This is a genomic window from Trinickia soli, assembly GCF_002879855.1.
GTDB lineage: Bacteria > Pseudomonadota > Gammaproteobacteria > Burkholderiales > Burkholderiaceae > Trinickia > Trinickia soli.
Map to the genome: position 1 here is coordinate 286,340 of NZ_PNYB01000002.1, position 56,766 is coordinate 343,105.

Sequence of the window (56,766 nt, forward strand, 5' to 3'; positions counted from 1 at the left end):
GGCGTCCCGAGGGCGCCGCGTCGCTCATTCTGATCGGCTTTTGATCGGCTGGATCGCACGAGCACGACTGCTTCGGCGCTCGGCGATGTCGGCCATTGTGCCAAGCGTATCCAATCTGGCATGCGCACTGATAAGCTCGCATCCGAGCGAACATAGAACATCGAACCCGCGCGCATGTCGCGAACGCGGCGCGCCCACTTACCTGGAGACACCATGCTTCGCAGTACGCCCACTGTCGTCATCGCCCCCGATTCGTTCAAAGGCTCGCTGAGCGCGCAGCAAGTGGCCGAGGCCATTGCGCGAGGCGTGCGGCGCGCGCTGCCCGGCGCACAGGTGCGCTCGTGCCCGATGGCCGATGGCGGCGAAGGAACGCTCGACGCAATGCTCGCGCGCGGCGGCGAACGACGCACGCTGCGGGTTCGCGGCGCTGCGCAGGCAGAACGCGATGCGGCCGCAGGCGTGCTGCCCGACGGCAGCGCCGTCGTCGAGACGGCCGAAATCGTCGGCATCACCGACGCCGTCGCGATGCAGACCCCCGTCGAAGCACGCAGCACCCTGGGCATGGGCCAGGCGATCCGCCTGCTGCTCGACGGCGGCGCGCGACGGTTCTTCGTTGCGCTCGGCGGTAGCAGCACGAACGACGGCGGAGCCGGCTTGCTCGTCGGGCTCGGCCTCAAGCTGCTCGATGGTCAAGGCCGCGAACTGGAGCCAACCCCGGCGGCGCTCGGCGCACTCGCACGCATCGACGTCGCCGGGCTCGACCCGCGACTCGCGCAGGCATCGTTCGTCGCCATGTCCGATGTCGACAACCCGCTCACGGGCGAACATGGCGCAACCGCCGTGTTCGGTCCGCAAAAAGGCGTGGCGGCCGAGCGGATCGGCGCGCTCGACGCGGTGCTCGCCCACTTCGCCGAACTCGCCGAAGCGGCCCTCGGCCGCAAGGCTCGCGACCTGCCCGGAGCGGGCGCGGCCGGCGGCCTCGGCTTCGCGTTGCATTTGCTCGGGGCGCAGTTCGAGCCGGGGGCGGAGGTCGTCGCGGCACAGGTCGGGCTCGATGCGGCGCTCGAACATGCCGATTGGCTCATCACGGGCGAAGGTCGCTCCGATACGCAAACGCTGCACGGCAAAGCGCCCTTCATCGCCTGCCGTCACGCGCGGGCCGCAGGCGTGCCGGCCACGCTGCTGTCGGGCGGAATCGATCCCGCTGCTCTGGCACGGCTTGGCGAGCATTTCAACGGATGTTTTTCGCCGGCCCCCGGGCCGATCACGCTCGAAGTCGCGATTCGCGATGCGGCAAACCTGCTGACGAACGAAGCCGAGCAGCTCACGCGCTTGAAGTTCGGCGGCTGAACGGGTTTGCCGAACGGGTTTGCCGAACGGGCCTGCTGAGCGGGCCTGCGGACCCCTGCGAGCGTGCAGCGGTGATGAAAGCGCGCGTTGACCGCCGACCGGGATGAAGCAACAATCGCCCGAGTGGACGATTCCCGCCCTCTTCGACAGGATCGATACGACTTATGAAGGCGCCAGCCAAAGCCGGGCTCGAGCAGTTCTTGACCTATCGCATGCATGTACTGAACAAGCTTTCGGACCGCGGGATCAGCGAGCGCTATCAAGCGAAGCTCGAGATCACGTTGCCGGAGGCGCGCGTCATCGCCTCGGTGGGCTCGTTCGGGCCCTTCTCGATCATGGAGTTGGCCAAACACGCCAATCTCGACAAGAGCCAGGCGAGCCGCGCGGCCGAGGCACTCATCAATCGAGGCCTCATTGGACGCGAAGCCAGTAGCGAAGACGGCCGCGTCGTCCTGATCTCACTGACGCCCGAAGGCCGTGTGCTTTATCGCAAGGTGATGCCGATCGCGCGCAAGTGGAACGCGGATCTGTTCGGGTGTCTCGATGCGGCCGAGATGGAAGCGTTTGGACGCGCGCTCGACAAGGTGATTGCGCACGCGCAAGGGTAGCACCGGCCGCCGCATTTGCGGCACCGGTCTGGGCGAATAACGGTGCGCGCGCTGGGGCAACGTCTGCGGGCCGACGCGATCCCAGCCGATTGGAAAAATGGGAAACCGAACGCGGCGTGTGGAGACTCGATCAGTGCGCGTCGAATGGGTATGCCGCCGGATTCTCACTACAGACCTGACGTCCGCTCGCTTGCATCCTTATTCGCTGTCGAATACGAACGCATTTGAGCGGCTCTCCTGTAATACTTGGTGCGAGGAGCGGGACTCGAACCCGCACACCATTGCTGGCGTCAGGACCTAAACCTGGTGCGTCTACCAATTTCGCCATCCTCGCGCCGAGGCCACGCTTACCGCGCCTCGATGTCAGGCTCGCTTTCGCGGCGCCGCGGGAACGGCACGCGCTCGAAAGCGTAAGCACGAGATTCTAACTCATCCACTCGGCATTGTGTCGAACATCGCATGATTTTCGTAGCGGCATGCCATCGCCCGCATCGTCGCCGGCATTAAACGAACACGGCAATCTCGCGCGCTTCTCTCTTCGAGCAAACGCCGTAGAAAGTCTAAATTGGTTGTGTGCGCAACTAGTTTGCACTATCCTGCCTCCAGCCTACCCTTCACTTATGAGTTGAAGGAATCGTCGGGAGAGCAAATCATGAACGAGGTCGAGCGTGCATTGCGCGTCCAGCTGGCCGGCACCTATCGCATCTTCGCGATGCTCGGTTGGACCGAACTGATCTACAACCACATCACGTTGCGTGTGCCGGGCCCGCAAACGCACTTCCTCATCAATCCGTTCGGGTTGCATTACTCGGAAGTCACCGCGTCCAATCTCGTCAAGATCGACCTCGACGGCAATATCGTCGGCCCTTCGATTCACCGCGTAAATCCCGCCGGCTTCGTCGTCCATGCCGCCATTCATCGCGCCGTAGCGGACGCTCATTGCGTCATGCATACCCATACGACGGCCGGCCTCGCGGTTGCCTGCTCCGAAGCAGGTCTCGAGAATTCGAACTTCTACTCCGCGCAAATCGATGGCAGGGTGGCTTATCACGATTTCGAAGGCATCACCGTACGCGCCGACGAAGGCGCGCGGCTCGTTGCCAATCTCGGCGACAAACGGCTCATGATTTTACGCAATCACGGCTTGTTGGCCGTCGGCTCGACGATCGCGCAATGCTTCGCGCGTCTGTGGACACTCAACCGCGCGTGCGAGATTCAATTGGCGAGCGCAGCGCTCGGCGCCGCGCGACCGATTACGCCGGAAGTCTCTGCGCGCTGCACACGCGATGCATTGCAGTTCGATCCGGCCTACGGCGCAGGACAGGACGTGCTCGATGCGCTGCTGCGGCAAGTCGATAAGATCGATTCGTCCTATAAGGAGTTTGTCGGATGAACCTGGATGTTCAACGTGGGGCCAACCCCATACGCACAGCTGTAGTCGGCGCCGGCGCGATCGGCGGGCTGTTGGCCGCAGCGCTCGTACGCGGCGGTCATCACGTGTCGGTTCTCGCGCGCGGCGATACGCTCAGCGCTCTCGAGCAGAATGGGTTCCGAATTCTCGCCGACGATGCATCGGCCGGCGTCGTGCCCGTGCGCGCCAGTGCAGACGCCACGGCGTTGGGCGAACAAAACATCGTCGTGCTGGCGCTCAAGGCGCAGGCGCTACCGGGCCTCGTCGCTTCATTGCGGCCGATGATCGGTCCCGACACGCTCGTCGTCACCGCGATGAATGGTTTGCCATGGTGGTTCTTGCAAGGTCTCGGCACCGCCGTCAGCGCCGAACCGCTAGAGGCGATCGACCCGGGCGGCTGCGTCGGTGCGGTGCTGCCCGCCGCGCGCGCGATCGGCTGCGTCGTGCATTTGTCGGCCGCGAACGAAGCGCCCGGCGTGGTGAAACGCGGCCGCGGCAACCGACTCATCGTCGGCGCCGCGACGCCTGCCTTCACAGCCGCTGCCCACGCCTTCGCGGCGGCCCTGTGCGCGGGCGGCTTCGACGTCGAATCGACCGACGATATCCGCGCCGAAATATGGGCAAAGCTATGGGGCAACATGAACATGAACCCGCTAAGCGCGTTGACCGGTTCCACCGCGGACCGCTTGCTCGACGATCCGCTCACGCACGCCCTCGCACTGCGCATGATGGAAGAAGCCGACGCGATCGGACAACGGCTCGGTTTGTCGACGGGCATGTCGGCATCGCAGCGTGTAGCCGTCACACGTCAACTGGGCGCTTTCAAAACGTCGATGCTGCAAGACATGGAGGCACGGCGCCCACTGGAAATCGACCCGATCCTCGGTGTGTTTCCAGAACTGGGGCGCAGGCTCGACGTGCCCACACCGTTTTGCGACGCCGTGCTCGGCTTGCTGCGCCAACGCGCGGCAAACAGCGGGCTGTAAGCACGAGGCAGCGCTTGAGACAGCGTTCGGCCACGGCCGCATAACGACTCTCAGCCGTCAGGCATCAGGCATCGATTTGTTCGTAGGCGTCGCGGCCCGCTCGCGCCAGGTCGCGCCAAATCGTGGAAGGACAGACGTGCCCCATCGCGCGACGCCCGAGCAATTCATCGCAGAGCATAGAGAGGCGCTGCAAGGACTTCATCGCCTCGCTCTCGCTGCCATTGCTCGCACCGCTTCCATCGCTCGCACCGCTTCCATCGCGCACACGAAGCACGGCGCTCGCATTGCGCACCGCACGCTCGATGGCTTGCCATTGCATGTCTTGAACCTGGAGCCCGGAAGCACCCAATTGGGCCGCAGCGCCCGATACCAGGTAAAGCTCTTTGAGCGCAGCGCGGGCATCTGCGGCGAAAGCCAGTTGCCGATCGTTGTCGATCGGATGCATAGACGAAGTCGCGAGAGACATAGGAGGCGGTAGTAAGACGAATCGCTTTAGACGTCACCAATAGTTCATGGATGGCCAGCCGATAAACGCAACCATCGCACCAACCCGGGCGTCCGCTGCAGGCAGAGCATCGTTATGCGCAAACGTTAGCGCGCGGTCCGCCAGCGGGATGCCTGCCGAACCGGCTCTAATAATTACGGCGTCGGTCCCTGTTTTTGGATAGGGGTTAACGCGAGGGTAGCCAGCTACGGGTCGTCGGGCTCGTCGGCGAGGCCGTGGCGCAGTGCGTATCGGATCAGCGCCGCATCGTTTTCGAGTCCCAGCTTGTCGAGGATATGCTTCTTGTGCGTGCTGACTGTTTGCGGCGTCAGGTCGAGCTCGTCTGCGATACGCCGGCTCGTTGCGCCCGTCGCGAGACGTCGCAACACGTCGCGCTCGCGAACAGTCAGCGCGTCATGCCGGCCAAGCTCGGTCAGGCGCGCGAGCCGCTGTGGCTGCCGTTCGGCTTGCCCGAGCCCGGCGTACAACTCGCCCTGCGCCACCTTGCGCACCGCGGCCACGAGCTCCGTGCCCGCGCATTCCTTCGTCAGATAGCCGGCCGCGCCGGCTTTGAACGCGCGCTCCATGACGTGCGACGCGGTATGCATGCTCAAAACGAGCACACGAAGCTGCGGGCTGGCTGCTCTTATGCGCTCGATCAACGAAATGCCACCGCCCGCGGGCATGGTCAGATCCAGCACGAGCACGTCGGCCGGCGTGTCATGCGTGAGCGCGAGCGCCGATACGCCGTCGTGTGCCTGTCCCGCCACGACGAAGTCTTGCGCCGCATGAAGGATGCGGAGCAGACATTCGCGCATGACCGCGTGGTCGTCGGCCAGCAGCACGCGAATCATATGAGGACTCCCAAGCAATCGTGCTTCGGTCGTTCTTCATTTTAGTTTTTGCGAATCGAGGGCGGCAGGCGAAAAAGCAATCTCGCGACGGCGCCATGTGCGCAAGCCCACATTGATCCGATCGTACGAAAACTCGAATGATTCCTACAGCGCCGCGGAAAGCGCCGACGCAAACTCTGCCGCGTCACCGATGGATCGTCTCGAACATTTCGGAGAAACTGCAGCGACGCTTTGGTCGCGGCTGTAGGTAAAAGTTGGCGCCGGCCGAGCGGTGATGCCCTCGCGTTTTGGATAGGAGACACGCCATATGTTGACGCCGCACGAACTTGCCAGGTTGTTCGTTATCGTGGACGCGCCGGAAAGCGCCGACGCCGCGAGCCCCGAACTCGAAGCGCTGGTCGAGCATGAACTCGTGCAGTGCATCACGCGAACCGGCGAGTCGGTCGAACTTCGTTTGACGCCTCGCGGCGCCCAAGTGCTTGCACGGCTTGCCCACGGTGCCATAGGGTCAGGCGAGAGCGCCGGCCGCGCACGCGGCACGTAACCATGCACGTGCCGGGCCACACGATCAGCGTTGTTTGATGCGGGCGTCATAGCCCGCCTCGTAAAGCGCGATCAAGAATTCTTCGGGATAGAGCCACGAATCGACTTCGATCGCTCGCGCACCGGCATTCACTTCGACCTCTGCCTGCGGATCGACGCTGCCTACCGCCGCCGCTATGCGCGCGGCATCATCGTTTCCCGTCATCATCGCCACCTCGAATCTCATAGCCCCTCCTGTGCTTCCTGATTCATATGCCCGGCGCCATGCACTACGCGCTCTGCGCAGCACCCCGCATGTGCCTCACTATATGTCACGTTGTGACATATAACGGCGGCAAATCGCCACGCGTGCCGTTGCGCAATGATCTCCGCAGCGCTAACCCATCCGATTGACCTGGCTCAAGCGTTTGTCGTTGCCTCGCATCGATACTGACCGCTCGGCTTCACACCAACAGGAGTTGAGGATGTCGACATTGATGAAAGCGGCGGTCGTAAGAGCATTCGGCGAACCGCTCAGTATCGAGGCGCTCCCCGTACCGGCCCCCGGCCCCGACCAGATTCTCGTCAAGATCGAGGCATGCGGGGTCTGCCATACGGACCTGCACGCGGCCGAAGGCGACTGGCCGGTCAAGCCGTCGTTGCCCTTCATCCCCGGCCATGAAGGCGTCGGGTATGTCAGCGCGGTAGGCTCGCAAGTCAAGCATCTGAAAGAAGGCGATCGCGTCGGCGTGCCCTGGCTCTACACCGCATGCGGTTGCTGCGAGTATTGCCAGACGGGATGGGAAACGTTGTGTCACGCGCAGAAGAACACCGGCTATTCCGTCAATGGCAGCTACGCCGAGTACGTCGTGGCCGATCCGAATTACGTCGGGCGACTTCCCGATAACATCGCGTTCGATGAAATTGCGCCGATCCTTTGCGCAGGCGTCACTGTTTATAAGGGCATTCGCGTGACCGACACACGGCCGGGACAGTGGATCGCCATTTCGGGTATTGGCGGGCTCGGTCATGTCGCCGTTCAGTACGCAGTCGCGATGGGGCTGCACGTCGTCGCCGTCGACGTGTCCGACGATAAGCTCGAACTCGCGCGCAAGCTCGGCGCGACGCTCACCGTCAATGCAGCCACGCAGGATCCTGGCGCGTTTGTTCAGAAGGAAATCGGCGGCGCGCACGGGGTGCTCGTGACAGCCGTATCGCGCAGTGCTTTTGCGCAGGCGCTCGACATGGTCAGGCGTGGCGGCACGGTATCGCTAAACGGTCTGCCGCCTGGCGATTTCCCGTTGCCGATATTTTCGACGGTACTGAACGGCATCACCGTTCGCGGCTCGATCGTCGGCACTCGACGCGATTTGCAGGAATCGCTCGATTTCGCAGCCGAAGGCAAGGTCCGTGCGCATATCCATCGCGATCGGCTGGAGAACATCAATGCCATTTTCGCCGCATTGAAAGCCGGCACGGTCGACGGGCGCATCGTCTTGACCCATGATTGATCGGTCATCGATGACCCGGGCAAGGCTGTCAACGTCGATACGCGTTCGTCAACATTGATGCAAGCGGCTCAGCCTGTTCAACGTTGACGGCCAGTTGTTGCGTCAGCACGCGGTGCGGGGCTTCAATAGGCGACAGCCCCGCCTTCGAAGCGGCGCGGGTCGGCGCGTTCGCACGATATCGTGGTCCCCGCCGAGCCGTCGACAAGTCGCGCCACATCGTTGAGCGCGCCGATGGCGGCGCGCCGCCCCGTCCGCTCGACGAAGCTTGAAGCAGCCTGAAGCGTCGGCGCCATCGATCCCACGGTCGAAGCGAGTTCGCGCAGTGCGCTTGGATGGCCGTGGCGGAGCAATTTCGAATTGGCCGTGCCCCAATCGAGAAAAACGCCCGCCATTTCGGTCACGATGACGAACAAGTCGGCTTCGATCGCCTCGGCCACGAGCGCCGCGCCGGAATAACAATCGATCAGCGCTTCGACGCCGCGCAATCCGCCGCCGTCGGCGGCTACAGGCACGCCGCCAACGGCGCATACCACGACGGTGCCTTGTTCGACGAGCCGGTGCAAAGGTTCCGCCTGAAGCAAACGCAGCGGGCGTGGATTGGGCACCACGCGCCGATAGCCGATGCCATCCTGGGCAATCCGCCAATGATTCGCGCGGGCCACCGCCAGCGCGCGTTCTCCGAGCAAGACCGAGCCGACCGGTTTATCGGGGTGCGCGAAGGCGGGGTCGTGACTATCGACTTCGACCATCGACAGCAACGTCGCACACGGGCGATCGCTCGGCAGAAGATTGCGCAATTCGAGTTCGAGCCGATAGGCAAGATTCAAATCTGCCTCGACGGGAAACGCGTCGCCGTGCACCTCGTGTTTCGTGTGGCCGTTGCAGCCGCTATGGCCGTTATGCCCGTGCGGGGCGGGCGCGGCGATTCGGTTCGTGCCGGCATGCACGATCACGAGGTCGTGGGCATACGCGACCTGAGCGAGCTGCGCAGCTGCCTGCCTGATGAGGGACGCCTGCTCCGGGCCGCCTTGCCCGCCATGTCTGTGCAGCACACGCTCGCACAATGCGATCACGATCCGCATGTCTCGGTTCCTCTTGCCTGACGGAGTTGCGCGAACGCGCAGCGATGCTTGGCCTGTTGCGATCGCGTCGCGCCCGGGGCGCTCACGGACATTTATAAAGGAAACCGGTGCTCAAGACTGCGCCCTGGACCACATCCGCGATCGCTCCATTCGCCGGTAGAACCCACTTGCGGTAGCAGCAGACCAACGCTACTCGTCCTCGCCCTCCTCGGCCTGCAAGATATCGAATACGCGCGCCGCTTTGCCGTGCAGTTCGTAATCGAGCCGTCGCTCTTGCAGTTGGTCGGATCGATAGCGCGTATAGGCGTCGAGCACTTCCGCACTCGTCGCCCCGACGCCGACGATCTGAGCAATGACTTCGTCATCAAGCGGGCCGACGATACTGCGGATGTCGCTGGCCGTTGCGGCCGGCAACTCCGGGGTGGGGTTGGCATTCATCGTGCTTCTCCGATCGACGTCCGACAGGGACACTTGCCAGACCTCACGATGCAGGACGGACGGCGTCGCGCCGTCGCCCTGCAATCACATTTCATGCCGTATGCCGTTACGCCGTGCGTTCGCCCCGAGCCGGCGGGAACGCACGAGCTGATACGGACGCAGCGCATAGGCAAGCGTACCGAAACCGCTCCAGATATGCACGAGGCGCGTGAACGGAAACAGCAAGAACACGGTCATGCCCAGAACCAGATGCAGCTTGAATGGCCACATCACGAACGCCATCTGGCTCGCGTCGGGACGTAGCGTGACAATGCGCTGCGCCCAATCGGCCAACACGAGCATCTCGTGCGCATCGGCGCGCTGGGCATACGAAAACGGCAGCGTCAGCAGGCCCAGGCACAACTGCAGCCAGAGCACGAGAAGCAGCGCCAGATCGGTGCGACGGCTCGTCTTGCGGATACGCGCGTCGAAGATGCGCCGATGCAGCAGCATCGTCAGGCCAATAAAGCAAAGCGTGCCCGCAGCCCCGCCCGAGACGATCGCCAGCATCTGCTTCTGCGACGCCGTGATGAACACCGAATACAACGCATGGGGCGTCAATAGGCCAACCGTATGACCGAACAACAAGAACAGCACGCCTATATGAAACAGATTGCTGCCCCAACGCAACTGCGCACGACGTAACAGTTGCGACGAATCGCTCTTCCACGTGTACTGCGCGCGCTCGAATCGCGCGAGGCTGCCGAGCAGGAATACTGTCAGGCAGATATACGGATAGACCGAAAAAAAGAACGTATTCAGTGACGTGCTCATGCCCATGCTCCTTCGGCACCGTTCGGCGCTGCATGTGATTCATCTGCGGGTACGCGCCGAACGACATGCACCGGTTGGACTCGCCCCGCGGCCTGCTGCCCCGCGTTGCCGCAGCCATCGAACGCCGCCGGCTCCTGCCACGATACGTCGAGGTCGACCTCGGGCTCAGGCGGCGATGCATCGGTGTCGACGCGCTCGCCGGCGATGTCGAGCAGCGCGCCGAGAACGGCCGCATAGCCAGAACCGCGCCGATCGACGGCGCTGTAAATGCGCTGAACGATATGCGCGACCTCACCGAGTAACGCGACGGCCGCTTCGCGTGGCTGCGTCGATGCGTATTCGAGCAGCACCGTCAAATGATCGGGCAATTCGTCGGAACGCAACGCCAAGCCCGCTTGCTCGTAGGTTGCGATCAGATCGAGCATGGCCGGCCCGCGCTCGCGTGAATCGCCATGCACGTGCTCGAACAGATGCAGCGCGGTCCCGCGTCCTCGATCGAACAGCTCGACATAAGCTGCCTGCGCCTCGAGCTCATCGCCAGCGCCGATCGTGACCAACAGCGACTCGATCCCGGCAACGCGCTGCGCCCCGATGAAGCTCGATGCGCGCAATAGCTCGCGGAGATCATCGAGGTGGCGTCGCCACTCGGCATCGGGATAGCTGAGCAAATACGCCAGCGCGCGCAGCGTCAATGCGAACGCGGTCCGCTGAGGGTCCGGTTGTTCCGATCGTTCCAATCGTTCCATGATCAGCTCTCCACCTTGATCGGGATCGTCCGTTTGCCTTGGCCACCGAACAGGCTTGCGTCCTCATCGCCGTGATTGCAACCGTTGCCGAAGCTGAATCCGCAATCGCCACGCATGTCGAACGCATTCTCGGCGTACTCGCGATGCGACGTCGGAATCACGAAGCGATCTTCATAATTCGCGATCGCCATCACGCGGTACATCGTCTCCATCGTTTCGACGCTCATGCCAACCTGGCGCAGCACCGTGTCGTCGGTGATGCCGTCCACATGCTTGGCACGTTGGTAAGCGCGCATCGCCAGCATCCGCTCGAGCGCACGCACGACCGGGCCTTCGTCGCCTGCCGTCAGCAGATTCGCGAGATATTTCACGGGAATCCGCAACTGGCTGACATCGGGAATCGCACCGTTCGCACCGATATGGCCCGCTTGCGCGGCGCCCGTGATCGGCGACAGCGGCGGCACATACCACACCATCGGCATCGTGCGGTACTCGGGGTGCAGCGGCAACGCAACCTGCCATTCGACGGCCATGCGGTACACGGGGCTGTTGCGCGCGGCGTCGAGCCAGTTCTCCGGCACGCCGTCACGCCGCGCCGCTTCGATCACGGCAGGATCGTGCGGATCGAGGAACACGTCGAGCTGCGCGCGATACAGGTCCTGCTCGTTCTCGACGCTGGCGGCCGCTTCGATCCGGTCGGCGTCGTAAAGCAACACGCCGAGATAGCGGATGCGCCCCACGCACGTTTCGGAGCACACGGTGGGCTGCCCCGCTTCAATACGCGGGTAGCAGAAGATGCACTTCTCCGCCTTGCCGCTCTTCCAGTTGTAGTAGATCTTTTTGTAGGGGCAACCGCTGACGCACATGCGCCAGCCGCGACACTTGTCCTGGTCGATCAGGACGATGCCGTCCTCCTCGCGCTTGTAGATCGAACCCGAGGGGCACGATGCCACGCATGCGGGATTCAGGCAGTGTTCGCAAAGACGCGGCAGGTACATCATGAACGTATTCTCGAACTGTCCGTAGATGTCCTTTTGAATCGCCTCGAAATTGCTGTCCTGGCTGCGCTTCGAGAACTCGCCGCCCAGGATCTCCTCCCAGTTCGGCCCACCCGTGATCTTATCCATCGGCTGGCCCGTGATGAGGCTGCGCGGCCTGGCTGTCGGCGCCGCCTTCATTTCCGGCGCGCTTTGCAGATGATCGTAGTCGAACGTATAGGGCTCGTAGTAATCGTCGATCTGCGGCAGGTTCGGATTGGCGAAGATGCGCGAGAGCACCTTGAGCTTGCTGCCCTGGCGCGGTTCGATCGAACCGTCCTTTTTGCGAATCCAGCCGCCGTTCCACTTCTCCTGGTCTTCCCACTGTTTCGGATAGCCGACCCCGGGCTTCGTTTCGACGTTGTTGAACCACGCGTATTCAACGCCGGGCCGATTCGTCCAGACGTTCTTGCAGGTCACGCTGCAGGTGTGGCAACCGATGCACTTGTCCAGGTTCAGCACCATGCCGATTTGGGCGCGCACTTTCATTTTTCGACTCCTTGCGTTTGCGCCGCGCTCACCGCAGCCGCGGGTTCGTCAAGCCAATCGACATGCCGCATCTTGCGCACGACCACGAACTCGTCGCGGTTGGTGCCGATCGTTCCGTAATAGTTGAAGCCGTAGCTGAGTTGCGCGTAGCCGCCGATCATATGCGTGGGCTTCAACACGATGCGCGTCACCGAGTTGTGAATGCCGCCGCGCACGCCCGTGATTTCCGAGCCGGGCGTATTGATGATCTTTTCCTGAGCGTGGTACATGAGCACCATGCCAGGCTTGACGCGCTGGCTGACCACCGCGCGCGCTGAGATCGCGCCGTTGACATTGAACAGTTCGATCCAATCGTTGTCCTCGATGCCGGCCCGACGCGCGTCGTCTTCGCTGAGCCATACGACGGGACCGCCGCGATTGAGCGTCAACATCAGCAGATTGTCGCTGTACGTGCTGTGGATGCCCCACTTCTGATGCGGCGTAATGAAGTTCAACACGATCTCGGTATTGCCGTTCGGCTTGACGCCGTTCATGAGATCCGTCGCCTTCATGTCAACGGGCGGGCGGTAACTGGTGAAGCCTTCGCCGAACGCGATCATCCAGGGATGGTCCTGGTAGAACTGTTGACGGCCGGTCAGGGTCCGCCAGGGAATCAGCTCGTAGACATTCGTGTAGCCCGCGTTGTAACTGACCGTCTCGCTCTCGATGCCGCTCCAGGTGGGCGAACTGATGATCTTGCGCGGCTGTGCCTGGACGTCGCGATAGCGGATCTTCTCGTCTTCGCGCGCCAGAGCCAGGTGCGTATGATCGCGCCCTGTCGCCTTGGACAACGCCTCCCATGCCTTGACCGCGACGTGGCCGTTCGTCTCCGGAGCAAGTTGCAGGATGACTTCGCACGCGTCGATGTCGGTGACGATACGCGGCATGCCTTGCGTTACACCGGCCTCCTGTGTCAATCCATTCAGTTGTCCTAACTGTTGGACCTCGGCTTCCGTCTTCCAGGCGATGCCCTTGCCGCCGTTGCCGATCGTCGTCATTAACGGGCCGAGCGCCGTGAACCGCTTGTACAGGTTCGGATAGTCACGCTCGACGAGCGTCACCTGCGGCGCTGTCTTTCCCGGTATCACCGCGCACTCGCCTTTGCGCCACTCGCGCACTTCGAACGGCTGCGCGAGCTCCGCGGGCGTGTCGTGCATGAGCGGCGTCATCACCACATCGCGTTCGACCCCCAGATGGTCCGGGCACACCTCGCTGAATGCCTTCGCAAAGCCCTTGTAAATTTCCCAATCCGAACGCGACTGCCAAACCGGGTCCACCGCCGCCGAGAGCGGATGAATGAACGGATGCATGTCGCTCGTGTTCAGATCGTTCTTCTCATACCAGCTCGCCGTCGGCAGCACGATGTCGGAGTACAGGCACGTCGTGCTCATCCGGAAGTCGAGCGTGACGAGCAGATCGAGCTTGCCTTCCGGCGCCTGCGCGTGCCAGTTCACTTCCTGCGGCTTGGCGTCGCTCGGCCCAAGGTCCTTGCCCTGCACGCCGTTACTCGTCCCCAGCAAATGCTTGCAAAAATATTCGTGGCCCTTGCCCGACGAACCCAGCAGGTTCGACCGCCATACGAACATGTTGCGCGGCCAGTTTTCGGGGGCGTCGGGATCTTCGCAACTCATCTTCAAGTTGCCGCTTTCCAAGCCGTTAGCGACGAAATCACGGACATCCTGGCCTGCCCGCTCCGCCATGTCGGCGAGACGCAGCGGGTTCGTCGTCAACTGCGGTGCGCTCGGCAGCCAGCCCATGCGCTCGGCGCGTACGTTGTAGTCGATCATGCTCGCTTGCGCGTACGAAGCGTCGGCCAGCGGCGAGGCGATCTCGTCCGGACCCAGCTTCTCGTAGCGCCATTGATCGGTATGCGCATAGAAAAAGCTCGTACTGTTCATCTGGCGCGGCGGGCGCGCCCAATCGAGCGCAAACGCCAGCGCCGTCCAGCCCGTCTGCGGCCTGAGCTTTTCCTGGCCGACATAGTGGGCCCAACCGCCGCCGCTGCGGCCGATGCACCCGCACATCATCAAAAGATTGATGACGCCCCGGTAGTTCATATCGGCGTGATACCAGTGATTCATCGCCGCGCCGATGATGACCATCGATTTGCCGTGCGTTTTGTCGGCGTTCTCGGCGAATTGGCGCGCCAGCGCAACGATCTGCCCGCGCGGGACGCCCGTGATCGATTCGGCCCATGCCGGCGTGTAAGCGGCGTCGACGTCGTAATTCGCTGCGCCGCTGCCCAGCCCGCGATCGACGCCGTACTGCGCGGCCTGCAGGTCGAACACCGTTGCGACGTAGGTTTCGTTGGCGCCGCCCGCGTCATTTGCATCGCCGCCGAGCGCGACGCGAACGGCCGGGACGCGCGCGACCGATATCGCGCCGCTTTGCGCGTTCGCGGGGAAATGAGGGTTGTGCACGCCGCCGAAGTACGGAAACGCCACGTCGACAATCTCATGCGCCTGCGGCGTATCTTCGAGCACGGAGAGTTTCAGGCTCACTGCGCCGTCGTTTTGCGCATCCCGTTCTTCAAGATTCCATTTGCCCGCATCGTCGCGCCCCTGCGCCCCCCAGCGAAATCCGATCGATCCGTTCGGCAATGCGACGCGGCCCGTGCGATCGAAGGCTACCGTTTTCCATTCGGGATTGTTCGTCTGCCCGAGGTGGCCGGCGAAATCGTTCGCGCGCAGATACCGATCCGGCACGAGCGTCGTGCGGCCATCGGGCAACGTGTGCCGCTTGAGCATCACGAGCATCGGCATGTCGGTATAGCGCCGCACGTAGTCGTCGAAGTAGGCGCTGCGCTTGCGGAAGAAAAATTCCGTCAGGACGACATGGCCCATCGCCATGGCAAGCGCGGCGTCGGTGCCCTGCTTCGGGTGCAGCCACAGATCGGCCAGCTTGGCTACTTCGCTATAGTCGGGCGTGATCGCAACGGTCTTTGCGCCCTTGTAGCGGACTTCGGTAAAGAAGTGGGCGTCGGGCGTGCGGGTCTGCGGCACGTTGCTGCCCCACGCGATGATGAACGTCGAGTTGTACCAGTCGGCCGATTCAGGCACGTCGGTTTGCTCGCCCCAGACCTGGGGGCTCGCCGGCGGCAGATCGCAGTACCAATCGTAAAAACTCATGCAGACGCCGCCGATCAGGCTCAGATAGCGGCTGCCCGCAGCGTAGCTGACCATGCTCATGGCCGGGATCGGCGAGAAGCCGATGATGCGATCGGGCCCGTGACGTTTGATCGTATAAACGTTCGCGGCGGCGACGAGGCGATTGACTTCATCCCAGGTGCTGCGCACGAAGCCGCCCATGCCGCGCACTTGCTGATAATCGCGCCGTGCTTCGTCGTTTTCGACGATCGACGCCCACGCATCGACGGGATCGCGATGCAAGGCCAACGCAGCGCGCCAGCGCTTGAGCAAGCGGCCCCGCACCATCGGATACTTGACCCGGTTTGCGCTGTACAGGTACCAGGAATACGAAGCGCCGCGCGCGCACCCGCGCGGCTCGTGATTGGGCATGTCCCAGCGCGTGCGCGGATAGTCGGTTTGCTGGGTTTCCCACGTGACGATGCCGCCCTTCACGTAGATCTTCCACGAGCATGAACCCGTGCAGTTGACGCCGTGCGTGCTGCGCACGATCTTGTCGTGCGACCAGCGGTTGCGATAGGCATCCTCCCACTTGCGATCTTCGCCGGTCGTGACGCCGTGGCCTTCCGAAAAGCGCTCCGACGGCAGTGCGAAGTGAATCAGTCGATCGAGAAAGTGACTCATGGATGCTCCGAATTCAACATGGCATCGGTGCTCGGCGGCGCGCGTACTGCCACCACGTCACCGCGATACAGATCAGATAAAACCCGATGAAGACGTACAGCGCTGCCTCGGGGCCGCCCGTCAGCGAGATCGAGGTGCCGTAGCTCTTGGGGATGAAGAAGCCACCGTACGCCGCCATTGCCGCGGTAAAGCCCAGCGTGGCCGCGGCCTCGGTGTTGCCCTGCTTCGTCGCGCGCTCGATCGCCGCGCGGTCGTGCGGATCGGCCTCTTTCAGGTTCAAGGCGAGAAAGATCACCGGAATCATGCGGAACGTCGAACCGTTGCCGATGCCCGTCGTGAAGAACAGCACGAGAAAGCTCAGGAAGAAGCCGCCGAAGCTGCCGCCCGACGGCCCAGAGGGCAGGAAGAACAGCACGCCGCCGACCGCCAACGCCATCACGACGAAATTCCAGAGCGTGACGCGTGCGCCGCCAAGCTTATCGGCGAGCCAGCCGCCGAAAGGACGCACGATTGCACCGATCAACGGGCCGAGCCAGGCATAGGCAAGCGGATTGACGGTCGGAAATTCGTTCTTGATCAACAAGGGAAAGCCGGCCGCATAGCCGATGAACGAACCGAAGGTGCCGAGGTAGAGCAGGCACATGAGCCAGTTGTGTTTGCGTCGGAAGATCGCCGCCTGCGCCGCGAAGGAAGCCTTCGCTTCGGCGATGTCGTTCATGCCGAACCACGCGGCGAGCGATGCCACCGCGATCCACGGCACCCAGATGAACGCCGCGTTTTGCATCCAGACCTGCGATACATGCCCGGCCTTGACGATCGTTTGCGGCGCGCCGCCGAAGATGCCGAGCACGCCTGCGGTGACCACGAGCGGACTCAGAAACTGCACGACAGACACGCCGAGATTGCCGAGACCCGCGTTGACGCCGAGCGCGGAGCCTTTGCGCTCCTTCGGAAAGAAGAAGCTGATGTTGGCCATGCTCGAACTGAAGTTGCCGCCGCCGAAGCCGCACAGCAGCGCAAGTGCGAGCATGGTGCCGTAAGGCGTCGTGTTGTCTTGCACGGCAAAGCCGATGCCGAGCGCAGGCACGAGCAGGGATGCCGTCGAGATGGCCGTCCAGCGTCGACCGCCGACGAGCGGCACCATAAACGAATAGAAGATGCGCAACGTCGCACCGCTCAGCGCGGGAGCGGCGGCGAGCCAAAACAGTTGATCCGTCGTGTATTTGAATCCCAGCCCGGGCAAGCTGACGGCGACGACGCTCCAGACTTGCCAGATTGCAAAGGCCAGGAACAGGGCCGGCACCGAAATCCAAAGATTGAGCTTCGCAACGGCTTCGCCCTCGCGCTCCCAAAAGGCCTTGTCCTCGGGCGTCCAGATGTCCAGCGTGTGGCCGCTTCGCTGCGTCAGCGAACGGATGGTCATGGCGGCACCCCTATCGATTGGTTTTGATCTCGGCGGCGCGACGCGTTCGATCGGTTTCCTCCGAATGCGCTCACGCCGACGAACCAGAAACTAACCGGTCGGCCCGATGCCTGAATTGATGTCGATCAAATACATCAAAAAGTCGATGGAGCGCGACAGCGTGTCCGCAATCCACCGCTCACAACGAGGCAAAGTATTGATGCGCGTCATGGCGGCAGATGTGTCGCGCGCGGACAATCAACCATGATTGCCTGCGGCGTTTGGGAGTTTGTGACGCGCTTCGGTGACACGGGCCGGCGAGCCGGCGCCTCCATCCCTTTCAGCTCGCCAGTGCGAAATCGAGTGGCCAGCGCTTGCGCAGAAAGTCGATGATGTTCTGATCGAGTGCGGGCGAAGCGTACACCCACGTCACCGGCCCAGCGGCGAGCTTCGGCAGTTTTTCGCAGCGAATACCTGCATGCACGAGCGGTAAGTTGCGCGCGCGGTACCACTCGATATCCGCGGCGGCGCCGGGGTCGTCGCTGTAGCAGAGCCACTCGGCGGCAAAGGCGGCCTGCGCTGACGCCAACGCGTTGCTTACGCCTTCCGGCAGCGGAGAGCGATTCCCAAGGACGATCTCCGTCGGCGGGTACGCAATCACCCAATCGTCGTAAACGTCGTCGCTGACGCTGTGATAGAAGGTCGCTTCGTGCATCGAATAGTAGCGCTCGAGCATGAAGAAGCTCGCCACGAATCCGCCGCGTGACGGTCCCGTGTACCAGCCGTAAACGTTCTCGCCGTCCACGAGCACGACGACGGCGCACATCAGGCCTGGCCCGTGCGGCTCGTAGACAAGGTAGGTCGCGCGTTGATTCATGACGCTCTCCTTTGCCACGTACGGCGCGCTTGCGCGAGCCGCCTGCTGCTCCATGCTGTCGATGCAGGCGCCCCTTCCGGGCGTGACCGCTTCGGCGTACCAACGGCGAAAAAATTCGCCACCCTGCCGCAACTCGTCGGCCGTTAGGGCGTCGAATGGCTTCGAACAGCGCAGTTCGGCAGGCTGCACAGCGGCACAATGGGCGCAATGGGCGCACGGTACGCTGCTCAGCCTAGCGTGCGCCGCCCCGTTGCGGTGCGCTTTGATCGCCGTCAAACCTGCGTGCATCGCCTCTCGCCGTGGCGCTTTGACGCCGATCAACGCATGCGATTTCGCACGCGCTTACGCTGGCCGTGAGCGTCGTGCAGCGCGGCGGACGCCATGGGGCGAACGCCAATCAGGGCCGCATCGGAGCGGCAAGGAGCATCGGAATGAACGACAGCTATGAGCGCCGGGCCCTGCTGCTGCAGCTCGGCAGCGTCCTGCAGACGACGAGCCTGCTGCTCGCGCACGAGCGCCCCGACGAAACGCTGGGCGAGCTGACCGAGGCGCAGCCTCTGCTCGCCGATGTGCCGCTGCTCGAATACGCTTACCAACGCATGACCGTGCGTGAGTTTGTCGCGGCTGCCTTGCGCGCGTTTTGCCTGTGGCCACAGTTGCTGTTGGAAACACCGCTCGATCGCGCGGCGCTCGCCAGCCCGGTGCGCGAGCACCTGTTCCATGACAACCCGCACGGCTGGGCCGCATATGCCGCTTCGATACAAAGCGAAGTAGCGTGGTTCGGCAAGCCGACACCCGTCGCCGGCAACCGGCACGACGGCGATGGGGCGCGCCGCACGGCGTAAGTCGCGCCCCATTGCCCCGTTGCCCTCTTGTTTCGCAGACGGTGGCAAGCGTGCGGACGACGCATAGCGTCAGTTCCGCGATGCGTCAGCGCGCCGCGCCTTTGCCGCGGCGCGCGCCATTCACCGCTACTTCGCCTTCGGCTGAAAACCCTCGGCGCCGACCTGCCAGAGCGAGAACGCCCATTCGTCTGCGAAACGGTCGGCCGTTTGCTTGACGCTCGAGCCGATGCCATGCCCCGCATCGTAGTCGACCCGCAGCAATACGGGCCGCCCGCTCGAGGTTGCGGCTTGCACGCGCGCTGTCATTTTCAGCATGTGCCACGGCGAGACGCGCGGATCGTTCGCCCCCGTCGTAAACATGACGGCGGGATATGGCGTGCCGTCATGAATGTGCGCGTAGGCACTCATTGCGTAGAGCCCATGAAAACCGGCTTCGGTCGTCGTCGAGCCCATTTCGGGCACGTTCGGCGGGCCGTTCGGCTCCGTCTCGAAGCGCAACGTATCGGATACGCCGACGTCATCGAGCACGACGCGGAACAGGCCCGGATCGAGTGTCAGGGCACCGCCCATCACGATGCCACCCGCGCTGCGCCCGTTCGCCACCAGATAGCGACGCTGCGTATAGCCTTGGTCGATCATGTAATGCGCGCCCGCCAGGAAGTCGAACATCGTGTTGATCTTCCACTGCTTTTGGCCGGCACGGTGCCAGGCATCGCCATACTCGCCGCCGCCTCGCATATGCACGACCGTCATGATGCCGCCCTGCTCGAACCAGGCGCGCCACGCCGGTTGATAGTTGGGGTCCAGCGACAAGCCATAGCTGCCGTAGCCGTAGATGATCGTCGGATGCGAACCGTCGCGCGCAATGCCCTTCTTCGAAATGATCGAAATCGGCACCCGCGTGCCGTCGTAGCTCGTGGCGAACGTTTCCTGCGCCTCCAGTTCGTCCGACTCCGTCGTCGATGGCGGAATGAGTCCCGTGTCGGCCGCCGCGGCCGCACCCGGCGCATAGGCGATCTCGCGCGGCGCCTTGATCCAACCGCGCAGCTCGAACATCACGCCCGGCAGCTTCGCGTCGGGCTGAAGATCGCGAATCGCGCCCGCGAACGGTAGCCCGATCGTGCGATCGTCCTTGCCGTCGAAACCGGTCCGGTGCAGCTCGAACGTTGCGCCGGCGCGCTCGGCAAGGTATATCCCGTCGCTCGCCAGTGCAAAGGAGTCAATGACGTTGAGCCCCTCGGGCACGATCGTCGTCGCATGCGCGAGATCGGGACGCGCTGCCGGCATCGACACCACCTTGAAGCGCGAGGCGTCCTTGCCCGTCAACGCATAGAGACGATCGCCGTGCAGTTGCACGTCGACGACGCCGTCTTCCGGGCTCGCGATTTTCTTCCACGGCGTTTTGGCGCCGTGGATGTCGGCGAGTCGGGCAACGTAGAACGTATTCGGATTGTTATCCATGTTGTGATTCGCGACGGCAACGGCATACGGCGAATCGGGCGAAAGCAAGACGTAAGTCCCCTGTCCCTCGGGCACGTCGAGTTGCGCCGACACGCCGCGGCCGAAGACCGCGGCGTCGCCGTCGCCATCGGCGTGCTGCCCCAGCACGTGCAGGTGCGTCACTGCGTTGTACTCGCTTTGCGCAGGCGGCGTATTGGGGCCGACCTTCGGATAGCGCAGATAGAAGAACGAGCGATTGTCGTTGCGCCAGGACACCACGCACGAACTCGTGCGGTCGATCGCTTCGGCGAGTGCCCGGCCCGTTTGCACGTCGACCACGTGCAACACGCTCTGCTCCGAACCGCCTTCGGAAATGCCATACGCGACGTAGCGGCCGTCCCACGATGGCGCGTACCAATCGAGCGCGTAATGGCGCGCGCTGTCCTTCGACAACGCGGCGGGGTCGACGAGCACGTGCTCTTCGCCGTCGACGCCGTCGCGATAGGCCAGCTTCAGCAGGTTTTCGCCCGCCGCGGCCGTTTGGTAAAACAGCCGATGGCCTCGTCGCATGAAATCCGTGCGACGCAGATCGCCGCCCATCAACGACTCGACGCGCTGCACCAGCGCATTGCGGCCCGGAATCGCCGCCAGCGTGCGCCGCGTGTAGTCGTCCTGCGCCTTCATCCACGCCTGGACCACGGGATCTTTCAGGTTCTCCATGTAGCGGTAATTGTCGACGACCGGCGTGCCGTAATACGTATTCGTGACGGGATGCACGGGGGCGACGGGGGGAAGGTCGGCCGACCAGGCAGCGCTCGAGGCGGTGAGACAAGACAGAACCGTTACGGCTAGAAGAGGCTTGTTTCGTTTCATTGTTGTGCTCGCTCCAAGTAACGACGCGCAAGATTAACGCGCGGCGCGCCCCGACGATAGTAGAGAACTTGCTCGAATGATGGCGCCAAGTGAGCATCACGATCGCGCGGCGGGTTTTATTGCGCAGCATCGATCGCCCGGCGCAGACGTCGGCTTCGCGCTTGATCCCGGCCTTCAGGACCGGCGATCGCGCCAATTGACGATCAGCAATTCCGGCATCCACGCGAGCCGCACCATCGACAGGTTCCAGGGAAGCGTGTCGAGCAGGACATCGAATGCCTTCCCCTCGACGGACAGGCGCCAGTGCGGCTCCGCGCCGTCTTCGCGTTCGAGCCGGCCGCTTCGCATCAGAAACGACTCGCGCAGCCCTTCGATGGTCGTGCCGCGCAACTTGTCCCAGTTTTGCTTGACGCCGTTCAGCAGCCCCTCCGACAACCCAAGCTCGCGCTCGTCGCGTTCGCGGTCTGCACCGGCAGCGAGCGGCAGCGCGGGCGCCACGCCGCACATGACCTTGGCGAGTGGCAGCAGCGCCTCGTGGCGAGCGATGGCGTTGCAGGCCAGTGCGTGCAACAAATGCACGGCGCGACTTTGGGCATCGAAATCGACAAAGCGCCCGCCGCGTTGGAGTTCGAGCATTTCGAAGTACCGCGATAGAAACGGCCACAACATCACCATGCCGGCGTTTTCAACCTGGATCGGTGTGCTCGGCATATCGGGCGGCTCCGGTTTTCTGTCCTCCGGTGTGCCGGGGGCGCGGGTAGGCTGTCGTCGCTCGGGCGTTTCGGATGCGCTACGTGCCGGCGGGCCGGCGTCGAGCATCGACTCGCGCGCGGACAGCCAGGCAATCCAGTCGCGCGCGAGCGAGGCGTCGCGAGTCGTACCGGTCACAGCGCGGCGCCAGCGCGCGAGCACTTGCCGCCGCGTGACGGATTGAGCCGGTGCGCTCGGGCTCTGCGAAATCCCGCGGGATGCTTCGATCGCCCGGTGGCCAGGGTCGGCGAACGTTGCTTCGACGAGCGTCGCCAGCATGGCTTTCTCCCCGCCTCGCCGCGCATAGCGCAACCAAATGGCCTGTGCTTTCAGGCGCATCTGCTCGCCGGCCGACGGAGCGAACGCCATCGCCGCGTCGCAAAGCGCAACGGCCACCGGCGCCAGAGGCAATGACAAGATGCGTGTGACGAGTACGAACGTTTCGCCGCGCAGCGACGCCAATCGCGAGAAACCGGGTTCGGTCACCACCGTGCGCTCGATCAAACGCGCCAATATGCGCGGTGCGGTTTGAGCCAATCGGTGGAACGCAGCGTGCAGCAGAGTTGGCGACTGACTCTCTCCGTAGCGCAGATAGGCCACGATCAACGGTAGGTCTGCGCCGGTCCGGTGCGGCGCGTCGGTCGATTGCCCGGCCGGGCTTATCTCATCGTGCGGGCCAGTTGGCTTTGTGAGCTTCGTCAGCTTTGTTTGCCTTGCGGCCGCCGCAGCGGTTGCCTGCGATATGGTGGCAAGGGCATCTGTCGATGTGGCGGCCGCTGCCCCGGCCATGCCGCCTGCGCTCATGCGGGCACTCTGCTGCGCGCGTTCATCCGTGGGTGAACCAGGCGTCACGCGCTGCGCGGTCAATGCAGCGAGCGCCTCACGAAGCGCTGTCGATCCGGGTGACACGAAGGCCATCAGATGTTCAGCGACAGTCCCCGCATCGAAACCCGTGCGTCGGGCAAGGCCCTCGACGACGCGCGCGATCCTCGTGTCAAGCGACATCTGCGCGCCCGACGGCGACAGCAAAGCCGCGAGCCACGCACGCCGGGCTTCGCGCGCCATCCCCGGCCGGCCCAGCCGCCTTGCCATTGCCGAGGCAGCGTCGAGTAGCTCTTTCGATGCCTGGCCATGCGCGCTCTCAAGCGTCGACATCAAAAGCGGTACCGCGTCCGGCCTCAAAAAAGCCGACAGTCGACGCAGCACTGCCGGATCGGCGCTGCGCGCGCGCAGCCGCTCCATGACCTGCCCGCCACGCTCTTGCAATGCGAGTTCGAGCCACTGCCGGGACGGCATCGCGAGCCAGGGCGCTGCCTCGGCGTCAACGTGCCCCGTCGAAAAGAATTCGACGAATGCTTGCGCAGCGCCCGGCGCGTCGTTGCGATCGGCCAACGCGGTACGCACCGCCTCCCGCGGCAACCTACGCCACAAACGGCGAAGCTGAGCGCGTCCGCGGTCCGCTTCGTTCCAGACCGGGTTGCGCGCGAGCGCCGCCAACCAGCGACGCAACGGTATGCCGTGATAGCGTGCAAGCCGTGTCAGCATCGCGAGCACGGCATCGACCGAGCCGATCGACGCGTCGCTCGATGTCGCCCCAGGCTTGGGCGAGCCCGTTGCAGTCAATCTCGCCCGATGCGACAGCGCACTCAGTTCGGCCGCATCGAATCGCGTGGGCGTCAAGCGCAGCGCGCGCAGCAACCCGGGCCACGACGCAACGAACGCAGCGGCGAGGTCGCCGGACCCGGCAACGGCCGATGCTTCACGAAGGCCTTCTATCGCTGCAGGAACCGGCTTGGCCGCAGCTAACGACGACCCGGATTCGCCAACGACATCCGGCGCCGCATCACGGCCGGCGTTCGTGGCCACTCGCACGAGCCCGGCGCGCAGCATACGCATCCGCCGCACAGTCCCCGGTGCACTGTGCGTCGCCAGCAACAGCACGTCGACGAGTTCTGCCGGGGGCAGTTGCATCGCCTCCGCCGCTTTTGTCAGCATCCGCTCAAGCCAAATCGTTTCTGAGAAGGCCCCCGCTCGTAGTGCAACGAGCGTTTCGAGCGTCGCCGCCGATATCGCCCGCCGTAATGTCGCGCGTCGCGACATCGGCCACGGCGTGTGCTCGATCAATGCATCGAGTGCCGCGAGCGTGCCGACGATGCTCCGCGCAGCCGTAGGCTCGATTTCGGCAATCCATTCGGCGCGCGCCTTGGCGTCGAGCGAAGCGGCCAAACGCTCCTGCCGCCTTTGCACGTCGACGCTCCGCAGGCGAGTCCGACCACCGCGGTTTGGGCCGCCTTCGCCGCCACCGACACTCCATGCATCGTCGCCGCGCAACAACGCAACCATGCGGGAGGGCGAACGGCGGGCGATGCGTAACGCCACTTTCACCGGGTCGAAGTTTTCGTCTGCAAACCACGGCAGTGCGCCGAAATCCAGGTAAAAGGCGAGCGTTTGCGCATCGCGGGCATCGCCTTCGGCCGGCATGCGGTCGTCTTCTTGCGGATCGACCTCGCGCGCAACATGTTCTCCGTCTTGCTCGTGCGAGGCATGGATACCCGGCCCCTCGGGTCTGGCCCGCAGCGCGGCGTCTTCGCGCAGGTCGACCAGAATCCGGTGCAACGATTCATCGCGCTCGACCTCCTTGGAAGCCGATCCCAACCGCTCGAGCAATGCATCGATCAACGTGAGGTACTCGAGCCCTGCCCGCGTCGCCAAGCCTCGCAGCAGCGCGGAGAGGAACGAACGTCGGTTGAAGCGGCCACCGCGGTCCGCCAGCAGGTAGGCAAAAACCGTTTGCCAAAGCGCGTCGTCGAAATCGTCGGGACGCATTCGCGCAACGGGCGCTGCACGCTGACGCGCGGCGACATAGCGCACATCGCCGAGCACCTCTTGCGCATCGTTCGGTCGAAGCGCTTGCACCGCACGCACACGCATCGTCGCCGTCATCGCACCGACCCAGCGCTCGCGGCGCGCCGTATGCCGTCCATGCTCGCGCATCAACCGAACGAGCGCGGCCGTATCGGCATCGAGCGCATCGAGGAAGGTCTGTTCGATCGTGTCGGCGCCAGCGGTGACGCGGCCTTCGAACCATGCAGCGAGCCTCGACAGACGCGCATCGCCCCACGCATGCGACCCCGCACCCGCATGGTTGGACGCCCTGCTCCCTGGGGGCTCCGCCGACGCGGCCAGATCCGAGAATCCTGGCGCGGTCGATGTCGCACTGCGCGCGTCCGTGCTCTGATCCGCCACGGTTCGCCTGGCACCGACGACGGACGCCGGAAAGCCGAATCGGTCGATCAGCGCCGTACGCAAAAGCCCCACGAGCCGCTCTTCGAGTCGTGCTTCGAGCTGTTCGTGCGCGACAGACCCGAGGTCGATCTCGATTCGTGCGAGGATGCGCTCGCGCGCGTCCCCGGCGTAGCCTTCCAATGCTTCGTCGATCAGCGCAGGCAGCCGCTCGCGCGCGAATCGCGCGAGGCGATCGCCGATCGTCGTGGCGTCGGCGCGGCGGGTAATCGTCGGCTCCAGTACGACCCGACTCACGCGCGAAGCACGGTCCATTACGGCAACGCGTAGCCGCGTGCGTCGATACGTTCGATGAAGCGGCGCAAATCCGCGGCTTCATCGATCGGGCGGGACGGCGCCTGGGCAGAGGCGAAAGCACGCTGGCCCGCGCGCCACGCGTCGTTCAACCGTTCGAATTCGGTCATCTCGCTCAGGCCGATCCAATAGCAGCGCGCATCCAGATGGACGGGTGTGTTCTCGAAGACGGTGCGCTGCGCGAACGCGCGAAACTCGGGATCCTGGAAGCGAACCGGCCAGTCCGGAAAAATCAGGCTGACGCGCTGGCGATAAAAGTCGTCGCTGACGCTGGCCGTTTCTGGGCGCAGCAGCACATGCTCGACGACATGAAACCCCTCACCCGCATACAGCTTGCGTGGGTCGTTCGCCAGTTCATTCAAATAACGAATCAGCCGATCGCGTGCGGCAAGCACCGCTTCGCGCGAATCGCCGCGATGCACGGCCTGCTGCTGTCCGCCCGGAGGCGTGAACGTCAGAATCCATCGGCCCGTGCCGTCGTGCGTGCGTTCCTGGGCCGGCTCGCGGGTCACGTCATAGTGCGTGGCCGATACACCATGTTTCAGCAAACCGGACACGATGTCGCTTTGGGCCGACGAGAAGGTGTACGAGCGCCGGTTTGCACGCGACGCCTTCTCGTTGCTCGATTCGTCGCGTGCGACGTAGTAGAGAAACGGCGGTGGCTCACGCGTCAGGCGCGCCTCGCCCGTGCGCAAGCGTCCGTTCGCATCCGTGTGCGGTTCGATCCCCAGCAGCAGCGCCAAGCGGTGCCGATAGCCGCCAGCCGGCTCGTCGGGCAGCTTGCCCGGGCCCGCCATCCTCTCAGGCAAAGCCGGTCCGTAGTCGATACCTGTCGCACGTCCGTAGCTCAACGGCACGATATTGGCGAGAAAAACCGTCTTGGCCCGCTGCAACCTCGCCGGCAACGCAGCGCCGCCGTCGCGGCGCGGGTCCAGACGCTGCAGCAACGCATTGTCGAAGTGCTCGCCAAAGCGCGCCAGCAGGTGATCGAGAAAGCGATTGCGGCGCTGGACGGCGGGATCGAAGCGAGCCGTCAGCGCTTGGAGGCCGTTGAGATAGCCGCTCGTCGTCGCCGTATCGGAGGCCGGCAATCGTTCGATGTAGGCCGCATTCAACGTCGGTTCCGAGCTCAACCGGCGCAGCCATTCGATCAGCTGCTCACGGCCGTCGCGCGCGCTGTCGATCGACGCGAAGCGGATTTCGCCGGTAGCGATCAGTTCACGCTGAGCGTTATGCAGCGTCAGACGAAGCCAGCCGTTGTCGTCCCGCCGCAGGCGATAGCGTGAGCGTATCGTCCCGTGCTCGAGCATGTCCGACTCGCGCTGCGCGCGTTCGGCAAGCGTCGGCAACGATCCGCTGTCCAACACGATGCGCCCGCTTTCATCGACGATACGCAGCACGATGCCGCTCAGCGCCCGCACCACCAAATGGCGTGCGGCAAATGGCGGATCATCGGCGCATCGCGCGAGCAGCGCCGCCACGCGCGCACGCGCGGCTTGCGCCGTCCCGCTCGAACCATAGCGTTCCTCGCCGATCGCAAGCGCGCTGCCGTCGGCGGCGTCGACGACGAGGCGCCACTCCCACTGCGCCGCTTCGCGTCGATGCTCGACGCGTTCGACGCGATACGCCTGTGGGTCGCCGCCGCGCCGCACCAGTTCGGCGCGCACCGCCTGCGCGTCGGCGAGGCTGCCCGTCTCGCGCCCGACGAGCACCACGCGCCGCTCGTCGTCGACGACATAGACGCCATGCTGCATGCGCTCGGTGCCGTCTAGTCCCGGCGTCTGCGCGAGCAGCGCGAAAACGTCCGGCGGATCGGTCTCGCGCACCGGCGTATGAATCAGCGGTTGATAGTAGTAGCTCTGCCTTGCGCCAGCGCCGGATTCGAGCGCGAACAATTGCCAGGCGTTCGCCAGTTGCGCGAGATGGTTCGCCAGCAGCTGCTCGAATAGCAGCAGATAGCCCTTCAACTGCTGCGCGAGCGCCTCGCGGCGGCGGCGATCGAGGATGACGGGCGGCGCGGCGGACCGGGCGGCGCCGTCCTCGGTGCGCCAATGCGGCAGTGCCGGAACACCCTCACGGCCGATGCCGTAAGTCATCGGAAACTGATATTGAATCGACGTGTATTGCCCGAGATCGACGAACGGCGCAGTGGGCACGCGGCCATAATCGAGCGCCTGCGTTTCGAGCTCCGTATAGTTTTGCTGTTCCGTCAGATCCGCTACGCGTGCTTCGATCAAACGGTAGACGCGCGTGGTATCGACGGCTTGCGCAATACCGCCTTCGAGTTCGACTTCGATCTTGTACGGTCCTTTCGGCGGCTCGAAGATCGAGGGCGAGAGCCGCGGCACTGCATCGTCGCGCAGCAACAGCGTCGCCACCGATGAACCGGGCTCCTCGCCTTCCAGCCGCACTTTCGACACCCGTCGCACGCCTGGCACCGAGAGCATGATGTCGACCAGTTCGTCACGCGTGACCCGCCGTTTGTAGTCGGCGAGGTCGCGCTCCTCGATCACGCCGAGCCCGAGCCTCGGCCCAACGAACACGGCGTCGGGCGACACGCCCTTCTGCAGCAGCGCTCCCGGCGCCTGTACCTTCGGCGACGGCACGAGCGATTGCTGCAAGGCGAACAGCACATCGGCCAGCACCTGGGCCGTGTCGGCATGCACGCCGACTTCGATCGTTGCGCAAACGGTAACCGGTTGCGCCTTGAGCAAGGTGATGCCGGCAAGATCCTCGCCCAGGTTGCGTTGCGCGCGCATCTGGGCAGCCACCGAAGCGAGCAACGATGCGCGATCGGCGTCGCTCGTCATTTCCTCTTCGTAGCTCTCGACGCGAACCTCGTAGAGCCCCGACGCGAGGTCCGGCGCGCCGTTCTTCCGCGGCGGCGCAAGCCACGCGTTTTTCAGAAACGTGACGCGGTCATAGAGCATGCGACGGTAGTCGGCGAGCGTCCACGGCGCGTTCGTCAGAATGCGCTCGCCTGTCACGAGCGTGTCGCCGGGCCCGTTCGTTCCGCTTGCTGCGCTCGCCGCGCCGACTCCGTCCGTACCCGGCTTCGCGGCCAACAACACCGGCATTGCGTGCGTGTTGCGCAGACCCAGGTCGGTCAGCGCATAGCAAAGCTGCTCGAGGATCGTGACGCCGGGATCGTGCTCGTTGTAGTCGGTCCACGAATCCTGCGTAAGCCGCTGGCAATAGTCGAGCCCACGCGCGATCAACGCCGCATAGTCTTGGGCGGTTGTCGGCGGCGCGCTGCGCGGGATCGTCGGCGAGCGCTCCGTCGCAGGCGCTTGCGGCCCGGGCAGGCCCACGCGTCCCGTCGTTTCGCTCGGCATCACCACAGTCGCGTCACATGGAAGCGGATCTGCGCAGGCTTGCCGTCGTCGCTGACGCCGTAAGCGAAGTGCGTCCGGATTGCGAGATCGTAAGCGGTGGGCCGCTTGAACCACCCTGCTCGACGGGGTTGCCAGCGCACTTCGAGCCGCCGCAGCCAGCTCCAACCGCGCGACGTGCGCGTGACGCGAAGGCCTTTCCTGCTACCGTTGAAGGCCGTGAGCACAACCGCGTGCAGCACGGCCTGGCGGCCGGCCGACTGCGCGCCCGAGACCTGGGCGACGAGTTCGAATGCACAGCATCCGTTCAGCGCCGGCAGCACGACCTGCCATTTGCCGTCGGCCGGCACTTTGCCGGGCGCCACCGCGGCACCGCCGGGAAAGCCGGCGGTCGTAGACGCCGTGCCGCCGTATGTGCCGACGCGCGCCGATGCGCCCAGCCAACCCTGCACCGCAAACGGGACCGCGGCATCGCCGGCCGGCACGGTCCACTGGCCATCGGTGTCGAGCGTGAGCAGCGGCTGCTGTCCTTCGGATAACGCAATGCGGCCAGCCAGATCGTCCTCGATATCGAAGTTGCGCGAGCCGATCGCCAAGGGGCTGGGATCGCCCCCGGCTGCGGCGCCGTTCTGCGGCGAGCCGCCGTTCGCTTCGGGATCGGTGCGATGGACGAACGAATCGATGAGCGCCCCGAAGTCTGAGCCCGTGGGTCGGGCGCCGTCCGCAAAGCGCTTTTTCAGCGCGGCACGCGAAGCCACATCGGCAGGTAGAGTCGTAGCCATGGTTTTCACGCCTCGTTGAAATCAGGTGGCCCGTCTGCGTCGCCGCGCGGCGATGCATCGGCTTGGTCGGGAAAATCGATGAAGGTGTCTTCGATCGTTTGCGCATCGAAAAAGCGGTCGCCGCGCGTACGGTCGCGCCGCCCGCCGCGATGCAATTCGCGCTCGAGGAACTTCACGTAGTACACCGGCGCCATCGCCGGTGCGGCGGCCGATTCGGTTGCGCTCGTCGTTTGCGCTGCCACGAAATCGTCGCCGATCGTATAGCTGCCGATACCGGCCGGCGCGGGGTCGGGCCCGCCGCCCGCCAGGCCGAGACGATGGGCATCGGCCGGCACGAGCACGGACCACGGCGTGCTCGGGCGCACGGGCTGGTTCTGATCGAACCAGAGCACGCGCCAGTCGTTGCCGGCGCCGTCGGCCGACACGTTGTAGATCACCTCGATATGAAATTCGACAAGCTCGGCGATATAGTCGCGCTGACGAATGAAACTCGCGACGGCATTGCCGTCGATCGCGCCATAGCCGATCGGCTGTCGCCCCGCGGCCTGCGTGCGCCAGGGCGCCAGCGCGCCATCGAGCCCCGCGGCCAACTCGTTCAGGTAGTAGGTCGCGCTCTTGCCGCTCTTCAAGCGGACGGCAGCCACCACGCGCACCTGCTCGTAGCTTGGATTACGCACGGTCAGGCGCCGCAGGAACGGGGAGACGTAGGGCCGCAGGGTATCGAGCACGGCGCGCATCGTCGCTTGCGGCACAAACGAAAGACCTGTCGCACCGGACGCCGAGGCGGACGTCGAGGCCACGGAAGCCGGCGTGACGACGAGCACGACGTCGCCCGCGCTCAACCGCGCCGCACCGCTATAGCCGTCGCTGTTGCCTGGACCGATGCATTTGACCTGCGCGATCTCGGAGAACGATTCGAGGACGAGGCGCTCGTAATCGTACGGTTGGATTGCGCGCTGCTTGTGCCTGAGCCGCTCGGCCACGCGCGTTGCGAACGTGGCCGTCGTTTCGGCCGGCGCGCCGCCCACCGTGGCGATGGGCTGGGCGACGGCTTTGATCGCCGGCAACTTTGTCGCCAGCCCCGCAATCGCACCGGCCGGCAGATTGGCGATGACGGTTTGCCCGTCGGTCACGCGGCGCGCCGTCACGGCGTTGGGCATCAAGGCGACGATGTTGCCGATCTCGTCGAGCGGCTCGGAGCGCATCGCGGCGATCCATGCAAAGCCTGCCGGCATCAGCGTCGTGCGCGTATCGAGTCGCGGCGGCAGCGTCAGCGCCACGATGCCGGAGCTCGTCAGCCCGTAAGTCGTATCCGACAGCACATCTTCTTGCCGGAACCGCTGCCAGCGGTTGTCGGCAAGATAGCACCATTGCAGCGCGCCGCCCGGCTCGCCTGCGCCCTGCCCGGCTGCGCTGTCTCGTGTGAAGTCGAGCTGCTGCGGTGCATGGCGGTCGGCAAGTTGCACGAGCAACGTGAACGTATCGCCGGGCGCCACGCCGGCGAGCCCCAAACATAGCGCGCCGCGCACGCCGGGCGGGGCGAAGTGCGGTTCGAAACGATGCCGCACGCGCACATGCCCGAACGGCGCGAGCGCATAAAAGCGCAGCATGCCGCCGTGTTCCGGCGCGTCGAAGCTCAACGTGGCCTGCGCGGTGTAGTCGATCGCAATGCTGCTGGCCGTCGGCACCCAGGGAGGATTGGGGATCGGCACGAGGTCGGCTTTGTTCGCGCGGTGGTTCGCGCGCGCATTGGCGAGCACCGCTTCGGCCAAGGCGCGCGAGTAGACGTCGTAACCGAATGCACCATCCGGTGCGGCGAGCGTCACGCGTAGCGCTCCGATCTCTTCATTCGCGCCGAGCGAATCGCCATGTCCTACGCCGACGAACGCAAACCGCGTCGAAGGTGCGGCACGATCGGGCGCCGAAGCCGATGTGAAGCCGTTCTTCGCGGCCGGCGCGAACAGTGCGACAGGCCCGCCGGCTTCGCTTGCGTCTCGCCATGCGATGCCGTCGTGGCGCGACAGCGTCGCCTTGAACGACGCGCGTGCGAGCCGCGTGCCGTCGGCTTCGGGCGGATAGCCCTCGTAATAAGCAGCGAAACCGCCGCTGGGCAGATTGAGCCAATCGATCGTCATACCGATCCCGGAGATCGGCTTGCACGCGATTTCAGGCGCGCTGATCTGCAAGAAGCTGCCGAGCATCGGCGCAGGCCCGAACGGTTGAAACGGTTTGCCGATGGCGATCGGCCCCAGATTGCTCTGCACCGTCGCCGACGACAGTCCACGCACGTTCACGCTCAGATTCAAGCGAGTGGCCGAAAGCGCTTCGAAAAACGAGTATCCGTAGACGGCCGATTGCGGATTCATCACGACCTTGAGCAGCGGCAAAGGCGGCTCCCCGCTGGCGGCGTCTAACGCAAGTGCAGCGTTGGCCACCACGCCCGGCGCCGCGGCCGATAGTTCGACCACGAGTTCGAGCATCCCGTTACCGGCCGCGACGAGCCGAGCCGATTGCGGTGCGAACCAACCTTTGGCGCCCGACAATGTCACGAGGCATGCGTCGGCAAGCAGGCTTTCGATCACGGTATCGGGCGAAACGGCCGCACCGTCTTGCCGCTGCGTCAGCCAGCCGGCGTAGTCGGCAGCCAGCTGTTCGAGCCGCTGCGAAGCGGATGGCGCGCTCGCCGCGGCCCCCGCCGCCGTATCGCTGCCTGTGGCAGCCTTCGGCGACGCTGTCGTCGAACGCGGCAAAGGCGATGGCTGACTACCCGGCTCGCCGCCGGCCGGCGGTGTGTCAGGTTCGGCAGCAGCTTCTTCGTAGGCGAACGCAAGGCGAATCGTGCGCTCTCCGCCCTCGAGCAACAGCAACGGCGATGCCACGACGAAGCCGAGCTGCGCGTCGGGCGCCGTGTTGCCGGCCGCGACGGCGGCGGCGCGTGGCGGCCCGAACGGCGGCCACCCGAGCGCCGTATCGATCAGCGGCAGGCCGAGCCCGTCAACGGAATCCGCGCACGGATACGCCTCTACGGAAGCGATCGGCACCGGCGCGTCGCCGCTCGAAGTGGCGCCTTCGGATGCGCCGCTGCTCGCATAGTCGATCTTCAGCGCCATCAGCCTCGCGATTTGCGCCTGCGTCACGACGAGTCCCGAATCGGTCGCGAACTCGATTGCGGCGCCTGCGGCGTCCGTCCCGGCGGCGAGGCGCGTGCCGGCATCGAGCACGACCGGCGCGGCGCCCGGTGCCGGCGTAAACGCAACGAACGTACTGTCGGGCTGACTTGGTTGCGGCGCGAGCCGCAGCACGTCGCGCAAATAGAACTCGAGATGGCGCTCGGTGAACGTATTCAGTTCGCCCTGTACGATGCCGAGCAGCTTGACGAATGCGATCAGGAGCCCCGCTTGCGGCGCATGCCGACCGTCGTCCTGAAGCTCCGATTCGAGGTATCGACGGGCCAACGCGGCGAGGTTGTCGAGCGAGCGACGAAAGGCCGCTTCCACGCTATCGAGCGCGTCGGGATCGAAGTTGACGGCGCCGCGCTCGGAATCGGTCGACCAGATTTCGGCGAAACGAACGTCGGCGCGCTCGGCAAGCCGCCGCCACAACGGACCGAGCGTGCTGTCCTCACCGATCTCGCGCGTATAGCGGCTAAGGTCTTGGCCGATCACCTGTTCGAGGTTGCGCTTGAACGGATGACCGCCGAGCCCGGCCGACTCGATCTGCGAGGCAGCGCGGTACCAGGCGTCGATTCGACGCGCGAGCGCAAAAATCCGGGCCAGCGCCGACGACTGCGCCGTCATGCCGTTGCGTCCCCGCACCGGGCCGGCGGTTGGGTCCGTGACCGAGGCTTCCACTGCCGCGCCTGACGGATCGGCTGGCAGCGCCCGGGCGGTTTCGTCGAGTTGGTTTTGCAGCGCGGGCGCGACTTCCGCGGTGAGCGCATCGGCCGTCGTCGCGCACACTTGCGCGAGCAGGAAGCTCGCGTCGCGCAGAAGGAACGAAGTCCAATCGCCGGCTGGCCGCCCTTGCTCGTCGACGAATCCGATCAAGCGTGCAAGCTCGGCAAGATAAGCGAGCATCTCCGGCAAGCCGCGCTCGTCGACTGTGGCCGACGAGGGGGCGAGCGCCGGCGCCGCGCGCGTGGTTTGCGCCTCGCCGCGGCCGAAAACGAACGAATGCGTGCGGTCGATCATAGGTTGCGCGCTCGCATGGCGTCAGCCTTCCGACGGCGCAAACGAGCGCTCGACGTTGGTGCCTTCTTCCCGACAATACGGAATCACGACATTGCTGCGGCTGTTGGTCTGACGCACCGTGTACTCGAGGGACAACGCCGCGCTACCGCTCGCTTCGTCCATGACGAACTGGATCGAAACGAGATCGATACGCGGCTCGTAAAACAAAATCGCATCGGAGACGAGCCGGCGAATCTGCGTCTCCGTGTTGGCGTCGAGCGCCGAGAATACGTAGCCCTGCAGCGCGCAGCCGTAGTTCGGCACCATGATGCGCTCGCCGGGCTGCGTCGTGAGCAGGACGTAAAGACTTTCGCGGATATCGTCCTCTGCCGCCACCAATGCGACTTCGCCCGTCTGAGCATCGAAGCGCGGCGGAAAGCTCCAACCTCTGCCGAGAAACGGCGGCTTGCGATCGAATCCGTTCATCGCCACGGTCAGCCTCCGATGATGACAGTGGGAAAGCCGAGCGCAATCACGCCGCCGTGCGCGGTGCTGTCGCCCATGCGCGCAGCCGGGCGACCGCCGATCAACACGGTGGCCGAGCCTTTGACGACGGCGTCGGGCGGGCCGACGCAGATGGCCGTATCGCCGAGCACCGCGGCCGGCAAATTGCCGATCAGCACCGTCGGAACGCCGGGCCCGATCACGGGGCCGCCCACGTGCGGAATGGGTGGCAGACCGGGCGTGACCATCGGGCACGTATGTAAATCGGTGATGCGGGCGGCGGGCGGCATGTCGACTCCTCGGTTGCTTCGATGAATGGTGACGCGCGGCGCCTAATTGATCGTGACGAGCGCGCCGCGCACCGTCACCTTGCCGGAAGCCGTCAACTCGGCCGACGCCTGGCCCTGGGCGGAGAACGCGACGGAGGCGTTGGCCTGCACTTGCGGCGCTTCGATCGACACCTTCGCGGCCGACTTCACGGTCACGCCCGCTTGCGCATCGAGCGTCATGCTGCCGTCCGCCTTGATCGTGATGTTGGCCGGGCTTTTGAGCGTCACCCCTCCCGACGCCATTTCGAGCGAGTTGTTGTTCGAATCGACGATCGTGACGGTCTTCGCGTCGTCGTCGAGCGTGACCGCATGGCCACCCGGCGTGCTGATCTGGATGCGCTTCTTCTCTTCGTCGATTTCGATCGTCACCTGCGCGCGCGAGACGATGGCCTTCGTGTTGTTCTTCGATTCGGGCGTACGCGGTGGCGTGCGCGCACCGCTGTAAAGGCTGCCGAGGATCACGGGGAACGCGGGATCGCCGTTCAGGAAGCCCAGCACGACTTCGTCGTCGATCTCGGGCATGAAGAACATGCCGGCGCCGTTCGACGCGTAACCGTTCGCGAGCCGGGCCCAAATGCCGTCGCCCGTCATGCCCACGAGCGGCACATGCACGAGCACGCGGGTTTGGCCGTCGGGGTCTTCGTCGATTTGTGCAACCTTGCCGGTCAGCAACCCGCCTACACCCGGTGCGAGCCCGCCGGCTGGCGGCGCCTCGATATCGCCCTGCTCCGCGACGAAGGGCCTGGACGACAAACCGAAGGTCGCTTGCGTCGTCCAATCGCCGTGCTCGATGGTATGCACGACGCCGCTGACATAGGCGACGCCATCGAAGCGCGCGCCCACGCCGCCGAGCTGCACGAGCTTGCCGGGCGCGAGATCGGCGGTGCCAGGCAGGCTCATCGTGCCGCGCATCGCCGAAAGCCGGGTGCGCAGCAGTTGCGCGCTGGCCCACGACGACAGCTCGCCATCGGCCAATATCGACGCCGTCTGCCAGTCGTAGCCGGAGACGTTCAGGACACTTGCAAGCGTCGCTCCGGTCAGATTGCCCTGTTCGTTCAGGCTCGGCTCGCTCGAACTGCCTTCTACGAGCGCCTGTGCATTCGGATCCCATGCACGACAGGTGACCGACGCAACCTGCGCGCGCGAATCGATCTCGGCATCGAGCGCTTGCAATGCATCGCCATAATCCACGGCGATCTGCGCGCTGCCTGACAACGCGGGCGGCGCGACCTGCACGGTGCCGTTATCGACGATGACCACCATCCCGCACGCTTCGGCACGCGTGAGCATGAAGTCCCAGTCCGACGAGAAATACCGCACGAGACTCTTGCGCGTCTCGCTCGTCGATTTGACGTCGGCGGTCAGTCCGTTCGCTGAAATCAGCGATTCGATGACATCGCTGTCGGTCTTGTCGAGGTAGACGTTGTTACGCCGCGCGACGGTCATCTTGAGCGCCTTGTCGGCGCAATGCACGATCAGATAAGCACGCGAATCTCGCACGCGCACACCGTGCCGAACGACGATGCCTTTGAACAGCGAGGTTTGCTGCTCGTGGTACCCGGCAAGCACTTCGATCTCCGCGCCGGGCACGAACAACGAAGAATCGCTCCAGGCGAACCGGCCCGTCGTCGCCTCGCCATCGACAAGCGTAATGCGGGCCTGCGGAATGCGGTTGAGCTCGCGCGTGACGCGTACGTCGGCCACTTCGCAGGTATCGGGAATGGTCGAACCGCCGACCTTGATCGTCACCGAAACCAGATCGATGCGGCCGGATAAAGGCGTGCGCGCAGTCAAGACGTCCCCTCGAGTGGTGGAAAGAGCACCCGTGTGCCGGGTTGCAGATTGCGGAAATCGATGAAGCCGTTGTAGCGCGCGACTTCAAGATAGTAGCGGCTGTCGCCGTAGATCCGAAAGCACATCAGCGGCAGCGTATCGCCCGCTACGGCCACGCGCGCATGCGTGAGGTCGGGCGAGCTCTTGTTCGCGCGCCGGGCGAGTTCGGCTGCACTCACGAATTCCACGAGCGACGCCTTGACCTTCGCACGCAGCGGCGTGCCGTCCGGATCGAACAGCAGATACTCGACGTCCGCGCTCGTGAGGCGGCATTTGAAATCGAGCGCCCGGCCCCACACCACATGCAGGTAGTTCGGGCTGTGAATGGAGCCGTTGTAGTCGTAAGCGACCTTCTTGAACTTCGCGATTTCGTCGGCCACGCTGTCGATGCCTTCTATGACGCCCGTCGCGTCGAGATAGAACTCGAAGCTGACGGTCTGCGGCTCGATCGTGACATAGCGCATGATGCGCCCGGCTGTATCGGTCGTGCGGTTCGGGCTGTAGGTCGTCTTGGCCGATTGCGTGAACGTGGCCGGGTTGATTCGCAGCGTATAGGAGCCCGCCGTTGCGCTGAAGCGATCGTCGCTGTAGCCGGTGACGACGACTTTCTCGAGTTTGCCCATCAGCGTTCCACCTGACGCGCGAGCAGCGCGTCGATGCGCGCATCGCAGGCTTCGAGCAACTCGGCTTTGAGCGCGTCGAGGCGCGCGACGAGCCGCTCGTCCAGTGCGGCCGATTCAGGCGCGCCGCCGTCCTGCGTCACGTTGACCCGAATCACGAGCTCACGGATTTCGATCATGTTCGCCAATATGCGTGAAGAGGAGCCCGGTCAACGCCCGCCCATCTTCCGAGTGAAATAGTTGTATGAGAATTCGAGCGTCTCCATGGCGAGCTTGTTTTCCTGCGCGTTGAACGACGCCACGCTCCACTTGACGGGCCAGGCATTGACGAAGTTCCAGGCCATGACGGGACTGGCCTCGGCATCGAGCAGCAAAAGCTGCACCGAGCGTGGCTCGATCTTGTACGCCCCGTCGCCCTCGAGGGTGTCGCGGCACCACATGGCCAGCCGGGAGTTGGACGGCGCGATGCCGCGCTTGAGCACGAGGTTGCCGTATTTCGCGCGCTCGGGCACGCGATACGCGAAGCGGTTCTCGCCGCCCTCCTTGATCTCGGTCGTCGTGAACTCGGCGTCCATCCCGCTCGCCTCCATGAACGCCGCATCGTTCGCGGTTCGAATGCCGTCGAACGCGAGCGTGAAGTAGAAGCTGACTGGCGGGTAGTAATCGGACATCGGCTTTCGACTCGTTCAGACAAGAAAGGCGCGACCCTGGAACGGACCGCGCCCCGCATCGCTCGAACGGCGCGTCAGCTGTTCTGGATCTTGAGCCCCTCGTGCGCGAATTCGATCGTCTCGACCGCCACTTCGTTGCCGTCGGACTTCAGATCCGTGCCCGTGATCTTCGTCGGCCATGCGTTCGCGAGCGTCCAGACCATCGTCGGGTTGCCGTCCTGATCGAGCAGCTTGATCGTGACGGTCACGCGTTCGATCAGGTTCATCTGTATCTTCGAGTACATGTCGAAGAAGTTGTTGTCCTTGACGAAGATGCCCTTCTTCATCGTGACATTGCCGAACTTGGCGATGCCGGGCATCTTGATCGTCGAGAACGTCTTGCTGTTGCCGGCCCGATATTCGATCACCTGCGTTTCGGTGTCGAGGCCGCTCACTTCCTGAAACGGCAAGTTCGACTGGCTGCCGATATCGACCGAAAAGTGGAATTTGGGCAGCGGCCAAACGTTGCCTTGTGCTTCACCTGCCATGCTGGATTCTCCTTGAGTGCGCGCGCTCTTTTATCAGGACGTCTGCATCTGTTGCTGGAACGTGAGCTCGATGAATTCCGCCGGCCGTACCGGCGCGACCTTGACGAGTACCTTCATCAAGCCGTTCAGGACGTCGTCGCCTGTCATCGTGGCCGGCTGACCGATCGCCACTGAGAAGGCGTCGGACGGCTTCGCGCCCGAGAGCGCGCCCGCCTTCCACTGGTTCGTCAGGAAGTTTTCGATCATGTTCTGCACGGTCACCCAGGTGGTCGCCGTATTGGGCGCGAACACATAGGCCTGCATGGCGTACTTGATCGACTGCTCGAGCATGATCAACGTGCGGCGCACGTTGATATAGCGCCAATCCTGGCTGTTGCCGTCGAGCGTGCGCGCGCCCCATACGAGGGTGCCCATGCCGCGGAACGCGCGAATCGCGTTGACGGCTTTGCCGTCGAGCGGCACGTTCAGATCTTCCTGCTCGTAATCGGAGAGGTTGACCGTGGGCGACACCGTCGAGTTGATGCTGACGTTGGCCGGCGCCTTGAACACGCCCTGCGATGCATCGACACGACCATAGATGCCGGCGATCGCGCCGCTTGGCGGCAGCAGATTGAGCCGCGTCTGGATCTCGTCCATGACCTGGACGTAAAGCTTGCTCGACGTGCGCAACACGTTGTGCAGCGACATGATCTGCTGCGGCGAAGGCGGCGTGGCCGGCGTGGCGTCGTCGCTCTTGGCGCCGTCCGCGGCCGGCGCGGGCACGAGCTTTTGCATCTCACCGATCTTCGCCGTCAGCGCGGTCAGCTTCGCCTGATTGTTGGCGCCGGTCAGCGTGGCGGTGACGTCGGCCGTCAACGCCGTGGCGAAGGCGCCGAGCGTTGCAGGCGAAATTGCCGTGAAGTCAACGCTATCGACGATCTGCGTGTTGATCCACGGGTAATAGGCCATCCCGTAGTTGAGGAAATCGGTGCCGACCGAAGAGCGGAAGTTTTCGATCTGATCGTTGGGCGAGACGCCCCGCACCTTGTCGCCGCCCGGCACGTCGAAGATCGACACGCGGCTTTGCATCGTGTTGCAATGGCCGAGGAAGATCGGCGGCACCTTGCTGGCATCGGACAACAGCACGACGTCGGGCGCGACGAGCATCGTCGGCTCGGGCGTGCGCGTCAGTGCGCCGAGCACATCGAGAAAGTCCTGCGCGGCGCGCTGCTGCTTCGTATAGAGCCCCGTCGACACGATATAGCACGGCCCGCCGCCATTATCGAAGTACATTCGCAGGCTGTAATAAAGCAAAAACTGCGAATTGGCGCCAGCGGTCAGCGTATAAGGCGCCGATGCCCCTTTCTCGCCCGCCGCAAAGTCGAATGCGGGCGCGGGTGCGCCGCCGAAATAGCGCTCGTAATCGGCCATCGATTGAATCGGCCAAGGCACACCAATGAGCGAATCGTTTCCATTGGCCGCCGATTCCGTATAGCCGATGAACGCGGGAACCGCGGTCGCCACTTCCACGACCGAATTCGGAAACGCATCCTTTTCGACAATGTAGACACCCGGTACCTTGTACTGCGCCATGCTCTCTCCTTGATCGTTGGGAGACGACAATCGCCCGTGCCCACGAAGGTGGGCGCGCCGATGCAATCGGCGCGCGCGACCCCCACCGCGCGACAATGCCGCACCGGTGCGAATAGCGGAATTCGCCGAATACGAAAAATTTAGGACTACGAATCGATGCGAAAAGGAATGTGCGTGGTGATGGTCTGCCTCGTTCTATGGAGCATAACGGACGCGGGGCGAAATGCCGTGGCGCGTTCGCATGGAGTCGCTCGTCGGCGACTTTCATTTCTCTTTCCTTATTGCAGCTTATGCTTGAATACGTGTGCCCGACTGCCGACTTCCGACTGCCACCACTGATTCAGTACGCGTTGCGGGGCCTAGTATAAAAACAGACAAATGGGCCGTCCAGCGAATTTTTTGTGATTTGTTTGCAATTTCGATGGCCGTACGAAGTAGCGCTATAGATAAACGAAAACGTCGGCCACCGCGTCTTGCGTCCCCCCGCTACCCGCGCCCTCCGCAACTGAAGGCTGGTACGACGACAACCCGCGCGTCACATCGGGAAACGGCAACGTGACCGCCTCGGGCAAGCCGTCACCCTTCAGCGCGATCGCCATGGCCTCGCCCAGCCGCTCACCGACGCGCAGCGCACCGGTCGACGTGAACACGACGGCGTTGCGTCCGTCGACCGACAGCGGCGCATCGGCCCGGACGAACTCGATCGGCTCCGTTCTCTGGCCGCGTCCCGCGCGCCGCCACGTCCCTTCGATATGCCAGCCGTCGCTCGTTTGCGAGGCATGCGGCACGATCAGATATCGCCACTTCAATGCGCGCGCATCGAGGGCGATCGTATAACGCTGCGCCATGACATGGCCGTTCGCGTCCAAACAGGCCGCGTTGCCGGAGCCATCCGCGGCGGCGACGGCGCGCGGATGAATCGTGATCATCGCGAAGACGCCGCTCAACGGCGCATCGGTCAGAAAGAAAGGCCAATCTTCGACGCCCGGTGCCGAGAGAATGTAGCGTCCCTCCGGTTGAGATGGCATCGCGAGCGATACCTGTCGTACGGCCGGCGCGATCGCCTGCGGGCCGAGCACGACCGAACCCGTCACTGCATCGCGCACCGTGACTTGCGAAACGGGCGCGTCGGCATGAAACCGCAAACGCCGCGAAACGCAGGCAAGCGCGCCCAGCGCGAACGGCGTGCCGGCCGGATGAAGCAGCGGGTAAGGCTTGCCGTCGAATGTGGCCGCCCCGCCCCCAACGTTGTCGAAGGCATAGAGCGAGACGCCGGGCGTCGCCAGCGGCTGCGCATCAATCGCCGTGTAATTGGCGAGCGGCGCAAAGCCGCTGGCGAGCGTGAACGTGAACGATTCGCGCGCGCTCAGATCGAGCAGCGAGCCAGGCACGTCGCTTTGCTGCGCCGCTTCGTCGAAATACATCTCGCCGCCTTGCGCGGTCGGTTTGAACAGCAACCGGTATCTGCGCATGAGTTGCTCGCAGGCACCGGTGGGCTGGATGCGGACGCCGACGCACCAGCCGCTGCTGAACCAGGTGTGCCGTACTTCGAGCGCGAACAGCAGGCGATAGCGACTCATCACCGCGTCCCGACTTCGGTTTCCGCGCCACCGACGGCGGGATCGTATGCACTGGCCCAGCCTTGCTGCACGCTGAGCATGCGAACCTTATACAAGGCACTCGGCAGCGCGTCGGCGCCGAGGATCGTCCATACGTTGCCGAGCATCGCCAGATCGCAGCTGACCAGTTCGACCGAAAGGCGATCGATGCCGGCCGGCAGCGCAGGTGCATTTTGCGGCGAGAACAACGGCCGTGCCTGGAAGAAGCCGATTGCCGCGCTGAGCATCTTGAGCGCCTCGCGATACTGCGCGCCGAACGAGGCCGCCACGATGATGTTCAAATTGAGCGGCAACGGCGCGGCCATGCGGGCGAAGCCGCCCGGCGCCGCACTCGCCGGGCTGGTGCCGGGCCGCTCGCGCACGGGCATCGACGCCGCAGCAGCCGCCCCTTCCTTCTCGATACTGAGGAGCGTGACGACGAGCTTGTTGTCGATGCCGGCAGGCAGCGCGCCGTCGGGCGCGGCGAGGCTCGACAAAACGGCGGCCGGTTCGCCGCCTGGCCCGCGCGGCGCGAGAAAGCGATTGAGCTCGTCGAGCAAAAAGACGAGCGCCTTGTCGATCATAAGGACTCCTGATTGAACCGCCGCCCGTCTGTGGGTACCTTCATGGCGTCTTGCCGTCCTTGCGGAACTCGCGCCGTACGCCTTCCACGATATCGGCCTGACGTATCGCATCGTCGCCGCGGCGCGCGGTCGCCAGCGCCGCGTGACGCAATACGTTCGTGATCGCGCCTCCCGTCACCTCGTATTCGGCGGCGATCCGCTCGAAATCGACATCGGCTGCGAGCCGTGGCCCGCGTTCGAATGCATTGCGCCAAAGCGCAGCGCGCTCCGCGGGCCCCGGTGCCGGGAAGTAGATCATCGATTGAAAACGCCGTGCGAACGCTTCGTCGATATTGCCCTTCAGATTCGACGCGAGAATGACGATGCCCGGAAAATCCTCGACCCGCTGCAGCAGATAGGCGACTTCCTGATTCGCGTAGCGATCGTTCGCGCTCGTCGTCGCCGTTCGCTTGCCGAACAATGCGTCGGCTTCGTCGAAGAACAGGATCCAGTCGCGGCGCTCGCCCTCGTCGAATACATGGGCGAGATTCTTTTCCGTCTCGCCGATGTATTTCGACACGACCAACGAGAGATCGATGCGATAGACGTCGAGCCCCGTCGATTTGCCGAGCAGCGTGGCGGTCAGCGTCTTGCCGGTGCCGGGCGGCCCGTAGAACAGGCTTCGATAGCCGCGCTTGATATGACGCGAGAGTTGCCAGGTGTCGAGCAGCGTCGAGCGATGCTCGATCCACGCGCGCAGTTCGTCCACTTCGGCGCGCACCGCGGGCTGCAACACGAGATCGCTCCAATCGAGCGGCGTCGTCAGCAGGCGTGCCGGAAAAGCGCTGCCGTACTCGGGGCCGCTTTCGACACCTCGCACGATGCGCGACAACGTCAGCGCGTCGATCAGAAGCGGCGCTGCCGCGCTGTTGTGCGCGTGTTCCGCCACGTCCAGGTGCAGGACGCGTGCGGCGCGCAGCGCATGGCGCGGGTCGGCAAGCCGGGTCAGATGCAACCTGCGTTCGAGGATACGCGCGCCGCCCACGACGAATGCCGCTGTTTCGAGCGTCGGCCAGAAGCCCGTATGCGCGCTGCGCGGCGCGCCGCCGAATTCCGAGAACGCGCGCTCGAAGTTGGGGTTGCGCGCAAAAAACGGATCGAGCACCTGCGGACGAATGTGCGGGGCGAGCGCCAGCGCCAGCGTGACGCGCTCGTCGAATGCGCCGGCATGAGCACGAACGATCTGCGCGTAATACGTCGAGGAAGCGTCAAGCGACGGTGCAGCGATCGCAGTGACGTCCGCGACGTCGCAGGGCTGCCCGAAGTAGAGCCGCAGCGAGGCATCGATGAGATCGGCCAGCCACGTCATCTCCGCGTCCAGCACGCGCGCGGCCTCGGCCACGGCGGCACTCGCGGCAATGGCGGCATCAGCCGGAGCGCCGAAAGCACTGCGGGCATCGTCCGCGTGTGTTTCGCGCACAGCCTGCGCCAGCGCTACGCCGAATTCCCCGTCGGCTGGATCGGATATGGTGGCCATTGTTATCGGTTTGTAATGTCCTGCGTGTGCAGGCGCCCGCGCATCGTAAGGCCATTCTTTTGTTCAGACAATAGGTATAGCGCGTACCCTACACCGCTGCTTCGAATTCGCGCGCAACGATGTCGATGAAGGCTTGCACGCGCGCGGTCTTGTAGAGGTCGGCGTGCGCGACGAGCCAGACATCGAAACGATCGAGGCGCTTGCGCATCACACGCACGAGCTCGGGCTCCGAGTCTGCCCGAAAGCACGGCAGTTCGGTCACGCCCAGCCCGCAGATTGCCGCTTCGAACAGCATCATCGTCGATGAAGTCTGGAACGCCACGTTGCCCCGATGAGTCGGCTCGCCGCACAAGGCGTCCCACATCGACGGCACGACGGCCCGTTGATACATGACGAGGTCGTGGCCTTCGAATGCCTCGCCCTCTCGCGGCTCGCCACGTGCGGCGAGGTACGCGCGCGAAGCATAAAGGCCCGTTTCGAGCTGGGCGAGCCGGCGCACAATCAAGTCGGGCGATTCCGGCCGCAACGTGCGAATCGCAATATCGGCCTCGCGCCGCGTCAGATTCGCCATGTTCGGCGATGTCACGCACACGACGTCGATGCCGGGATGGAGCGCGCGCACCTTCGCAATCGCCGGCACGACGAAGCGCTTGCCAAGCGAATCGGTGGTCGCGACACGAACCGTGCCGCACAGTTGATCGTCCATCCCGACGATGCGCCGTTCGATCTGATGCACGGCCTGCTCGATCGCCTCCGCCGGCCCCATCAATGCCTCGCCCGCCGACGTCAGCACGTACATCGTCGGCGTGCGTAGAAAGAGCCGCGCCGACAGCGCCTCTTCGAGCGCGGCGATGCGCCGGCCGACGGTGGCCTGGTCGACACCTAAGCGCGCAGCAGCCCCGCGCAGCGTACCCGTGCGGGCTACGGCCAGAAAAAAACGTGCGTTGTCCCAGTTCGTCATCGCAAGTCCACAAGCCTTCGCAGGCGTAGCTGACATGATGCAAATATGCATCACTGATCTGCACAATCACTGCTTTATTGCAGCGCGGACAGTTTATAGACTTGCGCCATCGATCGCCACTTCCCGAGCCGGAGCCACCATGACCGACTGCGCCGCCCAACCCGTCACGCCCGACCGTTGCGCCGAACGGCGCGAAGCCACACGGCGGCGCCTGACGCTTGCCTGCGTCGCGAGCGGGATGTTCATGGCCGTGCTGGACACGACGATCGTCAACGTTGCCCTGCCTGCGATGCGCGCGCATCTTGGGGCCTCCGTCGCGGGGCTCGCCTGGATCGTCGATGCCTACACGTTGAGCTTCGCCGCGCTGATCCTTGCCGGCGGCGTCGCGTCGGACCGGTTCGGCGCGAAGGCGGTCTATCTGTGGGGCTTGGCGTTATTCGTGGCCGCCTCCGCGGGCTGCGGGCTCGCTCCGTCGGTCGGTACGCTTGTCGCTGCGCGCTTCGTGCAAGGCATCGGCGCGGCGCTGTTTCTGCCCGCCTCGCTCGCCATCGTGCGTGCCACATTCGACGATCCTGCACAGCGCGCCCGCGCCATCGCCGCCTGGGCCGGGATCGCGTCGGTTGCGGCCGCTATCGGGCCCGTGGCCGGTGGATTGCTCGTCGATGCGTTCGGCTGGCGCAGCGCGTTCCTCGTGAACGTCCCGACCGGCATCGCCGCCCTCGCAGGTGCGTTGATGGTTGTGCGCGCAACGATCCACGCGCACACGCGGCGCTTCGATCTGGGCGGCCAGATTGCCAGCACGGTGGCCCTCGCCGCACTGTGCTTTGCAGCCATCGAATTACCGACACGTGGAATCGGCGCACGCGAAGTGCTCGGAGCCATCGCCATCGCTATCGTCGCCACAGGCGTATTGATTGCCATCGAACGCCGTATCGCCGAACCGATGGTTCCGCTCGCGTGGTTCCGCAACACGACCTTCGTTGCGATGAACGTGAGCGGCACGTTGGTCTACGTCGGCTACTTCGGCTTGCTGTTCGTGCTGAGCCTTTACCTGCACGGAGTCCGCGGGCTCGACGCACGGCATACGGGGCTCGCGATGTTGCCTATGGCCGTGACCTTGTCGCTCGGCAACGTATTGGCCGGCAAATTGCAGGGACGCGCCGGCGCTGCGCGCCTGATGACGATCGGCCTTGCGCTCGCGACGATCGCCGGGCCCGCGATGGCTGCCGCGCTCGACCTGCACGCGGCATGGTGGCTCGTCGTTGCCGCGATGGCTGCGTTCGGCACCGGCACGGCGCTATCGGTGCCGCCGATGATCGCGACCGTCCTCGAACAAGTGCCGGCCGAATCCGCGGGCGTCGCATCGGGCTTGCTCAATGCCTTGCGGCAAGCGGGCAGCTTGCTAGGCGTTGCATTCGCGGGTGCGGCAACCCTGCTGTGCGCGCATCTTTCGACGGCGCTGATCGTCGTGGGCGCGATGGCCGGCGTCACTTATGCGGGCTCTGTGCTGCTGGCTGCCCGCGCACTTTACGCTGGCGCCAAAGACAGAGCAGATCGCACGCCACATGCGCGGCCGCAATCGCAGTAATGTCCGCATGATCGTAGGCGGGCGCGACTTCGACGACATCGGCGCCGACGATGTCGAGTGCATCGAGCCCGCGCACGATCGCAAGCGCTTGCGCCGACGATAAGCCGCCCGCGACGGGCGTGCCCGTGCCCGGCGCGAAGGCCGGATCGAGACAGTCGATGTCGAAGGTCAAATAGGCGCGTCGTGCGCCGACGATGTCGACGATACGGTCGATCGCCGCCCGCGCACCGTGCTCATGGATCCACGGCGCATCGAGCAGGTGCATGCCCATGAAGTCGTCGTTCCAAGTGCGAATCCCGATTTGAACGGAACTGGATGGATCGATCAGCCCTTCCTTGATCGCCTTGTAAAACATCGTGCCGTGATTGAGGCTGTCCGGCTCATCGTCCGGCCAGGTATCGCAATGGGCATCGAAGTGAATTAATGAAAGCGGCGCACCATATTTCTCGGCATGTGCGATCAGCAGCGGATAGGTGACGAAGTGATCGCCGCCGAGCGTCAGCATCCTGGCGTCGCTGCGCAAAATCGTGCGGGCATGCTCGATGATCGCGGGCTTGATCGTTGCCGGACGATGGCCGTCGAACCAACAATCGCCGTAGTCGATCACCGCGAGGTCGTCGAACGGATCGAAGCCCCACGGGTACGGCTTGAGTTCCGCGAGCTGCACGCTGGCCGCACGGACGGCCGAGGGCCCGAACCGAGCACCCGATCGAAACGTCGTGGCCAGATCGAGCGGTATGCCCGAGAGGGCGACGTCGACGCCTGCAAGCTCGCGCGTGTAGCGTCGACGCATGAACGAAAGCACGCCCGCGTAGGTGCGCTCGACCGACGATCCATAAAGCGACTGGCGCAGCACCGCGCCGTCGCCGCGAAGATGTTCTGTCATAAGGTGATTGATCCATGCCGTCCCCGCAACGTAGCAGTGTATCGAATTCGATGGGATGAACCGCACCACTCACGTTCGTATGCATCAAATACTCGACCGCGATGAATTGCCCGACCACCCACCTTGGCCCCGTGCAGAAGAATTGGGAATTATCTCAGCGCCGCGCCATCCATGCCAATTCATCGCCATCGGCCATCGAAAAAGCAGCGAATTTCGCCGCAAAACTGTGTTCGACGATGCAAAAACGGCATAACGCGGTATCTGCGCCGCCATCATAGTCGGCTCCGCATACCCAAAAAGGGTTTGACGGCAACTTTGGCTCGTATATCCTCACTAATAGGTTTGCTGCCGGTGATGTGTCATGCCGCGTTGCAGTAGCGTCAGCGGTGATCGATGGCGCCGCGCCGGCCGAAACCGCGCGTCCCTACTTCCTGCAGATGCTCCATGTTTAACGGGCGCGACGCACAACACACTGAACGTCAACGAATCGAGTGTCATCGTGAGAGTCCGAGGCCCTTTGGTCAGGTGGAACCGCTGTCAGCGCGCGAATCGCTTCCGCGCCGGCCGCGCCATCGCCGACGGCTGCACCGGCAAGCTTGCGTTCCGCCGAGTCCTGTCCGTCTTCACCATCCTTTCCTGCCGCTCCATCCGGCGTCATAACGTCACGTCTGCGCGCGCGTACATCGCCGTGCATATCGACGAAGCCGCCTCGCTGCTGCCGTAGCGCCTCCTTTCGTCCGCGGTTTCTCACGTCCCGCGCGCGTCCGTCTCACGGCCGACGTCGGCACTGTCACGTCCATCGCAAACGGCGCGCAAGCATTGACCGTTCCCGTAACGGCGCTTCACGATCGATTAGTTAGTTATGCTAAATAAACCGCTCGTCGGCATCACGGCCGACACAACTGAAATCGGCGCGCACCGTGCGCATGTCGTCGGCGACAAATACGTCGCAGCTGTCGTCGAAGGCGCCGACGCGCTTGCGTTCGCCGTGCCTGCGTTCGGCACGAAGCAGACATGTGCCGATGTGGTCCGGGCGCTCGACGGCCTGCTCTTCACTGGCAGCGCGTCCAACATCGAACCTTGCCGATACGGCGGCGCGCCAAGCGCGCCCGGCACGCTGCACGATCCGGCGAGAGACGCGACGACGTTGCCGCTCATGCGCGCTGCCATCGATGCCGGTGTGCCCGTGCTCGCCATCTGCCGCGGGCTTCAGGAGATGAACGTCGCCTATGGCGGCACGCTGCATCAACGCGTGCACGAGGTAGACGGCCGCGACGACCATCGCGAGGATCACGCCGACCCGCTGGACGTGCAGTACGGCCCCGCACATGTCGTACGGCTCGTCGAAGGCGGACTGCTGCATTCGCTCGTCGGCGATCGCACCGAAATGCCCGTGAACTCGCTGCATCTGCAAGGGGTCGACGCGCTCGCGCCGGGGCTTGTCGTCGAGGCTGTCGCCCCCGATGGACTGATCGAAGCGATTCGCCCCGCTGCTGCGCCCGCGTTCGCGCTCGGCGTGCAATGGCATCCCGAATGGCAGCATGCCGACGACCCGCTTTCCACGGCGATCTTTCGTGCATTCGGCGCCGCGTGTCGTAGGCGTGCGAATGCACGCATCGGCCGCTATTGAGCCAGTGCCCCCGCTGCGCGTTCCACTGCCATCGAAATCGCGCACATCACAACGAATCGAGAACAGCCATGCAAGACATCGACGAATTTCTCCGCAAGCATCACATCACCGAGATCGAGGCGATCATTCCCGACATGTCCGGTATCGCGCGCGGCAAGATCATCCCGCGCAGCAAATTCGAATCGGGCGAAGCCATGCGTTTGCCGCAAGCCGTCATGGTTCAGACCGTGACAGGCGAATACCCCGACGATGGCGGACTGGCCGGCGTCACCGATCCCGATATGGTCTGCGTGCCCGACCCGGCAACGATCCGACTGATCCCGTGGGCCACCGACCCTACCGCTCAGGTGATTCACGACTGCGTCCACTTCGATGGCACACCGGTGGCGATCTCGCCGCGCCGCGTCTTGCGCCGCGTGCTCGATCTCTATGCGGCAAAGGGCTGGAAGCCCGTCGTGGCGCCGGAACTCGAGTTCTATCTCGTCGAAATGAACAAAGATCCCGACCTGCCGCTGCGACCGCCCGTTGGCCGTACCGGTCGAGCCGAGACGGGCCGCCAGGCCTATTCGATCGAAGCCGTCAACGAGTTCGATCCGCTGTTCGAAGATATCTACGAGTACTGCGAGATCCAGGAGCTCGAAGTCGATACGCTGATCCACGAAGTGGGCGCGGCGCAGATGGAGATCAACTTCCTGCATGGCGACCCGTTGAACCTCGCCGATCGCGTGTTTCTGTTCAAGCGCACGGTGCGCGAGGCCGCCCTGCGCCACCACATGTATGCGACGTTCATGGCCAAGCCCATGGAAGGCGAACCCGGCTCCGCGATGCACGTTCATCAAAGCCTCGTCGATGCCGAGACCGGCCGCAATCTGTTCGCAGGCCGCGAAGGCGAGCCGACCGAGCTGTTCTATCAATACATTGCAGGCTTGCAGAAATACACGCCCGCACTGATGCCGATATTCGCGCCGTACATCAACTCGTACCGACGTCTTTCGCGTTTCATGGCCGCGCCGATCAACGTTCAATGGGGCTATGACAACCGCACCGTGGGTTTTCGGATCCCGCATTCGTCGCCGGCTGCGCGACGCATCGAGAATCGCATTCCGGGCGTCGACTGCAACCCCTATCTCGCGATCGCGGGAACGCTCGCTGCCGGGTATCTGGGCCTCACGCAACAGCTCGTGCCCACCGAGCCGCTCGCCAACGATGGGTACCGGATGCCTTATCAACTGCCGCGCAATCTCGAAGAAGGGCTCACGTTGATGGCCGCCTCCGAGCCGCTCGCTTCGATCCTCGGAGAGCCGTTCGTCAAGGCATTTCTGTCGCTGAAGGAAACCGAATACGACGCATTCTTCCGCGTCATCAGCTCATGGGAGCGCAAGCATCTGCTTCTGCACGTATGAGGCGGGCCGGGCTCGCAATCGAATCGAACGGAGCACGACTATGAATCACCCCTTCGAAACCCCGAGTGACGACGCGAAAGCGCCGCACGGCACCACAACGCACCCGTTATTCAGTACTGCAGAATATCGTGCGCTCGATGCGGCGCATCATCTTCATCCGTTTTCCGACATGGCTGCGCTGAACCGCGTCGGCAGTCGCGTCATCGTCAAGGCCGAGGGCGTCTACCTGTGGGACTCGGACGGCAATCGCATCATCGACGGCATGGCGGGACTCTGGTGCGTCAACGTCGGCTACGGCCGCAAAGAGCTGGCCGACGCCGGCTATCGCCAATTGCTCACACTGCCTTACTACAACACCTTCTTCAAGACAACGCATCCACCCATCATCGCGCTCTCCGCGTTGCTGGCCGAATTGACGCCCGCGCCGTTCAAGCACTTCTTCTATTGCAACAGCGGGTCCGAAGCCAATGACACGGCGCTGCGCATCGTCTATCGATACTGGGCGACGCAAGGCAAGCCATCGAAGAAATACGTGATCTCGCGCAGGAACGGCTATCACGGCTCGACGATCGCGGGCGCGACGCTCGGCGGCATGGCCTACATGCATGAGCAAATGCCGTCGAAGGTCGAACATATCGTCCATATCGACCAGCCCTACTATTTCGCCGAGGCGGGTCACGACTTCACGCCGGAATCGTTCGGCCTCGCCCGTGCGCGCCAACTCGAAGCGAAGATTCTCGACCTGGGTCCAGAGAACGTTGCGGCCTTCATCGGCGAACCGTTTCAGGGTGCAGGCGGCGTCATCTTTCCGCCGTCCACCTACTGGCCCGAGATCGAGCGGATCTGCCGCCGGTACGATGTCCTTCTCATCGCCGACGAAGTGATCGGCGGCTTCGGCCGCACCGGCGAATGGTTCGCGCATCAGCACTTCGGGTTCGAGCCCGATTTGATGACGCTCGCCAAAGGGCTCACGAGCGGCTATGTGCCGATGGGCGCCGTCGCGCTGCATGAACGCGTTGCCCGGCCGATCATCGAGAACGGCGAGTTCAATCACGGGCTCACGTACTCGGGGCACCCGGTCGCAGCGGCAGTCGCCGTGGCCAATCTCAGGGTGCTGCGCGACGAACATATCGTCGAGCGCGTGAAGACCGAGACCGGCCCCTACTTCCAGGCTTGCCTGCGTGAGGCGTTGGAAGGCCATCCGATCGTCGGCGAAGTGGCCGGAACAGGGCTCGTCGCTGGCGTGCAACTCGCACGGTCGCCCCGCACGCGGACCCGTTTTGAAAATGGCGCTGAAGTGGGCACCCTATGCCGAGACTTCTGCTTTGACGGCAATCTCGTCATGCGCGCTTCCGGCGATCGCATGCTGCTCTCGCCGCCGCTCGTCATCACGCGAGAGGAGATCGACGAGATCGTGGAGAAAGCGACGCGCGCGATCGACGCAACGGCACGGCAGTTGGGCTGCTAGCGCACGCTAGGCCCTGCGCCCTTCGTCGAGCCGTCGCGCTAGCTCCCGCAACCCATCCGAAATGGCCACCGGATACGGCTCGGCGAGATCGAGCGTGCGTTGCGCGGGCGGCAACGCGCGCAACTGCCGCCGCGCGTGCTCACGCGCAGCTTGCAGCGTGACGGGCGGCGCGCATCGTTTGCCAGCGCGCATGACCGCCTCGAGCAGCGGCTCGCCGTCGCGCGTTTCTCGTGCAAGGGTAACCCAATCGCCCGCCATCACACCGTTCGCCCGATACAACCGATAGACGGCTTTGCGCCCCGGCCACGTTGCCTTCCCTTCCGAGCGCTTGCGACGCGGCACGTCGGCATACTCGACGAGCTTGTAAGCGCAGTCGAGGTATGGCGCATCGGCCGACGTGTTCATGCGCGTGCCGACTCCGAAGCCGTCGATCGGCGCATGGTCGTCGTACAGTTGACGCAGCCGGTGCTCGTCGAGATTGCCGCTCGCGAAGATCGTCACGTCCTTCAAGCCGCCTGCGTCGAGAATACGCCGCACGCGTCGCGCGTGTTCCCCCAGATCGCCGCTGTCCAGTCGCACGCCATGAATCGAGATGCCGTCTTTGGCGAGACGCGGCGCAAGTGCGACGACCTTGCACGCCGCTGCTTCGGTGTCGTAGGTATCGATGAGCAGCGTCGCATTCGCCGGCTGCGACCGGGCGAACTGCTCGAACGCCTGCGTTTCGTCTTCGTGCGCCTGCACATACGAATGCGCCATCGTCCCGTACACGGGAATGCCGAACGCCAAACCGGCTGCGAGCGTCGCGGTGCCGCTAAAGCCAGCGAGGAAGCTCGCACGCGCGGAAAGCCACGCCGCCTCGGCGCCATGTGCGCGGCGCAATCCGAAATCGACGAGAAGTTTTTCGGGCGCGGCAAGCACGCATCGCGCCGCCTTGCTCGCGACGACGGTCTCGAAGTGTGCGAGGTTCATCAAACGGCTTTCCACGAGCTGCGCTTCGCGCATCGGCGCCGTGATGCGCAAGATCGGTTCGTCGGGGAAAAAGACGGTGCCCTCGGGCATCGCGTCGACATCGCCCGTAAAGCGCAGGTGTTCAAGCGATCGAAGGAATGGCGTCGAAAATCTGCCCGTCTTCGAGAGCGCGGTCAGGTCCTCGCGTGTGAACCGCAGTTGCTCCAGGTAGCGGACGATTTCCTCGAGCCCGGCCGCCATCAGGAAATTGCGACCGGTCGGCAACGCGCGGACGAACAGTTCGAACGATGCCGTCTCATTCATGCCCGTGTCGAAATACGACTGCAGCATCGTCAGTTCGTAAAGATCGGTCAAAAGCACACTGTCGAGCGTCAGCTGCATGGGAGTCTCCGCCCGTTGACGTGATCCAGCCGCATGATGCCCGACGTGGCGCGCTTTACTCCGCGCGTTCCCGAACGTACTGACGAAAATCCCTCGATGCGCAGGCGCCTCAACGTTCATATCAATCGCTTCGATCTCCACGCTGCTGCACGCGCCCGCTTGCGCGCAGCGCTCAACCCGGCTTGCCGTCGATCCTCGGCATGGTCAGGTAGGGCGCATAGCGGATCAGATACACGACGAATGCCGCACACCAGGCGCCGCCCGCGATATCGAGCCACAGGTCGGTCGCGCCGCCAAAGACCAATGGGCCGATCACCCGGGCAACCGCGGCGACGATCATGAGCCAGTAGCTCGCGATCTCGAATGGCCCCGCTGTGAGCATACGCCCCGTGTGGCCCAGCGCCGTGCGCGTGATCATGGCGATGATCGCCAAGCCCATTGCACCGACCGTCAGCGCATGGATCGCGAGCGAATGCGATACCACGCCGAGCGAAGCGCAGGCCAGCAGCGCAAAGCCGATGGGAATCCATAGACACGCCACGTGCAGGACCCAAAGAATCGGCCGTGGTCCCACGCGCCATGAACGCCATCCGGCGATTCGCACCGCGTGGATGACGGCGGTCGCCGCTGCGCAGGCCGCCACGAGCGCCGCGGGCGCGCCGGCCGCGTCGGCAACGAGCGCGATCAGCGGCGCCGGCGTCGCCCAGTTATCGATGAATTTCCAGCGTTTGATCGTAAATCCCGGAATCGCGTTCGTCGTGAACATCGGCACGACGCGGCCCGTGATGACCGAGACGAACATGATGACGAGGCCCGTCGTCGCATAGGCCACGCGCAAGGCGAGATCGAAACGCCCTTCCCATGCGTACCAATGAAACAGGGCGTTGAGCAGCCCGAACAGCGCGAGCGCCACCGGCAGAAAAATGTTGTGGCGATTCTTCGCCGCGATCAGTACGCGCAGCAGCACGAGCGCAACAATCGGCAGGAACGCGACATCGACGACGGCGGCAATGGCTTCCGGGCCCGTCCACACCAACACGCGCCCTGCCGCCCAAAGCAACCAAAGCAGGCCCAGCGATGCGCCGGTCGGCGTCGAGCGCGATGTCCAGGCACGCACGGCGGTCAGCAAAAAGCCCACGACGATCGCGGCCACGAAACCAAACAGCATCTCGTGGACGTGCCAGAGCATGCCCGACAACTGCGCGGTTCGCCCCGCTCCGCCGTGGCCCCGGAGCGCGGACAGCCAGAGCGCAACCGCGACGAAGCCGAACAGCGCGCCGCCGAGATAAAACGGCCGGAAGCCGAGCCGTAAGAGTGGTAGCCCCGACGCCTGCAGAGCTGGGCCGCGGCCGAGCGGCTCGTCGATCTTCATCATCATGCGTTCCCCTTCAGCGACGATACGTCACCCGGGGCTTACTTATCAGGCGTGGCGTTGGCGCGCACCGTAGCCATGGGCTCGTGGCGTCCGCTCCCTATACGACGCGGTGGCGGCACCGCGAAATCGCCCGAACCGGCGACACAGATAAATAGCTCACGTGGTGATACAAACATCGTCAGGATACAGCGCCGCGGCATCACATCGAGGCTCTGCGACAATTTGCGCGCCCCCCAGGCGCATTAACCACTCTATCTTGAATAGCAGACACTGATTGAACTGCAAGGGAGAAGGCCATGCTCAGCCCGCATGAATTCGCCGCGCTGTTGCTCGTGGGGGGCACGCGCGACTTGGACGCGCTCGATCGAGGCGACCTCGCGTCGCTCGTGGAGCGCCAGCTCGTCGCGCTCGACAGGCTGGTCGGCGGTCGTCAGGTGCGGTTGACGGCGCGCGGGGCGTCGGTTGTCAAAGCCGTGACACGCCGCCCGCAGTAGCACCGGCGCGATGGGCGCCGAATGATCGGGCGGCCGCGGCATGATGCGTCGCTGTGCCGCGAAGTGCGGTAGTATCCGCACCGAAGCGAACATCGGGCCTCGCGCGGCCCGCGTTCGCACCCCCCACATCATTCACTGCCCGACCACCCGCTCGCCGTGTCGCCGTCTCAAACTTTCGCCTCTCAACATTTCGACGAATACTGCGTGCAAAAGGCTGCGCCTGCGGGTTCGAGTGCTTATTACGCATTGCGCCAGGCGCCGGCCGCTCGCCAGGCGTTCTTGACCGCGCTCTTTGCGCTGCGCCGCGAGCTCGAAGAGACGGTAAAGGATACGAGCGATCCGACCGTCGGGCGCACGAAGCTGGCATGGTGGCAAAAGGAAACGGCCGCACTGGCTGCGGGGCAGCCTTCGCATCCGGTCTCGCATGCGCTCGTTGCGCACTGCGACGATATCGAAGCGGAAGCGCCGATGTTGCGTGCGCTCGTCGCCGGCTTCGAGATGGATCTCGACCAGGCGCGCTATCTGGACTTTGCCAACCTGACGCGCTACACCGAGCGCGTCGGCGGAGCATTTGCGAGCGTCGTGGCGCGCGTCACGGCACGCGAACCTGCCCGGGCGCACGAGTGGGCGGGCCCGCTCGGCAATGCGCTGATGCTCGCCCAATTCGTGCAGGAACTCGGCAACGACGCGCGGCACGGGCGCATCTACCTGCCGATCGACGAGTTACGCCGCTTCGGCGTAACGGCAGCTGAGCTGATCAACCGCAAATACAGCCCCGCGTTCACCGAACTGATGCGGTTTCAAACGAATCGCGCGCGCGATTCGCTGCAGACGGCGCTTGCCGGCGTGCCGGCGGACGAACGCGCCACGCAGCGCACGCTGAAGGCGCAGGCGGCCATGGCGCTTGCGCTGCTGGACGAAATCGAGCGCGACCAGTTCCAGGTGCTTCATCAACGGATAGCGCTCACGCCGATCCGCAAGCTGTGGATCGCCTGGCGCGCGGCGCGCAAGCGCTGAGGCGCGGGTTCCCTTATTGCCTGTAGAGTTCCCGGACGGCATCTTCGATGTGCTGACGCAACAAGCGCCGCTCGTCGGGGGTCATGTGGCCGTCACGTTGATGCTCGCCGAACTCGCCCGGCGAAGAAGCCGTCCGCACGATCGAAGCGGACGTGCTTGCAGGCGCCGGAGCCGCGAGCGGCTCACGGTGCGGCGGCAGATAGCGGTGACGCAAAGGACGCACCGGGTGCTCGGCCCGTCGCTCGCGCAGCGGCGCTTGCGCTCGCGCGTCGACGGCAACGGTCAGACTGGCAAGCGCGCCGGCGATGGCGACCGCGACGATCCGCGCTCGCAGGCACGGGAACGCGCGTCCCACCGTCATCTTGTTCCCTTCGTCATGCGGCAACCGGCTACCTCGAATTACGTGTGCAGATGCCCGATTCGATCATCGAGCGCGAAAGAATGGTGTTATGGGATGAAGTATCCACCGAACAGCCGCTATCCGTGAAGCAGTTTAAGTGGACGCCGTTTACGCGACGCATCAACACGGGTAAATTTTGTAACTGTCTGTAACCCGTTAATTTCGTATTCCTCGACCCGCTTTCCAATCGCGCTAAGATGCCGCCCATGGAAACTAAAAACCCTTCGAAGATT

At 64.3% G+C, this 56,766-nt stretch carries 48 protein-coding genes and 1 tRNA gene (1 of these 49 running past the window's edge); 16 read left to right on the forward strand and 33 right to left on the reverse strand.

Going from position 1 to position 56,766, the window contains the following annotated elements:
* Positions 1 to 213: 213 nt before the first annotated feature.
* A complete protein-coding gene (locus tag C0Z19_RS03620) occupies positions 214 to 1,350 on the forward strand; it encodes a glycerate kinase (protein ID WP_102608412.1) in 1,137 nt (378 codons plus the stop codon).
* Between the two features lie 164 nt (positions 1,351 to 1,514).
* Positions 1,515 to 1,958, forward strand: a complete 444-nt coding sequence (locus C0Z19_RS03625) for a MarR family winged helix-turn-helix transcriptional regulator (protein WP_102608413.1) — start codon at positions 1,515 to 1,517, stop codon at positions 1,956 to 1,958.
* Positions 1,959 to 2,205: 247 nt separating this feature from the next.
* Here the strand turns inward: C0Z19_RS03625 and C0Z19_RS03630 are convergent.
* Positions 2,206 to 2,292 (reverse strand) — tRNA-Leu (locus C0Z19_RS03630).
* Positions 2,293 to 2,610: 318 nt separating this feature from the next.
* Between C0Z19_RS03630 and C0Z19_RS03635 the strand changes: the two genes are divergently transcribed.
* Complete coding sequence (locus tag C0Z19_RS03635) at positions 2,611 to 3,351, forward strand: class II aldolase/adducin family protein (protein ID WP_102608531.1); 741 nt, start codon at positions 2,611 to 2,613, stop codon at positions 3,349 to 3,351.
* Positions 3,348 to 4,355: a 2-dehydropantoate 2-reductase gene (locus tag C0Z19_RS03640; RefSeq protein ID WP_102608414.1), complete on the forward strand. Its 1,008-nt coding sequence runs from the start codon at positions 3,348 to 3,350 to the stop codon at positions 4,353 to 4,355. Before C0Z19_RS03635 ends, C0Z19_RS03640 begins: the two co-directional genes overlap by 4 nt.
* Before the next feature lie 64 nt (positions 4,356 to 4,419).
* Here the strand turns inward: C0Z19_RS03640 and C0Z19_RS03645 are convergent, their stop codons facing one another.
* Together C0Z19_RS03645 and C0Z19_RS03650 are read right to left on the reverse strand one after the other, a co-directional pair.
* Positions 4,420 to 4,800, reverse strand: a complete 381-nt coding sequence (locus C0Z19_RS03645; RefSeq protein WP_102608415.1) for a hypothetical protein — start codon at positions 4,798 to 4,800, stop codon at positions 4,420 to 4,422.
* Positions 4,801 to 5,045: 245 nt separating this feature from the next.
* Entirely contained in the window at positions 5,046 to 5,693 is a 648-nt protein-coding gene (locus C0Z19_RS03650) for a response regulator transcription factor (RefSeq protein ID WP_102608416.1), read from the reverse strand.
* 307 nt (positions 5,694 to 6,000) lie between these two features.
* On the opposite strand from C0Z19_RS03650, the gene C0Z19_RS03655 reads away from it, so the two are divergent.
* Entirely contained in the window at positions 6,001 to 6,237 is a 237-nt protein-coding gene (locus C0Z19_RS03655) for a hypothetical protein (RefSeq protein WP_102608417.1), read from the forward strand.
* 24 nt (positions 6,238 to 6,261) lie between these two features.
* Here the strand turns inward: C0Z19_RS03655 and C0Z19_RS03660 are convergent, their stop codons facing one another.
* Positions 6,262 to 6,462, reverse strand: coding sequence for a hypothetical protein (locus C0Z19_RS03660; RefSeq protein WP_102608418.1), 201 nt, complete (start codon positions 6,460 to 6,462; stop codon positions 6,262 to 6,264).
* Positions 6,463 to 6,700: 238 nt separating this feature from the next.
* Between C0Z19_RS03660 and adhP the strand changes: the two genes are divergently transcribed.
* Positions 6,701 to 7,726, forward strand: coding sequence for an alcohol dehydrogenase AdhP (adhP, locus tag C0Z19_RS03665; RefSeq protein WP_102608419.1), 1,026 nt, complete (start codon positions 6,701 to 6,703; stop codon positions 7,724 to 7,726).
* Positions 7,727 to 7,848: 122 nt separating this feature from the next.
* Here adhP and C0Z19_RS03670 read toward each other — a convergent pair whose 3' ends face one another.
* The 7 genes from C0Z19_RS03670 to C0Z19_RS03700 form a co-directional block, all read right to left on the reverse strand.
* Complete coding sequence (locus tag C0Z19_RS03670; RefSeq protein ID WP_102608420.1) at positions 7,849 to 8,808, reverse strand: amino acid kinase family protein; 960 nt, start codon at positions 8,806 to 8,808, stop codon at positions 7,849 to 7,851.
* Between the two features lie 189 nt (positions 8,809 to 8,997).
* On the reverse strand, positions 8,998 to 9,246 hold the full coding sequence (locus C0Z19_RS03675; RefSeq protein ID WP_102608532.1) for a hypothetical protein: 249 nt from the start codon (positions 9,244 to 9,246) through the stop codon (positions 8,998 to 9,000).
* Positions 9,247 to 9,330: 84 nt separating this feature from the next.
* The gene (narI, locus tag C0Z19_RS03680; protein WP_102608533.1) at positions 9,331 to 10,059 is read right to left on the reverse strand and encodes a respiratory nitrate reductase subunit gamma; all 729 of its coding nucleotides are present in this window, start codon (positions 10,057 to 10,059) and stop codon (positions 9,331 to 9,333) included.
* Positions 10,056 to 10,805, reverse strand: coding sequence for a nitrate reductase molybdenum cofactor assembly chaperone (gene narJ, locus C0Z19_RS03685; protein ID WP_102608421.1), 750 nt, complete (start codon positions 10,803 to 10,805; stop codon positions 10,056 to 10,058). Before narJ ends, narI begins: the two co-directional genes overlap by 4 nt.
* 2 nt (positions 10,806 to 10,807) lie before the next feature.
* Complete coding sequence (narH, locus tag C0Z19_RS03690) at positions 10,808 to 12,331, reverse strand: nitrate reductase subunit beta (protein WP_102608422.1); 1,524 nt, start codon at positions 12,329 to 12,331, stop codon at positions 10,808 to 10,810.
* A complete protein-coding gene (locus C0Z19_RS03695) occupies positions 12,328 to 16,140 on the reverse strand; it encodes a nitrate reductase subunit alpha (RefSeq protein WP_102608423.1) in 3,813 nt (1,270 codons plus the stop codon). The genes narH and C0Z19_RS03695 overlap by 4 nt, the downstream gene beginning before the upstream one ends.
* A gap of 13 nt (positions 16,141 to 16,153) precedes the next feature.
* Positions 16,154 to 17,563 (reverse strand): NarK family nitrate/nitrite MFS transporter, encoded by a 1,410-nt coding sequence (locus tag C0Z19_RS03700; RefSeq protein WP_102608424.1) that lies wholly within the window; start codon positions 17,561 to 17,563, stop codon positions 16,154 to 16,156.
* Between the two features lie 106 nt (positions 17,564 to 17,669).
* Here C0Z19_RS03700 and C0Z19_RS28175 point away from each other — a divergent pair, with 106 nt between their 5' ends.
* Entirely contained in the window at positions 17,670 to 17,810 is a 141-nt protein-coding gene (locus C0Z19_RS28175) for a hypothetical protein (RefSeq protein WP_158242938.1), read from the forward strand.
* A gap of 72 nt (positions 17,811 to 17,882) precedes the next feature.
* Here the strand turns inward: C0Z19_RS28175 and C0Z19_RS03705 are convergent, their stop codons facing one another.
* Positions 17,883 to 18,419, reverse strand: a complete 537-nt coding sequence (locus C0Z19_RS03705; protein ID WP_102608534.1) for a hypothetical protein — start codon at positions 18,417 to 18,419, stop codon at positions 17,883 to 17,885.
* A 431-nt stretch (positions 18,420 to 18,850) separates the two neighbouring features.
* Between C0Z19_RS03705 and C0Z19_RS03710 the strand changes: the two genes are divergently transcribed.
* On the forward strand, positions 18,851 to 19,264 hold the full coding sequence (locus C0Z19_RS03710; RefSeq protein WP_102608535.1) for a hypothetical protein: 414 nt from the start codon (positions 18,851 to 18,853) through the stop codon (positions 19,262 to 19,264).
* 126 nt (positions 19,265 to 19,390) lie between these two features.
* Here the strand turns inward: C0Z19_RS03710 and C0Z19_RS03715 are convergent, their stop codons facing one another.
* From C0Z19_RS03715 to C0Z19_RS03790, 17 genes are all read right to left on the reverse strand, one after another.
* On the reverse strand, positions 19,391 to 21,577 hold the full coding sequence (locus C0Z19_RS03715) for a prolyl oligopeptidase family serine peptidase (protein WP_102608425.1): 2,187 nt from the start codon (positions 21,575 to 21,577) through the stop codon (positions 19,391 to 19,393).
* A gap of 174 nt (positions 21,578 to 21,751) precedes the next feature.
* Entirely contained in the window at positions 21,752 to 25,885 is a 4,134-nt protein-coding gene (locus tag C0Z19_RS03720) for a contractile injection system tape measure protein (RefSeq protein ID WP_102608426.1), read from the reverse strand.
* Positions 25,885 to 29,259, reverse strand: coding sequence for a baseplate wedge protein (locus tag C0Z19_RS03725; protein ID WP_102608427.1), 3,375 nt, complete (start codon positions 29,257 to 29,259; stop codon positions 25,885 to 25,887). Before C0Z19_RS03725 ends, C0Z19_RS03720 begins: the two co-directional genes overlap by 1 nt.
* Complete coding sequence (locus C0Z19_RS03730) at positions 29,259 to 30,038, reverse strand: hypothetical protein (protein WP_102608428.1); 780 nt, start codon at positions 30,036 to 30,038, stop codon at positions 29,259 to 29,261. The genes C0Z19_RS03725 and C0Z19_RS03730 overlap by 1 nt, the downstream gene beginning before the upstream one ends.
* 5 nt (positions 30,039 to 30,043) lie before the next feature.
* Entirely contained in the window at positions 30,044 to 34,228 is a 4,185-nt protein-coding gene (locus tag C0Z19_RS03735) for a baseplate J/gp47 family protein (protein ID WP_102608429.1), read from the reverse strand.
* A 21-nt stretch (positions 34,229 to 34,249) separates the two neighbouring features.
* Positions 34,250 to 34,693 (reverse strand): GPW/gp25 family protein, encoded by a 444-nt coding sequence (locus C0Z19_RS03740; protein WP_102608430.1) that lies wholly within the window; start codon positions 34,691 to 34,693, stop codon positions 34,250 to 34,252.
* Positions 34,694 to 34,701: 8 nt separating this feature from the next.
* On the reverse strand, positions 34,702 to 35,001 hold the full coding sequence (locus C0Z19_RS03745; RefSeq protein WP_102608431.1) for a PAAR domain-containing protein: 300 nt from the start codon (positions 34,999 to 35,001) through the stop codon (positions 34,702 to 34,704).
* 42 nt (positions 35,002 to 35,043) lie between these two features.
* Positions 35,044 to 36,834, reverse strand: a complete 1,791-nt coding sequence (gene vgrG, locus C0Z19_RS03750; RefSeq protein WP_102608432.1) for a type VI secretion system tip protein VgrG — start codon at positions 36,832 to 36,834, stop codon at positions 35,044 to 35,046.
* Positions 36,831 to 37,496, reverse strand: a complete 666-nt coding sequence (locus tag C0Z19_RS03755) for a CIS tube protein (protein WP_102608433.1) — start codon at positions 37,494 to 37,496, stop codon at positions 36,831 to 36,833. Before C0Z19_RS03755 ends, vgrG begins: the two co-directional genes overlap by 4 nt.
* Positions 37,496 to 37,672 carry a DUF5908 family protein gene (locus C0Z19_RS28180; protein ID WP_158242939.1) on the reverse strand — a complete coding sequence of 59 codons (177 nt, stop codon included), beginning with the start codon at positions 37,670 to 37,672 and terminating at the stop codon, positions 37,496 to 37,498. Before C0Z19_RS28180 ends, C0Z19_RS03755 begins: the two co-directional genes overlap by 1 nt.
* A gap of 30 nt (positions 37,673 to 37,702) precedes the next feature.
* Positions 37,703 to 38,164, reverse strand: coding sequence for a phage tail protein (locus tag C0Z19_RS03760; protein ID WP_102608434.1), 462 nt, complete (start codon positions 38,162 to 38,164; stop codon positions 37,703 to 37,705).
* Positions 38,165 to 38,238: 74 nt separating this feature from the next.
* Positions 38,239 to 38,691, reverse strand: a complete 453-nt coding sequence (locus C0Z19_RS03765) for a phage tail protein (RefSeq protein ID WP_102608435.1) — start codon at positions 38,689 to 38,691, stop codon at positions 38,239 to 38,241.
* Positions 38,692 to 38,724: 33 nt separating this feature from the next.
* A complete protein-coding gene (locus C0Z19_RS03770) occupies positions 38,725 to 40,263 on the reverse strand; it encodes a phage tail sheath family protein (RefSeq protein ID WP_102608436.1) in 1,539 nt (512 codons plus the stop codon).
* Between the two features lie 440 nt (positions 40,264 to 40,703).
* On the reverse strand, positions 40,704 to 41,843 hold the full coding sequence (locus C0Z19_RS03775) for a hypothetical protein (protein WP_102608437.1): 1,140 nt from the start codon (positions 41,841 to 41,843) through the stop codon (positions 40,704 to 40,706).
* Positions 41,843 to 42,445, reverse strand: coding sequence for a Pvc16 family protein (locus C0Z19_RS03780; protein ID WP_158242940.1), 603 nt, complete (start codon positions 42,443 to 42,445; stop codon positions 41,843 to 41,845). Before C0Z19_RS03780 ends, C0Z19_RS03775 begins: the two co-directional genes overlap by 1 nt.
* Before the next feature lie 40 nt (positions 42,446 to 42,485).
* Positions 42,486 to 43,961, reverse strand: a complete 1,476-nt coding sequence (locus C0Z19_RS03785; RefSeq protein WP_102608439.1) for an ATP-binding protein — start codon at positions 43,959 to 43,961, stop codon at positions 42,486 to 42,488.
* A gap of 88 nt (positions 43,962 to 44,049) precedes the next feature.
* Positions 44,050 to 44,958 (reverse strand): LysR family transcriptional regulator, encoded by a 909-nt coding sequence (locus tag C0Z19_RS03790; protein ID WP_233195983.1) that lies wholly within the window; start codon positions 44,956 to 44,958, stop codon positions 44,050 to 44,052.
* A 103-nt stretch (positions 44,959 to 45,061) separates the two neighbouring features.
* Between C0Z19_RS03790 and C0Z19_RS03795 the strand changes: the two genes are divergently transcribed.
* On the forward strand, positions 45,062 to 46,510 hold the full coding sequence (locus C0Z19_RS03795; RefSeq protein ID WP_102608441.1) for an MFS transporter: 1,449 nt from the start codon (positions 45,062 to 45,064) through the stop codon (positions 46,508 to 46,510).
* Here C0Z19_RS03795 and speB read toward each other — a convergent pair.
* The gene (gene speB, locus C0Z19_RS03800; protein ID WP_102608442.1) at positions 46,410 to 47,396 is read right to left on the reverse strand and encodes an agmatinase; all 987 of its coding nucleotides are present in this window, start codon (positions 47,394 to 47,396) and stop codon (positions 46,410 to 46,412) included. The two genes, C0Z19_RS03795 and speB, sit on opposite strands and share 101 nt — an antisense overlap.
* 55 nt (positions 47,397 to 47,451) lie before the next feature.
* On the opposite strand from speB, the gene C0Z19_RS27890 reads away from it, so the two are divergent.
* The 4 genes from C0Z19_RS27890 to C0Z19_RS03820 all read left to right on the forward strand — a co-directional run bounded on the left by C0Z19_RS27890 (position 47,452) and on the right by C0Z19_RS03820 (position 51,897).
* Positions 47,452 to 47,649 (forward strand): hypothetical protein, encoded by a 198-nt coding sequence (locus C0Z19_RS27890; RefSeq protein WP_146011991.1) that lies wholly within the window; start codon positions 47,452 to 47,454, stop codon positions 47,647 to 47,649.
* A 609-nt stretch (positions 47,650 to 48,258) separates the two neighbouring features.
* Positions 48,259 to 49,026, forward strand: a complete 768-nt coding sequence (locus C0Z19_RS03810; protein WP_102608444.1) for a gamma-glutamyl-gamma-aminobutyrate hydrolase family protein — start codon at positions 48,259 to 48,261, stop codon at positions 49,024 to 49,026.
* A 68-nt stretch (positions 49,027 to 49,094) separates the two neighbouring features.
* Complete coding sequence (locus C0Z19_RS03815) at positions 49,095 to 50,429, forward strand: glutamine synthetase family protein (RefSeq protein WP_102608445.1); 1,335 nt, start codon at positions 49,095 to 49,097, stop codon at positions 50,427 to 50,429.
* Between the two features lie 40 nt (positions 50,430 to 50,469).
* On the forward strand, positions 50,470 to 51,897 hold the full coding sequence (locus tag C0Z19_RS03820; RefSeq protein ID WP_102608446.1) for an aspartate aminotransferase family protein: 1,428 nt from the start codon (positions 50,470 to 50,472) through the stop codon (positions 51,895 to 51,897).
* A gap of 6 nt (positions 51,898 to 51,903) precedes the next feature.
* Here C0Z19_RS03820 and C0Z19_RS03825 read toward each other — a convergent pair whose 3' ends face one another.
* Positions 51,904 to 53,247 (reverse strand): nicotinate phosphoribosyltransferase, encoded by a 1,344-nt coding sequence (locus C0Z19_RS03825; protein ID WP_102608536.1) that lies wholly within the window; start codon positions 53,245 to 53,247, stop codon positions 51,904 to 51,906.
* A gap of 172 nt (positions 53,248 to 53,419) precedes the next feature.
* Positions 53,420 to 54,619: an NnrS family protein gene (locus C0Z19_RS03830; protein WP_102608537.1), complete on the reverse strand. Its 1,200-nt coding sequence runs from the start codon at positions 54,617 to 54,619 to the stop codon at positions 53,420 to 53,422.
* 299 nt (positions 54,620 to 54,918) lie between these two features.
* Here C0Z19_RS03830 and C0Z19_RS03835 point away from each other — a divergent pair, with 299 nt between their 5' ends.
* On the forward strand, positions 54,919 to 55,116 hold the full coding sequence (locus C0Z19_RS03835) for a hypothetical protein (RefSeq protein ID WP_102608447.1): 198 nt from the start codon (positions 54,919 to 54,921) through the stop codon (positions 55,114 to 55,116).
* 135 nt (positions 55,117 to 55,251) lie between these two features.
* The gene (gene hpnD / locus C0Z19_RS03840) at positions 55,252 to 56,133 is read left to right on the forward strand and encodes a presqualene diphosphate synthase HpnD (protein WP_425330252.1); all 882 of its coding nucleotides are present in this window, start codon (positions 55,252 to 55,254) and stop codon (positions 56,131 to 56,133) included.
* 13 nt (positions 56,134 to 56,146) lie between these two features.
* Here hpnD and C0Z19_RS03845 read toward each other — a convergent pair whose 3' ends face one another.
* A complete protein-coding gene (locus tag C0Z19_RS03845; RefSeq protein ID WP_233195984.1) occupies positions 56,147 to 56,494 on the reverse strand; it encodes a hypothetical protein in 348 nt (115 codons plus the stop codon).
* 236 nt (positions 56,495 to 56,730) lie between these two features.
* Between C0Z19_RS03845 and ompR the strand changes: the two genes are divergently transcribed.
* Positions 56,731 to 56,766: the 5' end (the start) of an osmolarity response regulator transcription factor OmpR gene (ompR, locus tag C0Z19_RS03850; RefSeq protein ID WP_425330249.1), read on the forward strand. It continues 699 nt past the right edge of the window; the window shows 36 of its 735 coding nt (coding positions 1-36); it begins with the start codon at positions 56,731 to 56,733; its stop codon lies beyond the right edge, outside the window.

What these genes read in the sequence shown, in the direction of transcription:
- C0Z19_RS03620 (WP_102608412.1), top strand. Translation starts at nt 214, where the DNA reads ATGCTTCGCAGTACGCCCACTGTCGTCATCGCCCCCGATTCGTTCAAA.
- C0Z19_RS03625 (WP_102608413.1), top strand. Translation starts at nt 1,515, where the DNA reads ATGAAGGCGCCAGCCAAAGCCGGGCTCGAGCAGTTCTTGACCTATCGC.
- C0Z19_RS03635 (WP_102608531.1), top strand. Translation starts at nt 2,611, where the DNA reads ATGAACGAGGTCGAGCGTGCATTGCGCGTCCAGCTGGCCGGCACCTAT.
- C0Z19_RS03640 (WP_102608414.1), top strand. Translation starts at nt 3,348, where the DNA reads ATGAACCTGGATGTTCAACGTGGGGCCAACCCCATACGCACAGCTGTA.
- C0Z19_RS03645 (WP_102608415.1), bottom strand. Translation starts at nt 4,800, where the DNA reads ATGCATCCGATCGACAACGATCGGCAACTGGCTTTCGCCGCAGATGCC.
- C0Z19_RS03650 (WP_102608416.1), bottom strand. Translation starts at nt 5,693, where the DNA reads ATGATTCGCGTGCTGCTGGCCGACGACCACGCGGTCATGCGCGAATGT.
- C0Z19_RS03655 (WP_102608417.1), top strand. Translation starts at nt 6,001, where the DNA reads ATGTTGACGCCGCACGAACTTGCCAGGTTGTTCGTTATCGTGGACGCG.
- C0Z19_RS03660 (WP_102608418.1), bottom strand. Translation starts at nt 6,462, where the DNA reads ATGAGATTCGAGGTGGCGATGATGACGGGAAACGATGATGCCGCGCGC.
- adhP (WP_102608419.1), top strand. Translation starts at nt 6,701, where the DNA reads ATGTCGACATTGATGAAAGCGGCGGTCGTAAGAGCATTCGGCGAACCG.
- C0Z19_RS03670 (WP_102608420.1), bottom strand. Translation starts at nt 8,808, where the DNA reads ATGCGGATCGTGATCGCATTGTGCGAGCGTGTGCTGCACAGACATGGC.
- C0Z19_RS03675 (WP_102608532.1), bottom strand. Translation starts at nt 9,246, where the DNA reads ATGAATGCCAACCCCACCCCGGAGTTGCCGGCCGCAACGGCCAGCGAC.
- narI (WP_102608533.1), bottom strand. Translation starts at nt 10,059, where the DNA reads ATGAGCACGTCACTGAATACGTTCTTTTTTTCGGTCTATCCGTATATC.
- narJ (WP_102608421.1), bottom strand. Translation starts at nt 10,805, where the DNA reads ATGGAACGATTGGAACGATCGGAACAACCGGACCCTCAGCGGACCGCG.
- narH (WP_102608422.1), bottom strand. Translation starts at nt 12,331, where the DNA reads ATGAAAGTGCGCGCCCAAATCGGCATGGTGCTGAACCTGGACAAGTGC.
- C0Z19_RS03695 (WP_102608423.1), bottom strand. Translation starts at nt 16,140, where the DNA reads ATGAGTCACTTTCTCGATCGACTGATTCACTTCGCACTGCCGTCGGAG.
- C0Z19_RS03700 (WP_102608424.1), bottom strand. Translation starts at nt 17,563, where the DNA reads ATGACCATCCGTTCGCTGACGCAGCGAAGCGGCCACACGCTGGACATC.
- C0Z19_RS28175 (WP_158242938.1), top strand. Translation starts at nt 17,670, where the DNA reads ATGCCTGAATTGATGTCGATCAAATACATCAAAAAGTCGATGGAGCGC.
- C0Z19_RS03705 (WP_102608534.1), bottom strand. Translation starts at nt 18,419, where the DNA reads ATGAATCAACGCGCGACCTACCTTGTCTACGAGCCGCACGGGCCAGGC.
- C0Z19_RS03710 (WP_102608535.1), top strand. Translation starts at nt 18,851, where the DNA reads ATGAACGACAGCTATGAGCGCCGGGCCCTGCTGCTGCAGCTCGGCAGC.
- C0Z19_RS03715 (WP_102608425.1), bottom strand. Translation starts at nt 21,577, where the DNA reads ATGAAACGAAACAAGCCTCTTCTAGCCGTAACGGTTCTGTCTTGTCTC.
- C0Z19_RS03720 (WP_102608426.1), bottom strand. Translation starts at nt 25,885, where the DNA reads ATGGACCGTGCTTCGCGCGTGAGTCGGGTCGTACTGGAGCCGACGATT.
- C0Z19_RS03725 (WP_102608427.1), bottom strand. Translation starts at nt 29,259, where the DNA reads ATGCCGAGCGAAACGACGGGACGCGTGGGCCTGCCCGGGCCGCAAGCG.
- C0Z19_RS03730 (WP_102608428.1), bottom strand. Translation starts at nt 30,038, where the DNA reads ATGGCTACGACTCTACCTGCCGATGTGGCTTCGCGTGCCGCGCTGAAA.
- C0Z19_RS03735 (WP_102608429.1), bottom strand. Translation starts at nt 34,228, where the DNA reads ATGATCGACCGCACGCATTCGTTCGTTTTCGGCCGCGGCGAGGCGCAA.
- C0Z19_RS03740 (WP_102608430.1), bottom strand. Translation starts at nt 34,693, where the DNA reads ATGAACGGATTCGATCGCAAGCCGCCGTTTCTCGGCAGAGGTTGGAGC.
- C0Z19_RS03745 (WP_102608431.1), bottom strand. Translation starts at nt 35,001, where the DNA reads ATGCCGCCCGCCGCCCGCATCACCGATTTACATACGTGCCCGATGGTC.
- C0Z19_RS03755 (WP_102608433.1), bottom strand. Translation starts at nt 37,496, where the DNA reads ATGGGCAAACTCGAGAAAGTCGTCGTCACCGGCTACAGCGACGATCGC.
- C0Z19_RS28180 (WP_158242939.1), bottom strand. Translation starts at nt 37,672, where the DNA reads ATGATCGAAATCCGTGAGCTCGTGATTCGGGTCAACGTGACGCAGGAC.
- C0Z19_RS03760 (WP_102608434.1), bottom strand. Translation starts at nt 38,164, where the DNA reads ATGTCCGATTACTACCCGCCAGTCAGCTTCTACTTCACGCTCGCGTTC.
- C0Z19_RS03765 (WP_102608435.1), bottom strand. Translation starts at nt 38,691, where the DNA reads ATGGCAGGTGAAGCACAAGGCAACGTTTGGCCGCTGCCCAAATTCCAC.
- C0Z19_RS03770 (WP_102608436.1), bottom strand. Translation starts at nt 40,263, where the DNA reads ATGGCGCAGTACAAGGTACCGGGTGTCTACATTGTCGAAAAGGATGCG.
- C0Z19_RS03775 (WP_102608437.1), bottom strand. Translation starts at nt 41,843, where the DNA reads ATGAGTCGCTATCGCCTGCTGTTCGCGCTCGAAGTACGGCACACCTGG.
- C0Z19_RS03780 (WP_158242940.1), bottom strand. Translation starts at nt 42,445, where the DNA reads ATGATCGACAAGGCGCTCGTCTTTTTGCTCGACGAGCTCAATCGCTTT.
- C0Z19_RS03785 (WP_102608439.1), bottom strand. Translation starts at nt 43,961, where the DNA reads ATGGCCACCATATCCGATCCAGCCGACGGGGAATTCGGCGTAGCGCTG.
- C0Z19_RS03790 (WP_233195983.1), bottom strand. Translation starts at nt 44,958, where the DNA reads ATGTCAGCTACGCCTGCGAAGGCTTGTGGACTTGCGATGACGAACTGG.
- C0Z19_RS03795 (WP_102608441.1), top strand. Translation starts at nt 45,062, where the DNA reads ATGACCGACTGCGCCGCCCAACCCGTCACGCCCGACCGTTGCGCCGAA.
- speB (WP_102608442.1), bottom strand. Translation starts at nt 47,396, where the DNA reads ATGACAGAACATCTTCGCGGCGACGGCGCGGTGCTGCGCCAGTCGCTT.
- C0Z19_RS27890 (WP_146011991.1), top strand. Translation starts at nt 47,452, where the DNA reads ATGAACCGCACCACTCACGTTCGTATGCATCAAATACTCGACCGCGAT.
- C0Z19_RS03810 (WP_102608444.1), top strand. Translation starts at nt 48,259, where the DNA reads ATGCTAAATAAACCGCTCGTCGGCATCACGGCCGACACAACTGAAATC.
- C0Z19_RS03815 (WP_102608445.1), top strand. Translation starts at nt 49,095, where the DNA reads ATGCAAGACATCGACGAATTTCTCCGCAAGCATCACATCACCGAGATC.
- C0Z19_RS03820 (WP_102608446.1), top strand. Translation starts at nt 50,470, where the DNA reads ATGAATCACCCCTTCGAAACCCCGAGTGACGACGCGAAAGCGCCGCAC.
- C0Z19_RS03825 (WP_102608536.1), bottom strand. Translation starts at nt 53,247, where the DNA reads ATGCAGCTGACGCTCGACAGTGTGCTTTTGACCGATCTTTACGAACTG.
- C0Z19_RS03830 (WP_102608537.1), bottom strand. Translation starts at nt 54,619, where the DNA reads ATGAAGATCGACGAGCCGCTCGGCCGCGGCCCAGCTCTGCAGGCGTCG.
- C0Z19_RS03835 (WP_102608447.1), top strand. Translation starts at nt 54,919, where the DNA reads ATGCTCAGCCCGCATGAATTCGCCGCGCTGTTGCTCGTGGGGGGCACG.
- C0Z19_RS03845 (WP_233195984.1), bottom strand. Translation starts at nt 56,494, where the DNA reads ATGACGGTGGGACGCGCGTTCCCGTGCCTGCGAGCGCGGATCGTCGCG.